Raw genomic sequence first — 56682 nt, 5'->3', positions numbered from 1 at the left:
CGCTGCGGGCCGAGGTGCTGCGGCTCGGCCCTGACGACCAGGTGGTGGCGCTCGTCCTGCACCACATCACCACCGACGAGTGGTCGGACCGCCCCTTCCTCACCGACCTCGGCACGGCCTACGAGGCCCGGCGGGCCGGCCGGGCGCCCGGGTGGGAGCCGCTGCCCGTCCAGTACGCCGACTACACGCTCTGGCAGGACACCCTGCTCGGCACGGTCGGCGCCGGGCAGCTCGCCCACTGGACCGAGGCCCTGCGGGACCTTCCCGAGGAGCTGACGCTCCCCGCCGACCGGCCGCGGCCGGAGACACCGTCCGGGCGGGGCGGCAAGGTCCGCGTGGAGCTGGACGGTGAGATCACCCAGGCGCTGCACGACCTGTCCTCGGCCACCGGCACCAGCATGTTCATGCTGTTCCAGGCGGCCACGGCGGCGCTTCTGCACCGGCTCGGCGCCGGGGACGACATCCCGCTCGGCTCCCCCATCGCGGGCCGCACGGACGACGCACTGGACGATTTGGTCGGCTTCTTCGTCAACACGCTGGTGCTGCGCACCGACGTGTCCGGGGCGCCCACGTTCCGGGGGCTGCTGGCCCGGGTGCGCGAATCCGCCCTTGAGGCGTTCGAGCGGCAGGACCTGCCCTTCGACCAGGTGGTCGAGGCGGTCAACCCGCCGCGCGTGGCGGGCCGCAACCCGCTGTTCCAGGTCATGCTCGGCTACCACTGGCGGCCCGGCGGCGACCCGGACGTGCTCGGCATGGACACCGAGTGGTTCGACATGGACACCGGCATGGCCAAGTTCGACCTGCACTTCACCTTCGTCGACGAGGCGGGCCGGGACCGTCTGGTGCTGCTCCTGGAGTACGCCCGCGACCTGTACGACGAGGCGACGGCCGAGCGGACGGCCGCACGGCTGGTGCGGCTCCTGGAACAGGTGGCGGCCGAACCCGACCGTCCCGTACGGGAGTTGGACGTCCTCGACGGGGACGAGCGGCACGCCGTGCTGGAGCGCTGGAACAACACCGCGCACGAGGTGCCGGCGACCACACTGCCGGAGCTGTTCGCCGCGCAGGCCGCCCGGACGCCGGACGCGACCGCGCTGGTCTTCGGCGACGAGCGGCTGACGTACGCGGAGTTGGACGCGCGGGTGGAGGAGAGCGCGCGCGTCCTGGCCGGCATGGGCGTGCGGGCCGAGCGCACGGTGGCGGTGTCGCTGCCGCGCTCCCTGGACCTGGTGGTGGCGCTGCTGGCCGTGCAGCGGGCGGGCGGCGCCTATCTGCCGCTCGACCCCGACCAGCCGGCGGAGCGGCGCGCGCTGATGCTGGACGACGCCCGGCCGGTGTGTGTGATCACGGACGCGCTGCCCGAGGGCCCGCACAGTGAACTGCCGTCCTCCTACGACCCGTCGCACCCCGCCTACGTCATCTACACCTCGGGGTCGACGGGCCGCCCCAAGGGCGTGATCGTCCCGCACGAGGGCATCGTCAACCGGCTGCTGTGGATGCAGGACACCTACGGTCTGACGGGTGACGACCGGGTGCTCCAGAAGACGCCGTCCGGCTTCGACGTCTCCGTGTGGGAGTTCTTCTGGCCGCTGATCACCGGGGCGACCCTGGTGATCGCCCCGCCGGACGCCCACCGGGACCCGGCCCGCCTGGCCGGGCTGATCCGCGAACAGGGCGTCACCACCGCGCACTTCGTGCCGTCGATGCTCCAGGGGTTCCTGGAGGAGCCGGCCGCCGCCCACTGCACCGGTCTGCGCCGGGTGATGTGCAGCGGCGAGGCACTGCCGGTGCCGGTGGCGCGGCGGTTCCACGAGGTGCTGCCGGCCGAGCTGCACAACCTGTACGGGCCCACGGAGGCGTCGGTCGACGTCACGGCGGTCCAGGTGCCGGCCGGCGCCGATTCCGTCACGATCGGCCGCCCGGTGTGGAACACCCGCGTGCTCGTTCTGGACGCCGCGCTGCGGCCGGTCGCGCCCGGCGTCGCCGGCGAGCTGTACCTGGCGGGCGTCCAGCTCGCCCGCGGCTATCTGGACCGTCCGGGCCTGACCGCGGAACGGTTCGTCGCCGACCCCTACGGTCCGCCCGGCACCCGGATGTACCGCACCGGCGACCTGGCCCGCTGGACGGCCGACGGCGCCCTGGACTTCCTCGGCCGCACCGACGACCAGGTCAAGATCCGCGGAGTGCGCGTCGAGCCCGGCGAGATCGAGACCGTCCTCGCCCGGCACGAGGGCGTCTCGCACGCGGTCGTCGTCCCTTACGACCAGCGGCTCGTGGCCTACGTCGTCCCGGCCGCCGGACGGACGGCGGACCCGGCGGAGCTGCACCGGCACACGTCCGGGGCGCTGCCCGAGCACATGGTCCCGGCGGCGTTCGTGATCCTCGACGCGCTGCCGCTCACCCCCAACGGCAAGCTCGACCGGCGGGCCCTGCCCGCCCCCGTGTTCGCGGGTTCGGCAGCGGGGGCGCGCACCCCGCGCGAGGAGATCCTCCTCGGCCTGTTCCGGGACGTCCTGGACGTGGAGCGCGTCGGCGTCGACGACGACTTCTTCGCGCTGGGCGGCCACTCGCTGCTCGCGGTCCGGCTGGTCGCGGGCGTCCGGGAGGCGTTCGGGACGGAGGTGTCGATACGCACGGTGTTCGACGCGCCGACGGTGGCGCGGCTGGCGGCCCGGCTCACCGAGGGGGACGCCGACCCGCGTCCGGCGCTGACGGTCCGGGAGCGCCCCGAGCGGCTGCCGCTGTCGTCGGCCCAGCGCCGGCTGTGGGTGCTGTACCAGGTGGAGGGGCCGAGTGCCACGTACAACATCCCCTCGGCCTGGCGGCTGACCGGGGCGCTGGACGTCGAAGCGCTGCGGGCCGCGGTCGGTGATCTCGTCGCACGGCACGAGACGCTGCGCACGGTGTTCCCGGACGAGGACGGCCGGGCGCACCAATTGGTCCTGGACGACGTGACCGTCCCCTTCGAGGTGGCGGACGTGGCCGAGGACCGGCTGGCGGAGCGGCTGGCCGAGGCGGGCGCGTACGGCTTCGAGCTGGACCGGGAACCGCCGCTGCGGGTCCATGTGTTCCTCACCGGTGAGGACCGGTGGACGCTCCTTGTACTGCTGCACCACATCGCCGGTGACGAGTGGTCGGAGGGGCCGCTCCACCGGGACCTGGCGCTGGCGTACGCGGCCCGGACGGCCGGGCGGGCGCCCGAGTGGGAGCCGCTGCCGGTCCAGTACGCCGACTACACGCTCTGGCAGCGGGACGTACTGGGCGACGAGTCGGATCCGCGGAGCCCGGCGCACCGGCAGATCGCCTACTGGCGCCGGGCGCTGGCCGGGCTGCCGGAGGAGCTGGCGCTGCCCGTCGACCGGCCCCGGCCGCTGGAGTCGACGTATCGCGGCGGTGCGGCGGATCTCTCGCTGGACGCGGAACTCGCCGCGGATCTGGACCGGTTGGCGCGCGAGCACGGCGTCACGGTCTTCATGGTGCTCCAGTCCGCGGTGGCGGCCCTGCTGTCCCGGCTGGGCGCGGGCCACGACATCCCGATCGGCAGCCCGATCTCCGGGCGGACCGACGCGGGTCTGGAGGAGCTGGTCGGGTTCTTCCTCAACACGCTGGTGCTGCGCACCGACACCTCCGGCGATCCGACGTTCCGGGAGCTGCTCGCCCGGGTGCGGGATGCCGATCTGACGGCCTTCGACCACCAGGACGTGCCGTTCGAGCGGCTGGTGGAGGTGCTCAACCCGGCCCGTTCGCTCGCCCGGCACCCGCTGTTCCAGGTGATGGTGGTGTATCTGGCGGCCGGCGGCGATGAGAGCGGGCCGCTGCCCGGTCTCGACGCCCGGCGCGACGAAGTGGCCCAGACGTCCGCCAAGTTCGACCTCTCCTTCGACTTCGTGGAGCGGGCCGACGGCACCGGAGTCGACGGTGTCCTGGAGTACAGCGCCGACCTGTTCGACCACACGACCGCGCAGTCCTTCGCCGACCGGCTGCGGCGGATCCTGCGGGCCGTGGCCGCCGACCCGGAGCTGCGGCTCGGGCGGGTCGACATCCTCGATCCCGACGAGCGGCGCCAGTTGTCGGCGGGCTGGCACAGCCGGCCCCCGGCCGCCGCGCCGACGACCGTTCCCGCCCTGTTCGAGGAGCGGGTACGGCTCCACCCGGAGCTGCCCGCCGCCGCGTCCGACGGCGTCGAGCTGACGTTCGCGGAACTCGACGCGGAGGCCAACCGGCTCGCCCGGCTGCTGGTCGAACTCGGCGCGGGGCCCGAGCGGTTCGTGGCGCTCGCGCTGCCGCGCACCGCGCGGTTCCTGGTGGCCGTGCTCGCGGTGCACAAGGCCGGGGCGGCCTATCTGCCGCTCGACCCGGACGCCCCGTCCGAGCGGACGGCCGAGGTGCTCGCCGACGCCGAACCCGTACTGACCCTGACCACCCGCGAGCTGGCCGGAGCGCTGCCGTGCGGGGCGCCCCTGCTGGTCCTCGACTCGCCGGCAACCGCCCAGACGATCGCCGCCAAGCACACCTCCGCGCTCACCGACGCGGACCGGTCGGCCCCGCTGACACCGCGCCACCCGGCGTATGTCATCTACACCTCCGGCTCCACCGGCCGTCCCAAGGGTGTGGTGATCACCCACGAGACACTCGGCAACCTGTTCCACAGCCACCGCGAGACGCTGTACGCCCCGGCGATCGAGCTGGCCGGGCGGCGGCACCTGCGGGCCGGACACGCCTGGTCGTTCTTCTTCGACGCCTCCTGGCAGCCGCAGCTGTGGCTGCTGGACGGGCACTGTGTGCACATCGTCTCCGAAGAGGTCCGGCGCGATCCCGAACTGCTCGCGGCCGCCGTACGACGGGAACGCTTCGACTTCCTGGAGGTGACCCCGTCGCTGTTCGCGCAGCTGGCCGACAACGGGCTGCTGGAGGGTGACACCTGCCCGCTGGCCGTGGTCGGCGTGGGTGGCGAGGCGGTCCCGGTCGCCCAGTGGCAGCGGCTCGGGGCGCTGCGCGGCACCGAGGCGTTCAACCTGTACGGGCCGACCGAGTCGACCGTGGACGCGCTGGTGGCACGGGTCGGCGACAGTGAACGGCCGCTGGTGGGACGGCCGGTGGCCGGAACCCGGGCCCATGTCCTGGACGGGCTGCTCCAGCCGGTGCCGCCGGGTGTCACCGGGGAGCTCTATCTGGCGGGCGGCGGGCTCGCGCGCGGCTATCTGGGCGCGCCGGGGCAGACGGCCGAGCGGTTCGTGGCCGATCCGTTCGGCGGGCCGGGCGCACGGCTGTACCGTACGGGCGACCTGGCCCGCTGGACCGCGGACGGCCGGCTCGACTACCTGGGCCGGGCCGACGACCAGGTCAAGATCCGTGGCTTCCGGATCGAGCCGGCCGAGATCGAGTCCGCGCTCACCGCCCATCCCGCCGTCGCGCAGGCGCTGGTGACGGTACGTCAGGACGGGCCGCGCAAGCAGCTCGTCGCGTACGTCGTGCCGGCGCCCGGGGCGCTGCCGGATCCGGCGGGGCTGCGGGCGCACGTCGGCGGGCGGCTCCCGGACCACATGGTCCCGGCGGCGGTGGTGGTGCTCGACCGGTTCCCGGAGCTGGCCAACGGAAAGCTGGACCGGGCGGCGCTGCCCGCACCGGACTTCTCCGCCCTGTCCTCCGGGCGCGCTCCCGTCACGGACACGGAGAAGGCGCTGCACGCGGTCTTCGCCGAGGTGCTCGGGCTCGAACAGCTCGGCGTCGACGACGACTTCTTCGTCCTCGGCGGCGACAGCATCGTCGCGATGCAGCTCGTCGGGCGGGCCCGCGCGGCCGGTCTGCGGATCACACCACGGCTGGTCTTCCGGCACCGGACGGTGGCCGGGCTCGCGGCGGTCGCCGAGTCCGCCGACGCGGGCGCCCCGCGGCCGGCCGACGACGGCACCGGCACGATCCCGCTGACGCCGGTCATGCACTGGCTGCGCGAACTCGGCGGCCCGTTCGCCTCCTACCACCAGTCGGCGCTCGTCCGCACACCCGCCGCGCTGGACCTGCCCGCCCTCACCGTGGTGCTCCAGGCGCTCGCGGACCGGCACGACCTGCTGCGGGCCACGCTGGTCCGGCCGTCCACCGAGGACACGGAGGACTGGTCGCTGCACGTGCCGCCGGTCGGCACGGTCGACGCCACCGGGTGGATCGAGCGGGTGGACATCGCCGGGCTCGACGCGGAGGCGCTCGGCGCGGTCGTCGGCGAGCGGGCGCACGCGGCCCGGGCGCTGCTCGATCCGGACGCCGGGGTGATGGTCAGGGCGGTGTGGTTCGACGCGGGCGACGCGCCGGGCCGGCTGCTGCTGATGGCCCACCACCTGGTGGTGGACGGTGTGTCGTGGCGTGTGCTGCTGCCCGATCTGGCGGCGGCCTGGGCGGCGGTCTCCGCCGGGCGGCCGGTGGAACCGGTGCCGGTGGAGACGTCGTTCGCCCGCTGGTCCAGGCTGCTCACCGAGCAGTCCCGGGAGCCGGCGCGCGAGGCCGAACTGGCCGTCTGGGAGGCGGTGTTGGACGGGGGCAGCGAGCCGTTCCCGCTGACCCGCGAGCCGGACCCCGACGTGGACACCACCGGGACCGTGCGTGAGGTCGCGCTGCGGCTTCCCGCCGAGCACACGGGCCCGCTGCTGTCGTCCGTGCCCGCGGCCTTCGGGGCGGACGTCAACGACGTGCTCCTCGCCGGTCTCGGACTGGCCGTCGCCGACTGGCGGCGCCGCAACGGCGGGTCGGACACGTCGGTCCTGGTCGACCTGGAGGGCCACGGCCGCGAGGAGGAGCTGGCCGGCGACGGTGTGGACCTGTCCCGCACGGTGGGCTGGTTCACCAGCGTCTTCCCGGTCCGGCTCGACCCCGGTCCGGCCGATCCGGCGGACGCCTTCGCGGGCGGCCCGGCGGCGCAGGAGGCGGTCCGGCGGGTGCGCGAGCATCTGGCGTCACTGCCCGCGAACGGTGTCGGCTACGGCATGCTGCGCCACCTCAACCCGCGCACGCGCGAGGTCCTCGCGGACCGCGAGCAGGCCCGTATCGAGTTCAACTACCTGGGCCGGTTCGGCATCCCGGAGGAGACCGACTGGTCGTACGCGCCCGAGGAGGACGCGGCCGACATCGGCGCGGAGGCGGCGATGCGGCAGGGGCACGCGCTGGAGATCAACGTGGTGACCGAGGACCGGGCCGACGGGCCGGTGCTGGCCGCGCACTGGTCGTATCCCGAGGGCCTGCTGTCCGCCGAGACGGTACGGGATCTCGCAGAGACCTGGTTCCGGGCGCTCAGGGGGCTGGTCGCACGGGCGGCACGGTCCGGGTCGTAGCCGACGAAGTCTTCCGACGTGGTCGGCACCGAGGAACGCAACACCTGAGGAAACGAGGAGAGGAAAGGCATGAGCAATCCGTTCGAAGACCCCGAGGGCACCTACCTGGTGCTGGTCAACGACGAGAACCAGCACAGTCTGTGGCCGGACTTCGTGGCGGTGCCGGCCGGCTGGCGCACGGCCCACGGCCCGGACACCCGGCAGTCCTGCCTGGAGTACGTCGAGAGCAACTGGACCGACATGCGGCCGCGCAGCCTCGCACAGGCCATGGACGGCTGAGAGCGGACAGACGGGGAGGGCCGGCCGCGAATCTCGTTCGCGGCCGGCCCTCCCCGTCCGTTGGCCCGCCCGGCGTCAGGACGCCGGCTGCTCCACCTTCGTGTCCGTCTTGCCGTCGACGGCCGCGGCCAGCTGCGGCACCAGCCGGTCCAGGACGTACGGCAGGCTCAGCACGGTGCCCATGGACAGGGCGTTGCCGTAGTCGCTGGTCTCGTTGACGAAGACCTCGCGGCCCTGCTTCACCACGTTGAGGTCCTTGTAGGACGCGTCCTTGTGCAGGGTGTCGGCGTCCTTGGTGACATCGCCGACCTGCCACACCACGACGTCCTGGTCGAGCAGATCGGTGCGCTCCTTGCTGATGTTGGCGCCGAACTGGTCACCGATGGCCTTGTCGAGGTCCTTGGGCAGTGTGAAGCCGAGGTCGCCCAGCAGGTGCGAGCGCGGGTCCTGGCTGCCGAAGACGAACATGCCCTCGTACGGCGTCGCCATCACCGCGGAGGCACCCTTGAACGCGGGGTTCGCCTCGGCGGCGGACGTGATCGCGGCCTCGGTCTCGTTGACGGCCTTGGCGGCCTCGTCCGGCTTGCCGAGCGCCTTGCCGATCGTCTCGGTCTGCTCCTGCCACGGCACGCCGTAGTCGTTGTACTGCTTCGGCTGCGCGACGACCGGCGCGAACTTCGACAGCGACTCGTACTGCTCCTTGGTGAGTCCGCCGTACACCGCGAGGATCAGGTCGGGCTTGAGCGCGGCGATCTTCTCGACCTGGGGGCCGGTGCCGGTGTCCTTGAGCACGGTCGGCGCCTCGGCCGAGCCGAGCTTGTCGGCGGCCCAGGGGCCCACGGCGCCTTTGTACCCGCCGAGCCACTCGGTGGTACCGACCGGGACCTCGCCGAGCGCGAGGACGGAGTCCTGGTCGGTGAGGCCCACGGTGACGATCCGCTTCGGCTCGGCCTTGATCGTCGTGCTGCCGTACTTGTGGTCGACGGTGACCGGGAACGCGCCGGAGGCGCTCGCCTTCGCGCCGGCGTCCGCGGAGTCGGATCCGGAGTCGTCGCCGCCGCACGCGGTGGCGGTGACGAGGAGCAGGGCGGCTGAGGCGACCGCGGCGGCGAGCCGTGGCGCTCTGCGGGAGCGGAGCATCGGAGGTCCTTCGGGTTCGGTTTCCTGTGGAGCGGGGCGGTGCGGGGGGTGGGGCGATGCGTGGGGGGTGGGGCTAGGAGTGGGGGGTGGGGCTAGGAGTGGGGGGTGGGGCTAGGAGTGGGGGGTGTGGGGCTGGGAGTGGTTCTCGCGGGTGTCCGACCAGGCGTTCCAGAGCGTGGCGTAGCGTCCGCCGGCCGCGCGGAGCCGGTCGTGGGTGCCGGTCTCGACGATCCGGCCGCCGTCCATGACGACGACCCGGTCCGCGGCGGCGGCCTGGCTGAGCCGGTGCGCCACGATCAGGGCGGTACGGCCGTCGACGGCACGGGCCACGCCCTTCTCCAGGGCGCGCGCGCCGGCGCTGCCGGCCTCGGCGGTGGCCTCGTCGAGGATCACCAGCGGCGGGTCGGCAAGGACGAGGCGGGCGAGCGCGAGGGCCTGTGTCTGGGCGCCGCTGAGCCGGTGGCCGCCTTCGCCGACGACCGTGTCGAGGCCGTCGGGCAGGGCGTCGGCCCAGGCGAGGGCGTCCACGCGGTCGAGCGCGGCGCGCAGTTCGTCCTCGGTGGCGTGTGGCTTGGCCAGGCGGAGGTCGTCGGCGAGGGGGCCCGCGAAGACATGGGTCTCCTGGGTGATGAGGGCGACCGTGCGGCTGGTGCCGAGTTCGGTGGGCGGGACTCCGCCGACCAGGACCGTGCCGGTGGTGGGCGGTTGGATGCCCGCGACGAGCCGGGCCAGGGTGGTTTTTCCGGCTCCGCTGGCGCCGACCAGGGCCACCCGCTCGCCGTGCCGGATCGTCAGGTCGATCTCGTGCAGGACGGGGTGGCCGGGGAGGTAGGCGTGGGTGAGTCCGCTGACGGTGACGTCTACGCCGCCGGTCTTCACGGGGTGTTCGGACTCCGGGGCGGGCGGCAGGTCGGTGACGCCGACGAGGCGGGCCAGGCCCGCGGTGGCGGACTGGGCGTCGTCGAGCAGGGCGAGTGCCGCGTTGACCGGGGTGAAGAGGCTGTGGAAGTACAGGGCGGCGGCGGTCGCCGTGCCGATGGACGCCGAGCCCTGCCGGACCAGCCAGTACCCGGCGAGCAGGACCGCGGTGAGCCCGATGTACTCGGCGATGTGCAGCCGGCTGTAGAAACCGAGGACGAGCCGGACGCCCCGCATGGTGAGGTCGACGACCGACCTGGACCGCTCGGTGACCCGCTCGGTGTGCTCGCCCTCCAGCCGGAACGCCCGCACGGTGGAGCTGCCGGTGACGGTGTCGAGCAGTTGCTGCTGCTGCGCGCCGGCGGCGACGCGCTGTGCGGCGTAGAGCGGGACGGCACGGGCGACGTACCAGCGGGCGGTCGCCACCTGCACCGGCACCGCGAGGAGCGCCGCCAGCAGGAACCGCCAGTCCAGCAGGGCCATGGCCCCCAGGGTCAGGACGATGGTGAGCAGTGAACGGGCCAGCAGCGGAAGGGCGTTGCGCACGGCCTCGGCGATGAGGGAGACGTCGGCGGTGACGCGGGCGGTCAGGTCGCCGGCACCCGCCTTCTCGACGCGCTCCAGCGGCAGGGCGAGAGCCCGCTCGACGAACCGTTCGCGCAGCCGGGCCAGGGCCGTCTCGCCCAGCCGGGAGATGAGCGACAGCCCGTAGCCGGCGCTGAGTCCCTGCGCCACGGCCACGGCGACGAGCAGCACGCCGGTCGTGGTGATGGCGTCGGCGGAGCCGCGGTCGGCAGCCAGGTCGACGATCCGGCCCAGCAGCGGCTGCACGAGCAGCCCGATGGCGGTGGAGCCGACCATCACCACGAACGCGGTCACGGCCAGCGCCCGGTGCGGGCGCAGCACTTCGGCGACGGCCGCGCGGATGCGGGGGACGGAGGCGACGGGCAGCAGCTCATCCGGCGCGGCGCCCGCGGTCCGGGGAGCTTCCTTGGGTTCGGTCATGCGAGCACCGCCGTACGGTAGACGCCGGAGTCCCGGACGAGACCTTCATGGGTGCCGTTCGCCGCCACGGTTCCGCTGTCGAGCAGCACCACCCGGTCGGTCACGGCGAGCAGCGCGGGGCTGTTGGTCACCAGGAGCGTGGTGCGCCCCCGGCGGACCTCCCGGATCCCGTCGGCGATCCGCGCCTCCGTGACGGCGTCCACCGCGGTCGCGGGTTCGTGGACGACGAGCACGGGCGGATCGGCGGCGAGGGCCCGGGCGAGCGCCACGCGTTGCCGCTGGCCCCCGGAGAGGGAACGGCCGCGCGCGGTGACCCGGGTGTGTACCCCGTCGGGAAGCGCCCGGGCAACCTCGTCGGTACCGGATGCGGTCATGGCCATCGCGAGTACGGGGGTGATGGGGAGGTCGGAAGCGCCCGACGTCTCGGGGGTTCCGGGGCGGTCGGGAGCACCGGGCTTCTCGGGGATCACAGCGCGGTCGAGAGCCCCGGGCTTTTCGGGGGCGCGGGGGGTGGTCGTCGCGGACGGCGCGGCGACTTCCTGCGTGGCCGCCGCGCCGACGTTGTCGAGGAGCGTTCCCTCGAACAGGTCCGCGTCGTGCTCGGCGACGAGGATCGCGGCGCGCACGTCGGCGAGTCCGAGCGCCGCCAGGTCGGTGCCGTCGAGTTCGACGGACCCGGCGTCCGGGTCGGCGGCCCGGCCGAGGCAGCGCAGCAGCGCCGACGCGTCGGCGGGGTCGGTGGCGACGACACCGAGGATCTCGCCGGGCGCGATGTCCAGGTCAACGCCGCGGACCGTTCCGTGGGTGAGGTTCCGCAGGCGCAGCCGGCCCTCCACCGCGGCGAGCGGGACGGCGCCGGCCGGCGTGGCGCGGACGGCCCCCTCGGCTTCGAGGACCTCGGCGATCCGGGTGGCGGAGGCGCGGCCCTGGGCCAACTCGGCGTTGACCCACGAGAACTCGGAGAGCGGACCGATGAGGAACAGGGCGAGGGCGACGGACGCGACGAGTTCACCGAGGCCGATGTCACCGCTCGCGGCGAGCCGTCCGCCGACGAGCGCCACCACGGCGATGAAGGCGCCGGTGAGCATGGTGACGACGCCGTTCTGCCAGGCCTCCGCGCGGGCCGCGCGCAGGGTGGCGGACAGGGAGTCGCCGCTGACGCGCCGGTAGCGGGAGACGGCGGCCGGTTCCGCGCCGATGCCCTTGAGGACGCGCAGTCCGGCCACGAGGTCCGCCGCGACGCCCGACGCGCGGGCCGCGCGGTCCTGTTCGGTCTCGCTGCGCCGCTCAAGGGGCTTGCTCAGCAGATGGCCGAGCCAGAGCAGCAGGGGTGTGCCGAGCAGCACCAGCAGACCGAGGGAGAGGGAGACCCGTAGCAGCGCGACGGCCGCGACCGCCAGACCGGCCGTCGCCGAGATACCCACGATCATGGCCATGGTGACGGCACCGACCCGTCGGGCATCCTCCGTGGCGGTGTTGGCGAGTTCGCCGGGCAGCCGGCCCTCCTCCGCGCCGCCCTCGGGCGCGAGGACCCGGCCGACCAGCTCAGTCCGCAGGCGGTGCGCGGCGGTCACGGAGGCGCGTTCGCCGGCCCGTGCGCCGTAGCGGAAGCTGAAGGAGAGGCCGACGTAGACGACGGCGAGGATGCCGAGCCACAGCAGCAGCCCGGGGACGTCGCCGTCCACCACACCCCGCTCGATGGCGAGACCGATGACGACGGGCACCAGGGCCTCGCCGGTCTGGTGGCCCATGCCCAACAGCGAGCCGAACACCACATCACGCCGCTGCCCCATCACCGCACGCCGCAGCAGCCGTCGGCCCCGCGGGTCCGCTCTTCTCACGCATCCCCCCGGACCGGATCATCAACTCAGACTTAGGTAAGGCTAACCAGAACTTACTACGTCGGCCAGCCCCCATCGAGCGCGGGTCCGCTCACCCGCACCCAAATACGTAACCCATGGGTTACGCTTCTGGCATGGACGAGCTGTCGGACGTCGCCGAGGCCGTCGCCGATCCCGTACGCCGGGAGATCCTGGCGATGCTGCGCCTCACCCCGCTCACGGCGGGCGAGATCGCCGCGCGGTTCACCATCACGCGTCCCGCGGTCAGCCGCCATCTCCGGGTGCTGCGGGAGAGCGGGCTGGTCCGGGACGAGCGCCTCGGACGCCACCGGCGCTACTCGCTCGACACCGGCCCCCTCGCCGCCCTCGCGGCCTGGCTCAGTCAGTTCGAGGCGGGCCGCCCGCCCTGGCAGCAGCGGCTGGACGCGCTGGACACGGAGGTCCACCGGGCGCGCCGCGACCGCCGCGGCGCCGAGACGGCAGGCCCCGGAAGCCCGGACCGGGCGGCCGGGAGCACGACCCCGGAAGAGCAGACGCCCCACCCACGAAGGGACACCGCATGACCACCCCGACCACTCCCGAACCCACCGGACGGCTCGTCTCCACACCGGCCGGCCACGACCTGATCCTCACCCGCACCTACCGCGCCCCCATCGGCGACGTGTGGGCGAGCGTGACCGAACCGGAGCGCACGGCACGCTGGTTCGGGCCCTGGCGGGGCGAGGCCGGACCCGGCCGCACGATCGAGGTGCAGATGAGCTTCGAGGAGTCGGACGCCTGGATGCCGGTCCAGGTCGACGTCTGCGACGCGCCGCACCGGCTCGCCGTCACGACCCAGGACTCGATGGGCTCCTGGTCCCTGGAGCTGCTGCTCACCGAGGCCGACGGCACCACCGAACTCCGGCTGGTCCACCACCTCACGTCCCTCGACCAGCTTGCCGACACCGGCCCCGGCTGGGAGTACTACCTGGACATGCTCACCGCCGCCCGCACGGACGGCCCGCAGCCTGACTTCGGTGACTACTACCCGTCCCAGAAGGCGTACTTCGAGGGCCTCGCCCCCTAGGGCCCAACCGCACCGCACGTGCCGCAGGCACACCACCCTGAGACCTCTGAGGGACCGATCGGCGCCAACTCCCCCTAGCGTTCCGACCATCGGCGTCATGCCGGACCGAATCACTTCGGTACAGGGGGAAGCACGAACATGTCCACACGCACCTTCGCCCGCGCCGCTCTCGTCGGCGCCGGCGCTCTCGCCCTGCTCGGCCCGCTCACGGCGGCGACCGCGTTCGCGGCCTCCGACACCGGCCGAGGCGCGGACCGCGTCATGGCCGCCCCGTACGCGGTCGTGCCGTACGAGACCGTCAACGTCCGCAGCGGCCCGAGTACTTCGTACGACAAGGTCGGCAGCGTCACCGCCGGTCAGCCGCGCGGCGCCTACTGCTGGGTGACCGGCCAGACCATCACCGACAACGGCTACACCAACAACGTGTGGGTGAAGCTCGTCGAGGGCTATGTGAGCGCGGTGTACCTCAAGGGCGACAAGTACGGCGACCTGCCCGCCTCCGCGCGCTGCTGACCCGGACCGCACTCAACCATCCATGGGGGAAACACACATGAAGAAGAGGCTCCTGCGCCGTTCGGCCACCGCGCTGGTCGTCACCGCGCTGGCCGCGGGCGCGCTCGCCACCACCGCGCAGGCCGCGCCGACCGCCGGCACCACCGGCGTCAAGGCGGTCAGCGGCGGCGACCCGACACTCACCGACGTCTACATCTGGGCCACCAACGTCAATCTGCGCGAGCAGCCGACGACCAACTCCAACATCCTGGCCAAGCGGTCCAAGTACTGGCTGGACGCGGTCTGCCAGACCCAGGGCCAGTCCGTCACGGACCCCGCGATCGGCACCAACAACTGGTGGACGGCCGTCCAGGAGTTCGCCGGCAGTGACATCGCCTGGGTCAACAACCTGTATCTGCGCGGCGGTGTGAAGATCGACGGCGTCCCGGACTGCTGACTCCGACCGTCCGATCCACCTCCCCACGAAGGGGCGGGCCCAGCACCGGGCCCGCCCCTTCGGCGTGCGACACCTGACGTCTCGGTGGCGGCACCCGGCGGTGTCGGGTGCCGTGGCCGTCAGCTGTCCTTCATCGCTCCCCAGCCGTGCCAGCGGTCGACCTCGATGAGGGCGCTGACGCGCGGGCTGACCCGGTTCGGGTAGGGGCCGCCGGTGTAGTGCGTGGCGATACGGTCGATGTCGGCGAGGTCCGTGTCGTCGTACATCCGCATCACGCGGCCGATCACCGTGACGTGGGTGTACCAGTCCTCGCTGTCGAGGACCGTGAGGGTCACGCGGGGGTCGTTGCGCAGGTGCTTGAGGCGGACCCGGGTCGCGTCCAGGTTGACCAGGACCTGGTTGTCCTCCCACAGGTACCAGGTGGCGGTGGAGACGGGCGAGCCGTCCGAGCGCAGGGTCGCCATCACACACGGGTTGGGGCGGCTCAGCAGCTCCGAGGCCGCCTGTGGCAGGGGCGGTTTGGACACGGGAACTCCTTGTCGTTCGGGGATCTCGCTCGTTCAGTGAACTGCTCGTTCAGCGAACTCGCTCGTCCAGGTGTTTCCCCCGGGCGCCGGTCATCGCGGTGCCCGAGTTCTCGATGCCTGAGTGAGCTTGCCATTCGTGGCGTCGGATCCCTCGCAGCGGGGCTGGCGAGTCCACCGCACTGGACTGATCCAGGCGCTCTACGAGTCCCGGCTCGCCCCGCTCCACACCGCGGCCACCGCCGGCCCTCCCCCGCTCGGCCCGGAGCTGTCGGCGGTCCGCGCCGATCTCGTGGACCACCTCGTGACCCGTGAGCACCTGACCCGTGAGCGGCCGCGCTCCGAACCGGCCGTGTTCACGGCCCGTATCCTGAGCACCCCGCAGACCTCAAGGACCGCCCGCACATGAGCAGTTCACACCCCGCCGTCGAGATCCCGCCCTCGCTGGCGGCGTCGTTCGCGAGTGCCTTCGGCGAGGAGGGCACGTCGTGGCTCGCCGGGCTGCCGGCGCTAGCCGAACGGTCGCTGGAGCGCTGGGAGCTGAGACGTGACGGCCCGCCCGGCTCGGGACAGGCCGGGCTTGTCCTGCCGGTGCTCCGCGCCGACGGCACGGGCGCGGTCCTCAAACTCCAGCTGCCCCGGGCGGAGACCACGGCCGCGGCCGTCGGACTGCGCACCTGGGACGGCGACGGCGCGGTACGGATGCTCGACCACGAACCCGGGACCGGCACCATGCTCCTGGAGCGGCTCGACGCCGGCCGCCCCCTCGCCTCCGTGGAGGACGACGACACGGCGATGGGTGTGCTGGCCGCACTGCTGGCCCGCCTGGTCGCCCACCCGGCGCCACCCGGTCTGCCCGGTCTCGGTGACATCGCCGCCGAGATGCTGGACCACGTCCCGCACGCGGCAACGGGGTTGACCGACGCCCGGGACCGGCGCCTCCTCACCGACTGGGCGTCGGCGGTGGCCGAACTCGCCGGCGAACCCGGCGACCGGCTCCTCCACTGGGACCTGCACTACGACAACGTCCTCGCCGCCGACCGTGAGCCATGGCTCGCCATCGACCCCGAACCGCTCGCCGGCGACCCCGGATTCGACCTGTGGCCGGCCCTGAACAGCGGCTGGGACGACGTGGTGGCCAAGGGCGACGCCCGGCGTACGGTACGCCGCCGCTTCGACCTGCTCACCGAGGTGCTGGAACTGGACCGCGACCGCGCCGCCGGCTGGACGCTCGGCCGCCTCCTCCAGAACGCGCTGTGGGACATCGCCGACGGTGAGACCGCCCACTCGCCGTCCGCCCTCGTCATCTCCGAGGCCCTGACGGACCGCTGAACCACACCGGGAGCACCGGCGGAGGGCGTCGCTCCCGTCGCTTCGGGGCCGACGTACCGTACGGAACGTATTTAGGTTAGCCTTGCCTCGCTTTGTGGCCGGCCTGTCCGGATTCTGCCGTTCCCCCGTGTTCCGCCTGTGTTCCGCCCGTGTATGAAAGAGCCTCCGCCATGGCCCCTGTTCTCCGTTCCTCCTCCGCCCCGGCCGTCGGCCCGTCCCGGCGCCGGCTGCTCGCGGCCGCCGGCGCGCTCGCGCTCACTCCGCTGCTCGCCGCGTGCGGCGGCGACGACGAACCGGACACGGCGGGCGGTTCGGCGGAGGCGAGCGGCGGGCCCTGGACGTTCAAGGACGACCGCGGTCGCACGGTACGCGCGGACGAGCGGCCGGAACGGATCGTCGCGTTCGTGAGCGCCGCCGCGGCCCTGTACGACTACGGCATCACGTGCACGGGAGTCTTCGGCCCGACCGAGCCGGTGGACGGCAAGCCCAACCCGCAGGCGGGCGACATGGACGTGTCCGGGCTGACCAGTCTGGGCACGGCGTTCGGCCAGTTCAACATCGAGAAGTACGCCGCCCTCCAGCCGGATCTGCTGGTCAGCAACATGTTCCCGGCGCCGGACCTCTGGTACGTCCCCGCGGAGAGCAAAAACAAGATCGAGGCGCTCGCGCCCTCGGTGGGCGTCAGCATCGCCCGCACCTCCCTGCTCAACCCGCTCAAGCGCACCGCCGAACTCGCGGAGTCCCTGGGCGCGGACCTGAGCGCCACGAAGGTCACCGACGCGAAGGCCCGCTTCGACACCGCGGTGGAGACCCTGCGCGCGGCGGCGAAGGCCAACGGCGGGCTGAAGGTGATGGCGGTGACCGGCGACTCCGAGAACTTCTATGTCGCCGTGCCCGACTCCTACAGCGACCTCAACTACTTCAAGGACCTGGGCGTCGAGTTCGTCGAGGGCAAGAAGAGCGACGAGTGGGGCTTCTGGGAGTTCCTCAGCTGGGAGAACGTCGACAAGTACCACGCCGACCTCATCATGGTCGACAACCGCTCGACCGCCCTGACCCTGGACCAGCTCGACGAGCAGGCCACCTGGCGCGAGCTGCCCGCCGTCAAGGCCGGTCAGCTGACCCCCTGGTCGATGGAGGAGCGTTTCAGCTACGCGGGCTGGGCCCCGGTGCTCGAACGCCTCGCGGACGCGGTCAAGAAGTCGAAGAGGCTGAGCGCGTAGGCGGATTGAGCCGACGGGCGAACCTCGCTCAGCGGGTGGATGGACCGCTCGACGGGCGCGCCTCGCGACGGGTGCCGCCGTCCCGTAACGCCCCCGACTACACGCCCAGCGAACGTGCGAGTTCCGTGGTCGCCCGGCCGACCTCCGCGTCGTTCTCGTCGCGCAGCAGGTCGAGGTGGCCGCGCCGGGCGCGGACGGCCTGGCGGGCGGCGCGCTCCCAGACCACGTGGTTCTCACGGTGGTTCAGCAGCTTGGGGTACGCGGCCGCGGTGTTCTCCCACTGGCGCGCGTCGGCGACGGCGGCGAGCAGCCGGATGATCTGCGGACGGCACGTCACATGCGGCAACTGCGCGAGTTCCCAGAGATAGGGGACCACGGCGGCCGTCGCCTGGTGGACCACAAAGCCGTACTGGCAGATACGGCCCCGCAGTTCGACGAGGGCCGCGGCGGCCATGTCCGGGCTGCCCCAGGCGATCTTGTTGAGCAGCAGCGGCACGGCGGCCGCGCTGCCGGTCGAGTCCTTGATCGCACGCCACGGCACCTCGCCCAGTGAACTGAGCGGTCCGGGGCGGTTCACTCCCGCGGGCAGCGGTTCGTGCTGTGCGCGCTCGTTGCCCGGCTGGTGCGTCGAAGCGGTGCGCATGGCGTGGGGCCTTTCCGCAGCGGTCGTGTCAGCAGGTACGGGGGACGTGGAACGGCCTGTCCCCGGCGGTCGCATCCGGCTCGGCAACTCCTGATGCGACGTCATGATCCGGCGCCTCCGCAAGGGTTGACGCCGCAGCTATTATCCACGCTGTCAGCCCCGGCGTGCAATTGCACGAGAAATTGCGCGAAATTTTGGGTAGGACGCAGAACATGACCACCAAGGAGACAGCCGTGTCGCCAGTACCGAACGGAGTCCGGGCCAGCTCCCTGGACGTCCACTGGACCAAGAGTCGCCACAGCAACGCGGAGGGCAACTGCGTCGAGGTCGCCCCCCTGACCGACGGGGACGTCGCCCTGCGCAACTCCCGTTACCCGGACGGGCCCGCGCTCGTCTACACCACCGCCGAACTGGCCGCGTTCGTCGCCGGAGCGAAGGACGGCGAATTCGATCACCTGACGTGAGAGCAGCCGTACACGGTGGAGGGCGGGGCGATCGCGCCAACTCATCGGATTCTGGCGGCATATGCGGACGGACGACCTACGAAGTGCGATAGTGTCGAAGTCTCTTCTGCTGTCTGCCGGGAGCCAGGATGTCCGCCGATTCGCAGCGCGTGTCCCGCCTCCAACCGTATCTGGACCGTGCCGAGCCCGCTCCGACCCTGCTGAAGATGCTGGTCGGGGTGCAGTTGGCAGGTCTGCGCGAAGACGCCGATCTCACCCAGGACCAGGCCGCGCGAGCCCTCGGGTTCAGTCCGGCGAAGCTGTCGCGCATCGAGGCCGGCAAGGGCCGCAGGCCCCCGACCGAGACCGATGTCCGCGCGCTCCTGGAGCACTACAAGGTCGACGAGTACGAGACGTCGGTGATGATCGAGCTGCTCCGGCGGGCCGGTCAGCCCGGCTGGTGGCAGCGTTACGACAAGCGGCTGATGCCGGAGTGGTTCGACCGCCTGGTGGGACTCCAGGAGGCCGCCGCCGCGATACGCACCTTCGAGATCCAGTACGTACCCGGCCTGCTCCAGACCCCGGGCTACACCGAGGCCGTCGTACGCCGTGGTCTGCCCGTCGCCCCGGAGACCGAGGTGCGCCGCCGCGTCGAACTGCGCACCCGCCGCGCCCAGTTGCTGGACCGCGTCGACCCGCCGAAGCTGTGGGCGGTCGTCGACGAGTCGGTGCTGCTGCGGGTGCTGGGCGGCAAGGACGTGATGCGGCAGCAGCTGGAGCATCTGATCGAGATGGCGGGGCGCCCGCACATCACCGTGCAGGTCGTGCCGCTCGACGTCACCAACGCGTCGGCGCCGGCCATCCCCATCACGTATCTGCGCTTCGGCGGGCTCGACCTGCCGGACGTGGTCTACCTGGAGCACATCAGGAGCGCGAACTTCCTGGAGGACCGCGACGAGACCGAGGAGTACCGGCTCGCGCTGGACCGGCTCGCCGACGAGGCGCTCACACCGCGCGACTCCATGGAGCTGCTGCGGGCGACGATGGAGCAGCGCTACCCGAAGCCCTGACCCGCCTCCGCCGGTGACGCCCCCGCCGGCCGGGCGGCCGGCGGAGCACCGCGCAGGTACTAGCGGACGCGGCCGACGCCGCCGAACTCGATCCACTCGTGGGTGAGTTGCTTCGGCGCCACCTCGGTGTCGGGCCGCCAGGTGGAGACCTCGACCAGACCCGGCTCCAGCACGTCCAGGCCCTCGAAGTAGCTCTCGACGTCCTTGGGTTCGCGCACCCGGCCCCAGTGCCCCTGCGTCGCCTGGTTCATGAAGTCCGTGACGAACGCGCGCACCTCGGCGTCCTCGCTGACCAGCTGGCACATCACGAGGTGGCTGCCGGGGGCGAGCCGCTCGACGACCCGGTCGATCACGGCCCGCGGGCCGTTGGTGTCGCTGTCCGGGATGCAGTGGAAGACCGAGTTGAAGAGCACGGCGACCGGCTGCGAGAAGTCGATCAACCGCCGGGTGTCGGCGTGGGCGAAGATCGCGTCGGTCTCCCGCATGTCGGCGTGGATCACCGTGGTGCGCTCGTCCTGCTCCAGCAGGGCGCGGCCGTGGACCAGGACCATCGGGTCGTTGTCGACGTACACCACGTGCGCGGTGGGGTCGAGACGCTGGGCGACCTGGTGGACGTTGTCCTGGGTGGGCAGGCCGCTGCCGTGGTCCAGGAACTGCCGTATGCCGAGGTCCTCGGTGAGGGTCCTCACGACCCGCTGGAGGAAGCGCCGGTTGTTGAGGGCGAGGCGGCGGGTGCTGGGGACGACCTTGTCGAGTTCCGCGACGGCGGCGCGGTCGGCCGCGTAGTTGTCCTTGCCGCCGAGGTAGTAGTCGTACATGCGGGCGGCCGTCGGGACGTTGGCGTCGATCTCCGTGGACAGCTGCTTTCCCGTGCTCATCGATCCCCCAGCTTCGTACCGCGCCAAATCCACTGGCCTCACTGGGTGTACATCCTAGGGACCCCGCTGTCACCGATGCCAGTCCGCGCACAAAGGTGCCGAAGAGCGCGACCTCCGGGGTTCACGCCTGCCGCCCCGGCCAACTCGCCGAATACGTACACCAGTTGGAAATCGGACGGGCGGGAGCGTCCGCGGCGGGGACAGACGCCCTGGTCGGAGCCGCCCCCCACGCGATACGTCCAGAATAAGGTTAGGCTAACCTTCCTCGCGTGAGAACTGGTGAAGAGTCCGCCGGGCGTCCCGGCCTGCGCGGCCACGAGCTGTGTGCCACCGACGTGACGGTGGCCTACGACGGCGTCGACGTCGTGCACGGCGCCGCCGTCACGCTGCGGCCCGGCGAGGTGACCGCCCTGGTCGGTCCGAACGGCAGCGGCAAGTCGACACTGCTGCGCACACTCGCGCGTCTCCAGCGGCCCCGTACGGCCAGCGTCGTCCTCGACGGCGCCACCGACGGGCTGGCGCTGTCGCCCCGCGAGTTCTCCCGCCAGGTCGCGCTGCTCACCCAGGGCCGGCCGACACCCAGCGGGCTCACCGTGCGCGACGTCGTGGAGTTCGGCCGCTACCCCTATCGGGGCCGCTGGGGCGCCGCAGACCCGGGCGGCTCCGCCGCGGTAGCCCGCGCCCTGGAGCTGACCGGGGTCGCGGAGCTGGCCGAGCGCGGCGCCGAGCATCTGTCGGGCGGCCAGCTCCAGCGCGTCTGGCTCGCCGGCTGTCTCGCGCAGGAGACCGGCGTACTGCTCCTCGACGAACCCACCACCTACCTCGACCTGCGCTACCAGGTCGAACTGCTCGACCTGGTCCGCGACCTGGCGGAGGAACACGGCATCGCCGTCGGGGTCGTACTGCACGACCTCGACCAGGCGGCCGCCGTGGCCGACCGGATCGTGCTGCTCAGCGCGGGGCGGATCGTCGCCGACGGGCTGCCCGAGGACGTACTCACCCCGGAGCGCCTGACCGGCACCTACGGCATCCGGATCGAGGTCGACACCGACCCGCTCACCGGCCGGCTGCGCACCCGCGCCCTCGGCCGCCACCACACCCGAACCGACCGTCACCCCAACCGAACCGAAAGGCTCCGTACCACCTCATGAGACGCCACTCCCTCGCCGCGGCCTGTGTCATCGGCGCGCTGTCCCTCACCGCCTGCGGCACCACCGAGCCCGCCGCCACCGAGTCCGAGAAGACCACCGCGGCCATCACGCTCACCGACGGCTCCGGCGCCGAGGTGAAGCTCGACGGCCCCGCGAAGAAGGTCGTCGGCACCGAGTGGAACGTCGTCGAGCACCTGATCACCCTCGGCGTGGACCCGGTCGGCGTGGCCGACGTCAAGGGCTACACCGCCTGGGACAGCGCGGTTCCGCTGAAGAACGGGCCGAAGGACATCGGCACCCGCGGCGAGCCCAGCATGGACACCATCGCCTCGCTCGAGCCCGATCTGATCGTCTCCACCACCGACATGCCGGCCGCCGCGCTCAAGCAGCTGCGCGAGGTCGCCCCGGTCCTGGAGGTGCGCTCCGCCGACTCCGCTGACCAGATCGGGCAGATGACCAAGAACCTCGACCTGATCGCCGAGGCCACCGGCACGACGGACCGGGCAGAGCAGGTCAAGAAGGACTTCGACGCGAAGATCGCCGAGGGAAAGAAGGCGCTGACGGACGCCGGGCTCGACGGGACCGGCATCGCCTTCGCCGACGGCTACGTCGCCTCCAACCAGGTCTCCATCCGCCCCTACACCAGCGGTTCGCTGCTCGGCGCGGTCAACGAGGAGATCGGCCTCAAGAACGCCTGGAAGGTCGAGGGCGACAAGGACTACGGGCTCGGCGCGACCGACGTCGAGGGGCTCACCGAGCTCGGCGCCGACACGCAGTTCGCCTACATAGGCAACAAGGACGACGCCACCAGCAACCCGTTCGGCAAGGAGCTCGCCGACAACTCCGTGTGGAAGTCGCTGCCGTTCGTGAACTCCGGTGACGTGCACCGGCTGCCCGACGGCATCTGGATGTTCGGCGGCCAGGAGTCGATGTCGGCGTACGTCGACGCGCTCGTCGCCGCGCTGACGAAGTAGCACGATGGCGGTCACCGCACCCACGTCCGCCGCCGGTCCGGCAACCCTCGTGTCCCGGGCCGGCCCGGCCGCGGTCACGGCCGCGCTGATGCTCCTGGTCGCGGCGCTGGCCGTCGTCGACATCACCCAGGGCACCGCCGCGGTCGGCCCGGCCGAGGTCCTCAAGGCGCTCACCGGGCGCGCCGACCCGGGCGACGCGTCCGTCGTCGTCGAGTCGCGGCTGCCGCGGATGGCCGCGGGCATCCTCGTGGGCGTCGCCCTGGGCGCGGCCGGCGCGGCGCTCCAGGCCGTGAGCCGCAACGTGCTCGCGGCGCCGGACACCCTCGCGGTCAACGCGGGCTCCTACCTCGCCCTCGGGATCGCCGCGGTCACCGGTGCCTCGCTGCCGCTCCTCGCGTCGTCCGGGCTCGCGTTCGTCGGCGGTCTGGCCGCCGCCGCCGTGGTCCTCGGTCTGTCCGGACTGGGCGCGGGAACGGTCCGGCTGGTCCTCGCGGGCAGCGCGCTCGCCCTCGGTCTGGCCTCCGTCACCGAGGCACTGCTCCTGCTGTTCCCGCAGGAGACCGTGGGCCTCTACGCGTGGAACCAGGGCAGCATCGCGCAGAACGGCTTCGGCGGTGTGGTGCAGATGCTGCCCGTGGTGCTCGTCGGGCTCGTCGGGCTGCTGCTGGTGGCCCGCCGGACGGACGCGCTGGCGCTCGGCGACGACGCCGCCCGCGGGCTCGGCGTCCCGGTGCGGGCCACCCGGATCACGGTGGTCGTGCTGGGCGTCCTGCTCTCCGCCGCGGCCGTGACGCTCGCGGGTCCGATCGGCTTCGTCGGGCTGTGCGCACCGGCGCTGGTGCGCGGGCTCGCCCGCCGGCTGCGGGGGTTCGCCCGGACCCGGACGAGTGTGCCGGTCGCCGGGCTGGCCGGCGCCGCCCTGGTGCTGGGCTCCGACGTGCTGCTGCGCTCCCTCGTCTCGGCGGACACCGCCGTGTCCGTGCCCACCGGTGTCGTCACCAGCTTCGTCGGCGCCCTGTTCCTCGTCGTCATGGCGGCGCGGCTGCGGGACACCGCCGGAGCCGCGGCACCGGACCGGCTGCGCATCCGCAGCCGCGCGGTGTATCTGGCCGTGACGGCGGCGCTCGTGGTGGCCCTGGTCGGAGTGACCGTGGCCGCCGTACTGCTCGGCGACAGCAAACTGCTGCTCGGCGACGTCCTCAACTGGGCACAGGGCAGGGCGGGTCGGACCGTGTCCTTCGTCCTCGACACCCGGATGCCGCGGGTGCTCGCGGCGCTGCTCGCGGGCGCGGCGCTCGCGCTGGCCGGCACCCTGGTGCAGGCGGTGACCCGCAACCCGCTCGCCGAACCGGCGGTGCTCGGTGTCTCCGGCGGTGGCGCGCTCGGCGCGGTGCTCCTGGTGACGACCGTTCCCCTCGTGGGGTCGTGGGGTGTCACGGGCGCCGCGTTCGCGGGTGCCGCCGTCTCGGCTCTCGTCGTCTTCGGACTCACCGCGCGCGACGGCTTCCAGCAGAACCGGCTCGTGCTGGTCGGCATCGGCGTCGCCACCGGCACCACGGCCCTGATCAGCCTGCTCATCGTGCTGACGGACCCGTTCAACGCGACGAAGGCACTGACCTGGCTGTCCGGCTCGACGTACGGCCGCGCCCTGCCGGACGTGCTGCCGCTCGCCGGTGTGCTGCTGGTCGGTGTGGTGGTCGCGGTCGTGCGGCGTACGGAACTGGATCTCGTGTCGCTGGACGAGGACACCCCCCGGCTGCTCGGTCTCGACCTGGCGCGCGGACGCCTCGGCCTCCTCGCCCTGAGCGTGCTGCTCACCGCGACGGCGGTGTCGGCCGCGGGCACGATCGGCTTCGTGGGGCTCGTGGCGCCGCACGCGGCACGCGCGCTGGTGGGCCGCCGGCACGCCCGGGTCGTACCGGTGTCGGTGCTCCTCGGTGCCGTACTCGTGTGCTCCGCCGACCTGTTGGGCCGCACGGTGATCGCACCGGCCCAGCTGGGCGCGGGCCTGATGACGGCGGTCATCGGCACGCCGTACTTCCTGTATCTGCTGGTGCGCAGCAGATGAGCGAGTGAGTACGACCACCCCGTCGTCTGAGTAGCAGCGCTCAGGCCACGGGGGTGGGTCTGCGCGGAGACTGACGGCATCCGACCGGGACCGCCGGTCGTCCCCGTCCGAGGAGGCCCTCGTGCTGAGCCGTGCCGCCGCCGTCCTGGCTCCCGTTCTCGGGCGTCTGACGGTGACCCGTGAAGTGGTGACCGCCGTGCCCCCGGGGACGGTGTTCGCCGCCAACCACGACTCGCTGGCCGACCCCGTGGTCGTCCTTGCCGCGCTGCGCCACCTCGGTGTGGAACCGGCCGTCATGGCGACCGCCGGGCTGTGGCGCCTTCCGCTGCTGCGCGGGGCGTTGACGCACGAGGGACACATCCCCGTGCACCGCCGCTCGGCGCGGGCCGCGGACGCGCTGGACGCGGCGGCGGAGGCCCTCGCCGGCGGGCGGCACGTGCTGATCTACGGCGAGGGCGGGCTGCCGGACCGCCGGGACGTGACGCCCGGTCCGCCGGAGCCGTTCCGTACGGGACTTGCCCGGCTCGTCGCCCTGTCGGGGGCCCTCGTGGTGCCGGTGGGGCATGTCGGCGCCCGCCGGATCGCCTCGGGCTCGCGCGCCAAGCAGCTGGCGGGCGCGGTCAGTTCACCGCTCAGGCGCCCGCACTTCCACGTCCATGTCGGCCCTCCCCTGCGGCTCCCGACCGACGCCGAGCACGCGACTACACTCGCCCACGCCGCGGTGAGCGCCGCCTGGGCCGGCGCGGTCCGGGCGCTGGGCGAGCGGCGGGCGGGGCTGGCACGTTGAGATGCTTCGGGTGCCTCAGCGCGACGCGCCCGCGGGCGGCGGCGCCGTACTGCGCCGCACCACCAGCCGGGTCGGCACCAGCGTCGTGCCCTGTTCCGTCTCGCCCTGGCGCATCTTGCGCAGCACGGCCTGCACACACAGCCTGCCGATCTCGGCGAAGTCCTGGTGGAGGGTGGTCAGCGGCGGGAGGAAGGACATCGCCTCGGGGATGTCGTCGAAACCGATGACGCTGACGTCCTCCGGCACCCGTCGCCCGCTCTCGTGCAGGGCGCGCAACAGGCCCAGCGCCATCTGGTCGTTGGCGGCGAACACGGCGGTGCAGTCCCGTTCGGCGGCGAGCCGCAGGCCGACCCGGTAGCCGGACTCCGCTGTCCAGTCGCCGCGCACCAGCGGGGGCGGGGTGCGGCCCGCCTCGACCAGCGCCGTGCGCCAGGCGTCGGCGCGGCGCTGGGCGGCGAAGGAGCCCTCCGGCCCGCCGAGGTGCCACACGGTGTTGTGGCCCAGGTCGAGCAGATGGCCCACGGCGGCCCGGCTGCCGCCCGCCTGGTCGGTGTCGACGACCGTGTACAGGTCGCCGGCGTCGGAGTCGGCCACCACGACCTGGACGTGCGGCGGGAGTTTGATGGTCGCCGCGTCCAGCAGATGCACCTCCATGATGACGATGACCGCGTCGACCGCGAGTTCCTCAAGACGCGAGAAGGCGCCGCGGACCTCGGCCTGGGTGGGCACGGCGACCGGCAGCAGCGTCACCGCGTAGCCCTCGGCGGCGGCGGACGTGGCGATCGCCTCCAGGGTCCGGACGTTGCCGGTGGTGGAGAGCGGGACGGAGGTCCTGGTCCGGTACCGCACCGGCGCGCAGGCCGGCCGCCCCGCCGTGACGCGTCGCACGACCGGCGGCGGCTCGGCCGCGTACGTGTCGACCCGGCTCGGTGTCGACGGGCTGGTCCCGCTGCTGCCCCGGCTCCTGGAACCGGCCGGGGTGGGCAGTGAGCTGCCGGTGCGTGTGCGCGGCCTGGTGGAGACGGTCGTCCGGCGCTCGCCCGGGGGACGTTTCCTGTTCCTGGTCAACCGCACCGACGAGCCGGTCACGGTACCGGACCTGGCGGGCGAGGTCCTGGTCGGGAACGAGGGCGACCACGGCACGCTCGTCCTGCCGCCGAGGGGGGTGGCGGTGGTCCGCCGCAGCACGGCGTGAATGAAAGACGACCCGAAGGACAACCAGGAGCGTCTTCAAGCTGTCTAGCACCTTATGAAGATCTCTTTTCTCCTCCACAACGCATACGGAATCGGAGGCACGATCACCACCACCTTCAATCTCGCCCAGGCACTCGCCGAGCGGCACTCCGTGGAGATCGTCTCCGTTTTCCGGCACCGGGAGCGTCCGAACTTCGCGCTGGACCCGCGGGTCCGGCTGCGGCCCCTGGTGGATCTGCGGGAGGAGAAGGAGCATCCCCTGCACGGCAGACCGGCCCGGGTCTTCCCGACCGCCGAATACCGGCACCAGCAGTACAGCGAGCTGACCGACCAGCGGATCGGGGAATGCCTGGACGCCCTGGACGCCGACGTGGCCATCGGCACCCGGCCCGGACTGAACGTGCATCTGGCGCTCCAGGCCCCGCCGCACGTGGCCCGGGTCGGGCAGGAGCACCTCACCCTCGACAACCATCCGCCGCGGCTGCGCACCGCCCTGCGCCGGGCGTACCGCCGGCTCGACGCCCTCACCACCGTCACCGAGGCCGATGCGGACGCCTACCGGCGCAAGATGTCCCTGCCCGGAGTCCGCGTCGAGGCCCTCCCCAACAGCGTGCCCGACCCCGTGCTCCCCGTCTCGGACGGCACCGCCAAGATCGTGGTCGCCGCGGGCCGGCTGGTCCCGGTGAAGCGTTTCGACCTGCTGATCGAGGCGTTCGCGCTGGTCGCCGCCGAGCGCCCGGACTGGCGGCTGCGCATCTACGGCAAGGGCGAGGAGCGCGACCGGCTGCGCGCGCTCATCGACGATCTCGGGCTGTGGGACAACGTCCTCCTCATGGGCGCGGCGGCCCCCATGGAGGCGGAGTGGGTCAAGGGCTCGATCGGCGCGGCCGCCTCGAACTTCGAGCCGTTCGGCATGACCCTCGTCGAGGCCATGCGCTGCGGCCTGCCCGTGGTCAGCACCGACTGCCCCTACGGTCCCGGTGAGATCATCCGTGACGGCGCCGACGGCCGGCTGGTCCCCGTCGGTGACCGTGATGCCCTGGCCGCGGCCCTGCTCGACCTGGTCCGCGACGACGAGCGGCGCCGGCGGATGGGCCGTACGGCCGTCGAGAACGCCCGGCGGTTCGCCCCCGGCCCGGTGGTCGCGCAGGCCGAGCGGCTCCTCGGTGACGCCGTCGACGCCCGAAGATCCGGCCGTCCGCTCGACCCGGAGCGGGCCCGGGTGGGCCGGGCCCTCGTCGGCCAGGGCTTCGCCGCGCGCGACGCGGTGTACGCGACGGGCAGCCGCGCGCTGCGCACGATCCGGAAGGGGCGGTCATGAGCGACGGGCACGAGGCGGAGCCCCGCGTCGACTGCACGGTGGACACGGACGGCCGGATCGTCCTGGTGCTGCGGCACCTCACGGCCACGGAGCGACCGCGGGTGCTGCTGCGGCTGCGCCCCAAGAAGGGCGGGCCGGAGACGGACCTCCACCACCTCGACACGGAACCGGGCGCGGACGGCCGGCACACCGCCGTCCTCCCGACGGGGACCGTGCTCACCGAGGGCCGCTGGGACCTCTATCTGCTGCGCGCGCCGGACGGCGAACGGCATCGGCTGCGCCCCGGCCCGCGCGATCTGCGGGCGTTGGTGGACGGACATGTCCGGGACTGGCCGGCACCGGTCGCGGTACGTGTTCCGTACACCACCAAGGACGGTTTCCTGGCCGTACGGAGCTGGCTGCGCACGGCCCACGCGGAGGCGGCCGGCATGACGTTCACCGGCCGTTCAGCGACGGTCCGGGCACGTCTGCACGGCGTGACGGCGGACGAACGGGCCACGGTTCGGCTGCGGTTGCGCGGCACGGACGTGGTGCGGACGCTGCCGGTGGAGGTCGACGCCGACGGGCGGGACTTCCGGTTCACCGCCGCCTACGGGGAGTTGACGGCCGGGGTGTGGGACGTGTCCGTGCGGCCCACCGACGACGTGCCGCCGGTCCGGATCGCCCGGCTGCTCGACGACGTGGCGGACCGCAAGGAGGTCTTCGTCTACCCGGAGGCCGTTGTCGACGGCTGCGCGGTGCGCCCGTACTACACCGTCGACAACGACCTCTCGCTCTCCGTGACTGCCCGCGGCTGAGCACGCGGCCGGCCGTCACGGTGTGAACCACGGGTACTCCGGCGTGTCCGGACCCCAGGTGCCGGGACGGCCGCGCTCGCCCTTCGTGACGAACACACCCGGCTCGGAGGCGGTGACGCTGCGGCGACCACCGTCCCCACGAGCCGCCGTCCGCGTGACCGTCTTCGCCGCACTGCTTACCGCATGGACAGCCGTCCTTTCCGAGTCGCCGCATGGTGAGGACTCCGCCCGCACAGAAGGCGGCATGTGCATGACGGATCCTGGGCATCCCGGGTGAACGCGGGTGAATCAGCCGTGGGCGTTCAGGAGAAGGGGGTGGTCAACCGCGTCAGGCCTCGGCGTGGAGAACGGTGTCGGACGGCTCGGCCGCGACGATGAGCACACCCCGCTCCTCGCTGGACGGCAGCGAGGCCCGCCGGACGAGGGACTCCCACTCCCCCGGCCACACGGTCGTGGCGTCCCACAGAATTCCCTCCAGCAGGACACCGTCCAGCTTGGCGCCGCTCAGGTCCGCTCCGACGAAGTCGCTGCTGGCCCGCTCGACTTCGGTCACCGCCCTGGCCACGACGTCGGCCAGCTCGCAGGCCTGCGTCAGATCGTCGAGCAGGTCCTGCGCGACGGCCTCGATGCCGAACAGGTAGACGGGAGCGGAGGTCTTGAGCGCGGCGATCGCCGGCCCCAGTTCCTCGTCGAGCAGTTGCTGGACGAGGTGGAGGCTGTGCAGCAGCCGCTCGGCCGGCTCCGCGAGCACCGCCTCGACGGCCACGAGGTAGTCGAGGCCGGTGAGAGTGACCGGGGCGCGTTGTGGCTTGGGCAGCCGGGACATCTCCCGCAGCAGTTCCCTGATCTGCTCCACGATCGGATCCGCCCCGGTGTTCGGCTGCGTACTGTCCTCCAGGAAGTCGCTCAGGTCCCCCACCAGACCAACGGCGGCCCGCATACTGCGGGCCAGATCGGCGGGCCAGTAGCGCTGCGCGAGCCGCAGCGCCTCCTGCCGGTACTTGACGCGCACCGGGGACGGCCGGTCGAAGAGCGGGCCCCGCTCGGCCAGTCGTGCTTCGAGCGCGAGGTCCCGCTGGGCGAGGGCCGTGCGTGCCTCGCGGGAGCGGCGGCCGGTGACCGCGGCGCCGACGGAACGGTGCGTCGCCGCCAGGAGCCGGTCGAGGGCCAGGTCCGGGGGGCGCAGTTCGGGAGGCCCGCCCTGTGCGTTGAGGCGGTCGGTGGCGGCGACGCCCAGCTGCTCGTGGGCTCGGGCCAGCAGGCTTTCCAGGACCTCCTCGACGCCGCGCTCCCCCCTGGACGTACGCGGATCGCGGTCGGTCATGTCGCCCTCCTCACGTCGTGGGTACGGCCTTCCAGTCCCAGGCCCTCCTTCAGCGCCGCTCTGGCCCGGGTCAGGTTCTGGCGCACGGCCACCTGTGTGGTGCCCATGGCGCGGGCGCTCTCCTCGGTGGTGAAACCGTCGAGGTGCCAGGCCATCGCGGCACGCTGTTTGGCGGGCAGCTGGAGCAGCAGGGACACGACCCGGCGCTCCTCCTCCCCCAGCTCGGCCGCGTGGGCCGGGGTCTGCCAGCGCAGATCGGTGTGCGCGTCGGGCATCTCGGCGCAGGCGTCCTCCGGTTTGACCTTCTGCCGCACCCAGGAACGCCAGGCGACCCTGCGCAGCCACGCCCGGGGATGCGTCAGCGACAGACCGGGCGCGCACATCTGGGTGAAGGCGTCCTGCGCGGCGTCCTGCGCCTCCGCCCAGGACGCGCCGTTCAGGAGGAGGAAGCGGACGAGCGCCGGATACTGCTCGTTGTGCAGCGCCTCGGCGAGTTCGATGCCGGGCAGCGGGGCCGTACTGGTCTCGATGTGCTCGACGAGCCCGAGGTCAGTACCGAGTGCGTCCTCCATCGCGCCCACCCCCGTCCAGCTCGGCCGGGACCGGGCGGGCGCAGCGGATCCGGGCCGTCTGCGCGGCCTCGCTGATCCGCGCTATCTCGACGTCGGCCGCCGAACGCCGTTGGGCGATCTTCACCACGCCGTTGACGACGCTGATGACCACGGTCACCGCCGCGCCGACGATCACAGGATCCATGCCGCACTTTCCCTTCCGGATGGCTTGCCCGGGCACCGCCCGCGCCTCGTACGCACCACAACAGTGCTGATTTCACCGGCAGTTGTGACATCTGCCTGGTCACAGGGGCGTCAGCCCACACGAGGTGCGGAAGCGGCCACCCTCCGGAACGGCGGCCGCGGGCGGTCAGCCGCCGGACCCGCAGCAGTGGTCCGTGCCCGTCGCGGACGGGTTCGCGGCCGTCTCCATAGCGGTCGTCTCCTTCATGGTCGTGTCCTTCACGGCCGTGTCCTCGGCCGTGTCCTTCGTGGTCGTGTCCAGGCGGCAGAAGCAGGACGCCTCGATCGGTACGTCCGCGAGGGCGGTGGCCATCCTCAGCTGCTGGGCGACGATCCCGGCCTCGCCCGTCCTGCCGAGCCGGAGCAGGCACTCGTGGAAGCCGTGCAGGGACCAGACGTTGCCGGGGTGCTGGCACGCGCGCGGGAGGGTGGCGTCGAGGCCGAGGTCGGCCCGGTAGACGGCCTCGGCGTCGGCGACGCGGCCCTGCTCCAGGAGAAGCGCGCCGTACGCGTGCCGGGTGGGCTGCATCCAGCCCCACGGCTCGTCGTACGGCAGGTTGTCGTCCAGCTCGATCGACCGCTCCAGGGCGGCGAACGCGGCGTCGAAGTCCCCCTTGCGGTACTCCAGTTCGCCGTCGAGCATCGCCGAGGCGACGGCGAGGATGTCGGCGCAGGTGTTGTTGAAGAGCATGCGCGTGTCCTGGACGCGATCGACCGCCGCCCGGAACAGCGCGCGTTCCTCCTCGGCCTCGGCGATCCGGCCGGTCGCGGAGAGGGCGACACCGCGCGCGTAGTGCAGCATCGCCGTGGTCGTGCTGTACAGCTCCCGGTCGGCGGGGAGCGGCAGCGCCAGGACGTCGGCCCAGCGGCCGAACCGGATCAGCACGTGCACCCGCATGGCGAGGAACGGTTCGAGCCAGTCCGCCATGGGCGGGCTCTGCACCCGCAGCAGATCCTCGGGCACGGCCGCTTCGAGCTGCGCGGCCGTCTCCAGGGCGACCTCGGACTGGCCGAGGAACATCGCGCCGTAGATCTTGAAGTGGAGGTTGTGGCAGCGGTACAGGGTGTAGAAGTTCATCGGTCCGGAGCGGGCGTGGAACTTCTCGTCGGCGACGATCGCCGCGCTGTTGTCGGACACGACCCGCCGGTAGTCGCCGCACAGCACGTCCAGGTGCGAGGGCATGTGCTGGAGGTGGCCGGCGTCGGGCACCAGACCGCGCAGCCGGTCGGCGACGGGCAGGGCGGTCTCGGGGGCCGGGGACATCTCCATGAGGTGGATGTACAGGTGCAGCACACCCGGGTGGTCCCGCCCGCCCGGCGTACCGAGCGCCCGGTCGAGCACGGCCCTGGCCTCGACGGTACGGGCGCCCTCGGCGGGTTCGCCGGTGCGCAGGTCCCACAGCTGCCAGGGGGTGAGGTTCATCAGCGCGTCGGCGTAGAGGGTGGCGACGTCGAGGTCGTCCGGCGCGACCTCGTAAGCGGCGCGCATGCTCTCGGCGTAGGGGGCGTTCCAGACCGAGCAGTCCTCGACGGGGCTCGCCTGCGGATAGCGGGCGCGCAACGCGCCGATCAGCGCCCGCTCGGCCGGTGTCGCGTCCGCCGCCCTCTCGTGGGCACGCTCGACCGCCGCGTGGGTCCGCTCGACGGTACGGACCAGGTCCTCGCCGTCGAAGAACTCCCAGGGCTTGTTGTAGTTGGGGCCGAGCGCGTAGGCGATCCCCCAGTGGGCCATGGCGCAGTCGGGGTCCGCCGCGACGGCCTCCTCGAAGCAGCGGACGGCCTCCTCGTGGTGGAAGGCGTACGTCCACACCAGCCCGCGGTCGAACCAGAGTTGGGCCTCGGCCGACGAGGTCGTCACCGGACGGGCGTGGGTGCCGAGATCGTAGTAGTCCATGGGTGCCTCCGAACCGTGCGGCCGCGGACCGGACCCGGGCACCCCGACGGTGCGCCGCGCCGGGCTTCGGCACCCAGCGTAGTGGTGATGTCACCCGGCGGGCAGCGCGCCGGGAGGCGCCGCGCGGGCTGTGCCAGACTTCCGGCATGACCACCCTGGCCCAGCTGCGCAAGGCCGCGCTCGCCCTCCCGGAGGTCGAGGAGGGGACCCATTTCGGCATGGTCGCCTTCTCCGTGCGGGGCAGGGGGTTCGCCTCCGTGACCAGGGAGGGGGCGGTGCGGCTCCAGCTCGCGGACGCGGACGCCGAGGCCGCGGTGGCCGCGCACCCGGGCGGGGAGCGCCTTGTGCGGATGGGCACCCCGATCGGCTTCCGGGTGCCGCTCGCGGACATCAACGGCAAGGACCTCAACGCCCTGGTGCGGGCGGCCTGGTCGCACCGCGCGCCGAAGCGCCTCGCGGCCGCGCTCGCCGCGGCGGAGGCCGGTGCCGACGCGCCCGGGCGCGAGTTGCCGGCCGCCATCGGCCGGCCCGCCACCCAGGCCCTGCTCGGCGCCGGCATCAACACCCTGGAGATGGTCGCCGCGCACACCGCGGCCGAGCTGCTCGCCCTGCACGGGGTCGGCCCCAAGGCCGTCCGCATCCTGACGGAGACGCTGGAGCAGCGGGGGCTGCGGATGCGGGACTGACGGTCCGGGCCCGACCAGCCCGGATCGGATCGGCACGAATCGGATCGACACGGCCCGGATCAGATCAGATCAGATCAGATCAGATCGGGGAATCGTCAGCCGAGCTAGGGCTCTCGGGTGGTGTGGGTCGCGGTGAAGGCCAGGAGAAGTGCGGCGGTCCGCGACGGATCCTCCAGGACGGGTGTGTGTCCGGCGCCGGGGAGCCAGTCGACCCGTGCGCCCGGGACAACGCGGTAGTCGGCCGCGGACGAGGGACGCCATCTGCGGTCCTGGTCACCGAAGATCACCTGCAACGGCCGGCCGAGGGCCGTCAGCCGGCTCGGAAGGTCTGCTCCTCCAGATAGGCGATCGACGCCTGCATCGCCGCGGATGACAGGCAGCTCGGGTGTCGGCCCGGGGCGAGTGGTGGTCAAGGCGTGTCGCCGGAGTAGTAGAGGCGGCAGCTGACGCCGGGGCCGGGCGCGCGGGATTCGTCGGGGTCCGGGTCGTACAGGGCGCGGCCTCCGGGGAACCGCCCCAGCTCGGTGGGCAGGGCGACGCCGTCGTCGACTTCCTCGCTCCGCCACCCGTGGATGTCCATCAGCAGACCGTCGAGCGGTCCGCCGACCAGTTCGGCGTAGGTACGGTGCGGGAGCGGGCCGGGGTGGGGGTCGTCATGGTCGGCACCGTAGACGCGACCGTTCAGCAGTTGCTCATCTCCGTTCATCCGATCAGCTTCGCAGCCGCCACCGACACCGCGGGTCGGTGGCGGCTGCCCGTGAGGCATCGCAGGACGCCTGACCTGATCGGCGACGAGAGCAATCAGGTCTTCGGGGTGGGCTGGACGGCGTAGCTGTCGACGAGGGAGAAGGCGGCCACGTAGCGGTGCGCGGTGAAGGCGGAGCGGCTCACCGCGTCGGTCGACAGAGGGCGCCAGGTGAGGTAAGCGGTTCCGTCGCGCGTGGCCTTCACTGGCATGCCGTCCGTCTGGATGTCGCCAGTCTCTACGTGGGGTGTGCACGGAAGCTCCGCCACCGCCACACTCAGCCGGACGCCGAGCCCGCCGTGCGGAAGGACGCGCTTCTGCGTGACCGGACCGTACGTCGTGGACAGGCAGATCGGCTGCGAACCCGGGGGTTCGGTGCTTCCCTGCCGCGACGCTGCCGGGGACGGGTCACCGCCGGCCTGGCTCATCCAGGTCGCCATCCCGGTCAACGTGTTCGGCAACGAACCCGAGCCCGTCCACTCCTGCCTGGCCAGCACGGCGTCGAGTTGGTGGAGGCGCGTACGGATGTTCCCGTCGAACGCGAGGTAGAGGACGCTGCTGCGGACGCAGTTGATCGGTGCCCAGTGCGGCGGCCCGAAGAACGGGTTCCGGTCCTCTGTCTGACAGGAGTCCGCCACCGATGTGCCGAGCGGAACGGCCCAGGACAGCGCCGACGTCAGGTTCGTCAGACGCGTGGAACTCTTCCGTGCCGCGGCCTCGCCGGCGGTCCGGGTGGCTGCGGAGTGCGCGAAGGCGCCTACGTCGGGCGGGTCCGACGTGCGTTCGATGTGCCAGAACGCGCTGAGCACCAACGCGCCCACCACGCCGACCGCGACCAGCACGCTCATGACGCATCCGCGTGCAAGCACCCCCGCCGAACTGCCGCCCCCCGCTGGATGATCCATGTCTGCATGGTCGCGAACCGAGACCAGATCCGGGACAACGGACCGATCTCCTTACGGTATCGACAACCGGAACGGTCCACGCCCCCCACTCAACCCGCTCAACCCGCTCAACCGGCCCAGCCCACTCAGCCTACTCAGCCCGCTCGCCGAAGCCTCCAGACGTTGTCGTCCCGATGACCCTGCTGTCCCTCGGGACCCGCGCTCGCCCGGCGGGCCGTCTCCCGTGTCTCCACCGTCCACTCCCCCGCCGGCAGCGCGAGGCCGTCCAACACGCTGTCCAGTGTGGGGAATTCGACGCCGGCGAAGGGCGGTTCCGTCTGCCAGGACGGCCAGCCCGCGTGCATCACGAGCAGCAGTGTGCCGCCGGGGGCGACCGCGGCGGCGGCGCTGCGCAGGACCGCGTCCTGGTCCAGCTTCACCGGCGACTGGAGGTAGTGCGCGCTCACCAGGTCGAAGGTGCCCTCGGGAAAGGCCACGCCCAGTTCGTGGCGCTCGAAGGAGACGCGGTCGCCGACGCCGGCCTCGTCGGCATGCAGGGCCGCCCGTTCGAGAGCCGTGGCGGAGATGTCGGTGCCGGTGACACGCCAGCCGCGCGACGCGAGCCACACCAGGTCGCCGCCCTCGCCGCAGCCGAGGTCGAGAGCGGTTCCGGGGGTCAGCTCCGAGGCCTCCCGGACCAGTAGTTCGTTCGGCTTCCCGCTCCACACACGCCCGTTGTCGCGGTAGCGGGCCTCCCAGAACTCGGTGGGTTCGGTCACGGGCATCTCGGTCATGGCGCCTCCAGGTGAGAACGGACAGTCGGTACGGAGGCGGCGACCGCCCCTCGCGAACCAGCCTGCGCCACCACGCGGTCGACCCGCAAAGATCCTTGCCGTTTCAGCAAGAGGCCCATCCGGCACCCCTTCCGAATTCCCTTTGCACTTGGCATGGACCTGCCCGCCAACCCTGGATACGCTCACCTCGCTCTCCGATGAGAGCGCTCTCAAACAGCGGTTGTTCCACCCCCACCTCTGCTGGAACGACGAAGGGCAACGTCCATGAGACGTACCGGACTCAAGCACACCGGCCTCGCCATCCTGATGGTCCTCGGCACCTGGACCGCCTCGGGCATCGCGCCGGCCGCGGCGCACGAATCCCCCGCCGCGGACCCCACCGACAGCGCCCCGGCCTCGGCCGGAATGCTGGCGGCCCTGCAACGCGACCTCGGCCTGTCGAAGGCCGGGGCGACCCAGCGGCTGGCGGCCGAACGCGCCGCCACCGCCCTCGCACCCGAGGCACGCCGGGCCGCCGGGGCCGCGTACGGCGGCTCGTGGTTCGACGCCGGCAGCGCACGGCTGACCGTGGCCGTCACCGCGGACGCCTCCTCCACGACCGTCGAGGCGGTCCGCGCCACGGGCGCCCGCGTCCGGACGGTCGAGCACAGCGAACACGCACTCGACGCCGCCAAGGCCCGCATCGACCGGCTCCCGGCGCCGTCCGGCGTCAGCAGCTGGCACGTCGACCCGGCGGGCAGCACGGTGGTCGTGAACGTCGTACGGTCCGAGCGTTCGGACAACGATGTCCAGCGGTTCCTGTCCCGCGCCCGCGAGGCCGGCCCGGTCACCGTCAGGACCGTGGACACGGCCCCGCGGACCTTCGCGGCGGGCACCGTCGGCGGCGACCCCTACTACACGGGCAACGTCCGCTGTTCCATCGGCTTCTCGGTGCACGGCGGCTTTGTGACCGCCGGACACTGCGGACAGGCCGGCGCCGGTGTCCGCGGCTGGGACGGCTCGTACATCGGCAACTTCCAGGGCTCGTCGTTCCCCGGCAACGACTACGCCTGGGTCAACGTGGGCAGCGGCTGGTGGACCGTACCGGTCGTGCTCGGCTGGGGCACCATCCCGGACCAGCTCGTGCGCGGTTCGGCGGAGGCCCCGATCGGCTCCTCGATCTGCCGCTCCGGCTCCACCACCCACTGGCGCTGCGGCAACGTCCTCGCGAAGAACGAGACGGTCAACTACGCCCAGGGCGCGGTGCACCAGATGACCAAGACCAGCGTCTGCGCCGAGGGCGGCGACTCGGGCGGCTCGTTCCTCAGCGGTGACCAGGCCCAGGGCGTGACGTCCGGCGGCTGGGGCAACTGCTCCTCGGGCGGCGAGACCTGGTACCAGCCGGTCAACGAGATCCTCCAGCGGTACGGCCTGACCCTCCACACCGCCTGACCGACCCGGCCCCTGTACGGAGAAGAGGGTTCCGCCCGGCGGCGGAACCCTCTTCTTCACACGGTCACCGTCACACGCAACCCTCCGGTGCCGCCCGCGACATGTCGGCGATCAGCTGCTCGTGCGCCGCCCTCAGCCGCGCCACGTCCGGTTTGACGACGGCCCGGTCGTAGGTGAGCAGACCGTTCAACTCACCCTCCACGTCCGTGATCTGGGTGTAGACCGCGGCGTTGCCGCCCCGGCAGCCGAGCGCGCGCACCTCGTCCAGCTTGGTGAGGTAGTCGTCGGTGTAGGTGGCGGGGTCGACGTCGACGTACGACTGCTGAACCGACCACGCGTGACCGGGCACCGCGAGGCCGAGGCCGCCGTACTCGCCGGTGACCAGGGCCCGTTCGCCGTCCGGACGGGGTGGCAGGGCCGGGCTCGGATAGCCGTGCTCGTCCATGATGTCCCCGGCGTCGCCGTCGGCCCCGAGGTTCAGCCCCGACTGGTTGTTGACGAGCCGGGTCGGGTCCCAGGCCTTGGCCTGCTCGGCGACGCGTCCGACGTCGTACTGCCCCCAGCCCTCGTTGAAGGTGACCCACATGATCACCGACGGGCTGCTGATGTGCTCGTCGATCATCTGTTTCATCTCGCGCTCGTAGCGGGCGCGGGACTCGGCGTCCGGGTTCACGCCCGCGGTCATCGCCGGCATGTCCTGCCACACCAGCAGTCCGAGCCGGTCGGCCCAGTAGAACCAGCGGTCGGGTTCGACCTTGATGTGTTTGCGGACCGAGTTGAAGCCCATCTCCTTGTGCATCCGCAGGTCGTACGCGAGGGCCTCGTCGCTGGGCGCGGTGTGCAGCCCGTCGGGCCAGAAGCCCTGGTCGAGGGTGGCCATCAGATACGTCGGCTCGCCGTTGAGCAGGGTGCGCGGCACGCCGCCCACCTTCTCGACGGAGACGGACCGCATGCCGAAGTAGCTCTCGACACGGTCCTTGCCGACGGTGACCTCGAGGTCGTGGAGGAAGGGGTCGTCGGGCGACCAGAGGCGGGGGTCGTGGATCCTCAGGGTGAGCGGTTCGCCGGTGCGTCCGGTGGCCGAGGCGACCTTTCGGCGTCCCTCGTAGGCCGTCGCGGTGATCCGCAACCCGTCGCGCACACCCTGCGGTTCGACGGTGAGGGTGCTCGCGTCGACGTCCGGCGTCAGCTTGAGTCCTTCGACGTGGTCGGCTGCCACCGGTTCCATCCACACCGTCTGCCAGATGCCGGACGACGGGGTGTACCAGATGCCGCTGGGGTCGAGTCGCTGCTTGCCGACGGGCGGGTTCTCGCCGTTCGCCGCGTCCGTCGGGTCGTAGACGCCGACGATCAGCTCCTGGGTGCGGCCCGGCTTCAGCGCGTCGGTGACATCGGCGGAGAACTTGTCGTAACCGCCTTCGTGCGCCGCGACTCTGGTGCCGTTGACATACACCTCGGCCCGCCAGTCCACGGCCCCGAAGTTCAGCTTCAGCCGCTTCCCGGAGCCGATGTCCCAGTCGCGCGGGACGGTGAAGGTACGGCGATACCACATGCGGTCCTCGTGCCGCTGGACCCCGGACAGCTGCGACTCGACCGGGTACGGCACAATGATCTGCTCGCCCAACTGCCGCCCGAACGGGGGCTGTTCACCCTCCTCGGCGGCGGCGAACTGCCAGGTCCCGTTGAGGTTGCGCCAGTTGTCGCGGGTGAGCTGGGGCCGCGGGTACTCGCGGTGGGCGTTCGCGGGCGTGACGTCCTCCCCCCAGCTCGTGATCAGCTCGTGGGTGGAGTGGTTGGGCCCGCTGCTCCAGAAGGCGTTGACAACGTTGCCGTCATCGCCCGCGAGGCCACCCTCACCGTCGTAGCGGATGTCGGCGAGGCCCGGCGCGGTCCCGGTCTTGTTGCCTACGACAGGTTCGTCGAGGGCAACGAGCAGGGCCCGTGGGTTGTCCGGGTCGAGCCGTACCTCGCCCAACGGCCAGGCGGCGCCGCCGATCACGGCGTCCAGGTGTCCGGCGAGTCCGGCAGGCGGCGCGGCGAGCCGCTGCGCGAAGTCGAGCCGCAGCGAGCGGCCGTCACCGAGGACGGTGGCGGCGAGGGCGCCGTCGTAGGCGTACCCCTCGGGCAGCCGGAACGCCGAGCGGGGCACGGCGGTCTTGGTGGCGCCGGGCGGGGTCCAGCGCAGACGCAGGTTGGAGCCTCCGTAGTGCTCGAAGTACTCGACCTTGATGTCGTAGGCGCGGCCGGCCGTCAACTCGACGGACTGGCTGGTCTGTTCGCGGTCCCAGTCGTCGACCCAGTGGTCGATGACGAGCCGGTTGTCGACCCAGAGCCGGAAGCCGTTGTCCCCGATGACCGAGAAGGTGGTCGGCCCGGTGACCTCGGGCACGATCCGGCCGGTCCAGCGGACGCTGACGTCGTCGGCGCGGCCGGTGGCCGAGCGGAGTCTGGGCTCCAGGTTGTCGAAGTCGATCTGTGGGTCGAACGCGGTGGCCTTCAGTTCCGCGAAGTCGAAGGCGCCGGGCGCCGACTGGGTGAAGTACTCGCCCTTGAGCCCGTGGACTTCGACGGGTTCGTCGGCGGCGGAGGCGGCCGGGACGGCGGCCAGTCCCGCGGTGGCGAGTACGAGGGCCAGGAGCAGGGCGAGATGGACTCTGAACTGTGTGGTGCGCACGGATCCCCCTTGGGAGAGGAAGGATGGCGGCTCGTTCGTGTTCAGGTGCACCAACGCCGGCTTGGGCACCAACTGTGCTCTCGGGTCACAGCAGTTCGCATCACAGCATGGGGTCGGGCGGGTGTCCAGGGTGGCCGCACCGGATTCTGGGAGCGCTCTCAGAACGTGGCCCGATCAAGCCAAAGGGGCTGTTCGGGATCACGAACACGGCGGAGCCGCCGCCTTCTTGACGGGGAAGGCGGCGGCTCGGGTGGGCCCCTTCGCGGGCCCGGCCGGGACGGTACGGTCCGGGGCGGCCGGGAGTGCTTCGGCCAGCCGGGTCGGACGGAGCGGCTACGCGGCGAGCAGGGCGTCGATCTGGCCGACCGCCGCGCCGAGGCCCTCGTCCATGCCCATGCCGATGAGCTGCTCCATCTGCTCCCTGGTGTCGAAGAGCGAGCGCAGCTCCATCCGGGTGCCGCCGGGCTGCTCCACGAGCCGCACACTGACGGCCATGGTGGGCAGTTCGTCGTTCGGTGTGCCGTCCGGGTGCGCGAAGCCGTCGGTGAACTCCAGGGACGTGGGCGCGTCGACGGAGGTGATCCGCCACCAGCCGCGGTGCTTGTCGCCCTCGGGGCCGGTCATGAAGTAGGCGACGTCACCGCCGGGGGTCAGGTCGTGCGTCTCCACGGTCGCCGGGTAGGTCGGCGGCCCCCACCACCGCTCCAGCCGGCGCGGGTCGGCCCACAGCTCCCAGACCTTCTCCACCGGGGCGGCGAACTCGGCGGTCAGGGTGAGGGTCAGGGTGTCGAGATCCTTGTCGATGCTCTTGACGGTCATCGGTCTTGCCCTTCCAGGGGGTTGGTGTCCGCCGGGCCGAGATCCTCGGCCAGCAGATCGGACATCTGGTCCACCCGCCGGCGCCAGAGCGCCTCGAGTTCGTCCAGTGCCTGCCGTGCGCGTTCCACGGCTTGTGGGTCGGTGCGCACGAGTTGCTCCCGTCCGCTGCGCTGCTTGGCGACGAGACCGGCCCGCTCCAGCACCGCCACGTGCTTCTGCACCGCGGCGAAGCTCATCGGATAGGCCGTCGCCAGCCGCGACACCGACAGCTCGGCGCCGACGCAACGCCGGAGGATGTCCCGGCGTGTGGTGTCGGCGAGCGCGTGGAACAGGCGGTCCATCGCCTCGTCGGTCCACTGATGTACAACCATTTGGTTGTAGGTTAGGCCGGAGAAGGGTGGCCTGTAAAGGGCGGGCCGTCGCACAGCAGGGTCGGGCCGCGCCACCACGGCGGCCTGTCGCGTGTGCCCCATATGCTTGCACACGACGTCATACGTCGAGCGATTCAATCTCCGCTTGCATTTATCCCGCGCATGCAACTATTGTCGTCGCTCGTAAGCGTCCCCCGCATTCGCTCGAAAGGTCCTTTCCTCATGCCTCTCGCGCTCGTGGCCCTGGCCATCGGGGCCTTCGGGATCGGCACCACCGAGTTCGTCATCATGGGTGTGCTGCCCCAGGTCGCCGACGAGTTCGGAGTCTCCATCCCCACGGCCGGCTGGCTGGTGTCGGGCTACGCGCTCGGCGTCGTCGTCGGCGCCCCGCTGCTGACCGTGCTGGGCACGAAGGTTTCCCGCAAGAAGATGCTGATGTTCCTCATGGGCCTCTTTGTGGTCGGCAACGCGCTCTCGGCCGTGGCACCCACCTTCGGGCTGATGCTGGCCGGCCGGATCGTCGCCTCCCTCGCGCACGGCGCGTTCTTCGGCATCGGCTCCGTCGTCGCGGCGGATCTGGTCGCCCCGGAGAAGAAGGCCTCCGCCATCTCGCTGATGTTCATGGGCCTGACCGTGGCGAACATCGTCGGTGTCCCCGGCGGCACCTCCATCGGACACGCCGCCGGCTGGCGCGTCACCTTCGCCCTGGTCTCCGCACTCGGCGTCATCGGCCTGCTCGGCCTGGCGAAACTGGTGCCGGAGACCGGCCGCCCCAGGACACCGGACGTCCGCTCCGAGTTCGCCGCGTTCCGCAACGTCCAGGTGTGGCTGGCGATGGCGATGACCGTCCTCGGCTACGGCGGGGTCTTCGCCGCGATCACCTACATCACGCCGATGATGACCGACGTGGCCGGCTACACCGAGGGCGCGGTCACCTGGCTGCTGGTCCTGTTCGGGGTCGGGATGTTCGCCGGCAACCTGGTCGGCGGCCGGTTCGCCGACCGTGCCCTGATGCCGATGCTGTTCACGTCACTGGGCGCACTGTCGCTGACCCTGCTCGCCTTCACGGCGACCGCCCACAACAAGGTCCTCGCCGCGATCACGCTGACGCTGATCGGCGCGCTGGGCTTCGCCACCGTACCGCCGCTCCAGAAGTGGGTACTGGACCAGGCCTCGGCCGCGCCGACGCTCGCCTCTGCCGCCAACATCGGCGCGTTCAACCTGGGCAACGCCCTCGCGGCCTGGCTCGGCGGCCTTGTGATCGCCGGTGGCCTCGGCTACACGGCCCCGAACTGGGTCGGCGCCCTGCTCGCCGCCACGGCCCTGCTGCTGTCCTTCCTCGCGGCGTTCCTCGACCGCCGGAACCGGTCCGGGTCGGGCCCGGGACAGGGACAGGGACAGGTACAGGTACAGGGACAGGGACGGGTGGTGGCCGCGGCGGGCGAACCGGCGGTGGAGTCGGCGTCCGGAACGGCCGGGGCCGCGGCGCTCGGCCGCTGAAGCCTGGCCTGCCGCCGCCAAGGCCAAGAACACCCCGCGCCCCTCGAAACCGCGCACCGTGCGCACCACGCGCACCGCACACACCGCGCACACCACTAACACCACTCGAACCACTCGAACCACGATCAAGGAACCACCATGTCGACCATCCCCCACATCACCCTCAACAACGGCGTACGGATCCCGCAGCTCGGATTCGGTGTCTTCCAGGTCCCCGACGCCGAGACCACCCCCGCGGTCGCCTCCGCCCTCGACGCCGGATACCGCTCCATCGACACCGCCGCGATCTACGGCAACGAGAAGGGCGTCGGCGCGGCCCTCGCCGATTCGGGCATCGCCCGCGAGGACCTCTTCGTCACCACCAAGCTGTGGAACGCGGACCAGGGATACGACGCCACGCTCAAGGCGTTCGACGAGAGCCTGGCCAAGCTCGGCCTCGACCATGTGGACCTGTACCTGATCCACTGGCCCACCCCGGCCCGTGACCTGTACCTCGACACGTGGCGGGCGCTGGAGCGACTGGCCGCCGACGGCCGGATCCGCGCGGCCGGCGTCTCCAACTTCCAGCCCGACCACCTGCGCCGTCTGCTCGACCACAGCTCGCTCGTCCCGGCCGTCAACCAGATCGAGCTGCACCCGGGCCTCCAGCAGCGCGAACTGCGCGCCCTCCACGGCGAACTGGGCATCGCCACCGAGGCCTGGAGCCCGCTCGCGCAGGGCGCCCTGCTCGGCGAGGACGCGATCGTGTCCGTCGCCGCCGCGCACGGCAGGTCCCCGGCCCAGGTGGTGCTCCGCTGGCACCTCCAGCTCGGGAACGTGGTGATCCCGAAGTCCGTCACGCCCAGCCGGATCCGCGAGAACCTCGACGTCTTCGACTTCACACTGTCCGACGACGAGATGACCGCGATCGGGGCCCTGGACCGCGGCCTGCGCACGGGCCCGGACCCGGACACCCTGAACTGAGCCGATCAACACCCTGCCCGAATCCGCCGACACCGCAGGCGGGTTCGGGCAGCGCCGTCACCAGACGATGACAACCCAGTTGCCAAGTCACTGAGTCGAGTGACACCCTTGTTGTCATGACCGAGCGCAGCGACCTCCCGCACACGTCCTCGTTCACCACCCCCGACGGCGATCTCGCCTACCGCGACCAGGGCACCGGCCCCGCGCTCGTGCTGCTGCACGGCGGCTTCCTGGACCACACCCAGTGGGAGCCGCAGATCCGGGCCTTCGCGCCGCACTGGCGTGTTATCGCGCCGGACGTCCGTGGTCACGGCGGTTCGGCCAACGCGACCCGGCCCTTCCGCGCGACCGACGATCTCGCCGCCCTGCTGCGGCACCTCGGCGTCGGCCCGGCGGTCGTGGCCGGAGTCTCGATGGGCGGCGGCATCGCGGTCGACACCGCGCTGGAACACCCCGGGCTGGTGCGTGCCGTGGTGGTCAGCGGGGTCGGCACGAGCGAGCCGGTGTTCGAGGATGCGTGGAGTCTCGAGGTCCTGGCCGCTCAGCAGCGCGCGCTGGTCGCCGGTGACGTGGCGGGCTGGCTCGACGCGTTCCAGCGCTTCACGGCGGGCCCCCACCGCCGGTTGACCGATGTCGACGCCGACGTGCTGGGGCGGGTGCGCGGGGCCGCCCTGCGGACCGTCTCGAAGCACACCGCCGATGAGCCCGACCACCGTGTGCCGGTCGGTGACACCTGGAAGCGGGCCACGGAGATCGACGTCCCGGTGCTGGCGATCAACGGCGCGCTCGACTCCCCCGACCACCTCGCCATGGCCGAGCGCCTGGTTCACGGGGTCCGGGACGGCAGGGTCGCGACCGTCCCGGACAGCGCCCACTATCCGAACCTGGAGAACCCCGACGCCTTCGACGGCCACCTCGCGGAGTTCCTGCGGAACCTGCCGCCGCTGGGGCCGTCGTAGGGCCTCCGCGGGCGCGCGCTCCCGTGGTAGCTTCCGTATACAAGGTGTATGCGATCCCCTGGGGGCAGCGGTGGTGTCCGGTCGGCAGAAGGCCTACGCGTATCTCAAGGAGACGGTACTGACGGATCCCGAGATGCAGGGGGTCTTCCTGTCCGAACAGGAGATCGCCGACCGCATCGGGGTGTCCCGGACGCCGATCCGTGAGGCGCTGCTGCTGCTCGCCGCCGAGGATCTGGTCGAGCTCGTGCCGAAGCGCGGTGCCCGGGTGGCGCCGCTGACCGGGCGGGAGATCGGCGAGCTGATGCAGCTGCGCGGGATCGTCGAGCGGTACGCGGCACGGCAGGTGATCGAGGAGGACCGCACGCCGGTCCGTGAACTGCGTGAACTGCTAGACCGCCAGCGGGATCTCACCGGCGCCGACCAGGCCCGCGAGTTCATCGCCGTGGACCATCTCTTCCACGCGTCACTGGTCGCGGCCGTCGGCAACGGTCTGCTGGAACGGCACTACGACGGACTGCGCAGCCGCCAGGTCCGGGCCGGCGTGACCGCCCTGTTCGCCCAACAGGGCCGCCAGGAGGCGGTGTTGGACGAACACTCGGCGATCCTCGACGCGCTCGCCGCCGGGGACGCGGACGCGGCGTGCAAGGCGATCGACGACCACCTCGCCTCGACCCTGAAGGTACTGCTCGCCGGTTAGGGCCCCGCGGTACGGACGGGTTCGCGGACGACGTCCCGTGCCGGTTCCCCGAAGGTCGCATTGATACTGTTCATGGATGCTGAGCCTGGTGCAGCTGAAGGTTCTCGCCGCGGTGGCACGCCACGGATCCGTGACGGAGGCCGCGCGGGAGCTGCACTACTCGCAGCCGTCGGTGAGCCACCATCTGTCACGTCTTGAGGCGACCACCGGGGTCAAGCTCGTCCAGCGGGTGGGCCGGGGCATCCGGCTGACCCCCGAGGGCGCGCTGCTGGCCAACCGGGCCACCGAGATCGTCGGCCGGGTCGAGGCGGCCACCAACGAGCTGGCCGCGCACGTCAGTCTGCGGACCGGCCGGGTCCGCCTCGCCGCCAACGCGTCCGTGCTGAGCACGATCGTGCCGGTGGCCGCCGCCGCGCTCACCGAGGCCCACCCGGGCCTGGAACTGGTCGTCTTCGACCGGCATCCGGTCGAGGCGCTCCGGATGCTGCGGCACGGCGAGATCGACGTCGCGCTGGTCTTCCGGTATCTCGACGCGCCGCTGGACCAGGAGGGGTTCCGTATGGTCCACGTGGCCGACGACCCGATCCATCTGGTGAGCCGGAGCCCCGACGACAGCGTGGCCAACCATCGCGACTCCCCCTGGATCGGCGGCTGCGAGTGGTGCCAGGGCGAGCTCCACGCGGTCTGCCGGCACTATGGCTTCGCCCCGCGCATCGCGTCCGTCTGCGACGACATGGTCGTGGTGCAGGCGCTCGTCGCCGCCGGAACCGGCGTCACCACCCTGCCCGGACTGGCGCTGCGCGCCCACCGGTTGTCCGAGATCCACACGACGGAGATCCCGGACTTCACCCGCCAGATCTACACCGTCACGTACGGCGATCCGCCCGACCCGCCCGCCGCGAGCGCGCTGATCCGGGCGATCCAGGAAGCCGCCCGGAAGGAGGTCGGCCCACCGAGCCCCTGAGCCGGCCGGCCCGGCCGGCCGGGCGACTCAACTCCCCACAACTCCGGCTCAACTCCCCACACCTCCAGCTCAACACCGCACAGCTCCGGCTCAACACCCCGTAGCTCCGGCTCAACTCCACAGCTCCGGGCGCCGGTTCGCGAGCACGGAGATACGTCGCCGGGTCGCCGCCACCTCCTCGACGTCCAGGTCGGTCACCAGCAACTCCGGGTCCGCGCCGAGCCGTTCCCGTACGGTGCCGTCCGGGCCGACGACCAGGCTGTGGCCGATGCCGGTCGGGGCTGTGCCGGACGGGGTGCCCGGGTCGGCCTGGTCCACGGCGGCGACCCAGAGCGTGGCGTCCAACGCGCGTGCCCGGACGAGGAGTTCCCACTGGTCGACCTTGCCGGGGCCGGCGCCCCAGGACGCGGCCAGCAGGGTCGCCACGGCACCGGCGTCGGCGTGCGCCCGGAACAGTTCAGGGAAGCGGACGTCGTAGCAGGTCGCGAGGGCGAGCCGGACGCCGTCCACGTCGAGGGTGGTGATCCGTGCACCGGAGGCCACACTCTCGGACTCGCGGTAGCCGAAGGCGTCGTAGAGATGGATCTTGTCGTACGACGTCTCCACGCCGGGGCCGGTCGCCAGCAGAGTGTTGGCGACCCGGCCGGCACTGGCCGGGGTGAACATGCCGGCGACGACGACCGTCCCGGTGTCGCGGGCGATGGCACGGACGCCCTCGGCCCACGGTCCGTCCAGGGGTTCGGCGAGGGGTGCGAGCGGGGTGCCGAAGCAGGCCATCGACGCCTCGGAGAAGACGACCACGCGGGCGCCCGCGTCGGCTGCGCGGCGGGTCCACTCCTCGATGAGCAGCAGGTTCTTCTGCGGGTCGGGACCGGTGGTGAGCTGGCTCAGGGCGATACGCACGGGACGGTTCTCCTTCGCGGGTCAGACGGCCTTGGCGGGCACGTCGTCGGTGGTCCTGCCGGCGAGGCGGTCGTCCTCCTCGACCGCGTGGGCGGCGTCCCGGCCGAGGTACACACCAACGAGGGTGACGACGACGGTGAGGGCGATGTAGAGGGCGAGCGGCACCCAGCTGTCGAACGCGCTGAGCAGGGCCGTGAACAGCAGCGGGGCCACGGCACCGCCGATGATGCCGGCCAGCGTGTACGCGAGGGAGGAGCCCGTGTAGCGCAGCCGGGGCGAGAACTGCTCTGCGATGAACGCGGCCTGGGGACCGTACAGGAACGAGTGGATGGCGAGGCCGACCACCACACCGGCGGCCAGCGCGACCCAGCCCGTGCCCGCCATCGGGAAGAACACAAACGGCCAGACGCCGGCCGCGATCGCGCTCACGCCGTACAGCGCGCGGCGGTTGACCCGGTCGGAGACCGCGCCCGCCAGCGGGATGAGGAAGACCTGGAGGGTGGAGCCGATGAGGACGGCGGCGAGGGCGGAGCCGCGGGACATGTCGAGTTCCTCGGTCGCGTACGTCAGCACGAAGACCGTGAACATGGCGTACAGCACGTCCGGGGCGACGCGGCACAGGATCGCGGCCGTGAGGGCCCGGGGCTGGGTGGTGAACACCTCGCGGATCGGCGCCTCGGGACGGGACTTCTCGGCCTCCATCGCCTTGAAGACCGGGGTCTCCTCCAGTTTCGCGCGGATCCACAGTCCGAAGCCGACCAGGGCGCCGGAGAGCAGGAACGCCACACGCCAGCCCCAGGACTCGAACTGCTGCTCGGTGAGCATCAGGCCCAGCGCCGCGAGGACGCCGTTGGCCATCAGGTTGCCCGCGGGCGGGCCGACCTGGGCGGCGGAGGCGTAGAAGCCCCTGCGGCGCGGGTCGCCGAACTCGCTGGACAGCAGGACCGCGCCGCCCCACTCGCCGCCGACGCCGACGCCCTGCGCGAACCGCAGCACGACCAGGGCGATCGGGGCGGCGATGCCGGCGGTGGCGTAGCCGGGCAGGACGCCGATGAGGAAGGTGGCGGCGCCGATCAGGACGAGGGTGGCGATCAGCACCTTCTTGCGGCCGATGACATCACCGAGGCGGCCGAAGACGAAGCCGCCGAGCGGGCGGGAGAGATAGCCGACCGCGTAGGTCGAGAACGCGAGGAGGGTGCCGGTGAGCGGGTCCTCGGACGGGAAGAACAGATCACCGAAGACCAGGGCCGCGGCCGCCGAGTAGACGGCGAAGTCGTACCACTCCAGGGCGGTGCCGGTGAGGCTGGCGACAAAGGCCCGGCGGGCGCCCGAGCGCCGGTCGGGGACCGTCCGTGCGCCCTGCGGGGAGTCGTGCATGGTTTCTCATCCTTGCGTCGAGGGGACATCGACCTCTGGGCATACTTCTTGTATACAGGTCGTATGCGCAAGCCCTGCGCGACGAATTTACGGCCGGGAAATCCGCCCGGTCGCTGTCCGACCCGATTTTTTGGAGTGCCGCTGATGGCCGTGCTGACCTTCGAACTGCCTGACGGAACGACGCGCGAGGTCGCCGTCACCCAGGTGCTCAACGCCGGATACGCCGGGCGCAGCCAGGACGATGTCGCCGCCCATGTCGCCGAGCTGGCAGAGCTGGGAGTGCCCGCACCGTCGGTGACGCCGGCGCTGTACCCCGTCGCACCGTACCTGGCCCAGCAGACCGAGGCCGTCGCCGCCCAGCACGCGCGGACCTCGGGCGAGGCCGAGTGGGCGCTGGTCGTCGCCGGGGACGGCGAGCTGCTGCTGACGGCCGCCTGCGACCACACCGACCGCGATCTGGAGGTGCACGGTGTGGCCTGGAGCAAGAACGCCGGGCCCGATGTGCTCGCCCGGCGCGCCTGGCGTCTGGCCGACGTGGCTCCCCGGATCGACGAGCTGACGCTGCGCGCCTGGGTCACCCACGGCGACCGGGAGACCGAGATCCAGGACGGCACCCTCGCCGAGCTGCTGACCCCGGCCTACTGGGTGGACGTGCTGCGCGCCCGCGAGGCCCTCGTGCCGGGCACGGTCCTCATCTCCGGGACGATCCCCATGGCCCACGACGTCGACCAGTTCGCCGACGCCTGGCGGGTGGAGCTGGGCGACCCGGCGACGGGCGACACGATCGGGCTGACGTACGCGGTCCGGGCGCTGCCGACACCGATCGGCTGAGACGGGGCGGCAAGGGCTGGGCTGCGGGCCTCAGTCCTGCTGGGGCAGCCAGTCCAGGCGGTCGCGCTGTTCGGCGGTCAGCCGGAGGTCGGCCGCCGCCACGTTCTCCTCCAGGTGGCGGACCTGCGCGGTGCCCGGGATCGGGAGGATCACCGGGGAGTGGCCGAGGAGCCAGGCCAGGGCGACCTGGGTCGGGGTGGCGTCCACCTCGGCGGCGACGGCGGCGATCTCGGCGCGGGCCCCGGAGGCGCCCCACGCGACCGGCCGCCAGGGCAGGAACGCGATGCCGGCCTTCTCGCAGGCCGCGAGGACGGGCTCGTGCTCGCGGTCGAGGAGGTTGTAGCGGTTCTGCACGCTCGCGATGTCCGTGATCCGGCGGGCCTCCTCCAGCTCGGCGACGCTCACCTCGGACAGGCCGATCCGGCCGACCTTGCCCGCGGCGCGCAGGTCGCGCAGGGCGCCGATCTGGTCGGCGAGCGGGATCCGCGGGTCGACGCGGTGCAGCTGGAGCAGCTCGACACGGTCGACGCGGAGCCGGCCGAGGGCCGCGTCGACCTGGGCCCGCAGTGCCTCGGGCCGGCCGTCGAGCGCCCATTCGCCGTCCGGGCGCGCGACACCGACCTTGGTCGTCACGAGGAGCCCGTCGGGGTAGGGGTGCAGGGCCTCGGCGAGGAGTTCCTCGTTGGCGCCCCAGCCGTACATGTACGCGGTGTCGATCAGCGTGACGCCCAGTTCGACCGCGCGCCGGGCGACCGCCAGCGCGTTCTGGCGGTCGGCCTCCGGTTCGGTCGGCAGATGCATCGCCCCGAAGCCGAGCCGCCCCACACGCAGATCCCCGCCGATGCGAAAAGTGGTCCCCGCCATCATGATCGCCCCCTAGTCGCAGGCACGCTAGCACTCCCGTGAGACGGGCGGTCGACCCATTCAGAAACCACGCCACTCAATACGATGACCAGGAACTGTTGGACTTCACGATCGTGCTGGAGCACTGTGGGGCAGGTCCCCCGACCCTGGCGGGACGTTCCCCACGGCACCACCCCCGGAGACCTTCCGATGAACCACGTCGCCGACCCCCAGCGCTACGACGGCACCATGCGTTACCGGCGCACCGGCCGTTCCGGGCTCGACCTCCCCCTGCTCTCCCTGGGCTACTGGCACAACTTCGGGGACGACCAGCCCTTCGAAAAGCAGCGCGAGATCGCCCTGCGCGCCTTCGACCTCGGGATCACCCACCACGACCTGGCCAACAACTACGGCCCGCCCTACGGCTCCGCCGAGATCAACTTCGGCCGTCTGATGCGGCAGGACCTGGCGCCGTACCGGGACGAGATGGTGGTCTCCACCAAGGCCGGCTGGGACATGTGGCCCGGTCCGTACGGTCAGGGCGGCGGCTCCCGCAAGTACGTCCTCGCCTCGCTCGACCAGTCCCTCACCCGGACGGGCCTCGACTACGTCGACATCTTCTACTCCCACCGGCTCGACGCGAGCACGCCGCTGGAGGAGACGATGGGCGCGCTCGACACGGCCGTCCGCCAGGGCAAGGCGCTCTACGTCGGCATCTCGTCCTACGACCCCGAGCGCACCCGGGAGGCCGCGGCGATCCTGCGCGACCTGGGCACCCCGCTGCTCATCCACCAGCCGTCGTACAACATGCTCAACCGGTGGATCGAGACCGACGGGCTGCTCGACGTGGCGCAGGAGGAGGGCTTCGGCGTCATCGGGTTCACCGCACTCGCCCAGGGCCTGCTGACCGGCCGCTACCTCGACGGTGTGCCGGAGGGCTCGCGGGCCACGCAGGACAAGTCGTTCGACTCGGGCTGGCTGACCGAGGACATGCTGGGACGCCTGCGCGCGCTCAACGACATCGCGGCCCGGCGCGGCCAGAGCCTGGCGCAGATGGCGCTCGCCTGGGCGCTGCGCGACGAGCGGGTCACCTCGCTGGTCATCGGCGCCTCGCGCGTCGAGCAGCTGGAGCAGAACGTGGCGGCGCTGGAGAACCTCGGCTTCACGGCCGAGGAGCTCGCCGAGATCGACAAGTACGCCACCGACGGCGGCGTCGACCTGTGGGCGGACGCCCGCCAGGGCAACCTGGGCTGACCCGTTCCGACCGTACGTCCACTGCCGGGACCCGTATGTCGGGCCCCGGCAGTCGGCGTTCGGGGAGCCGGCGTCGTGTGAGCCGGAGTTCGGGGAGCCCGGATGCCGTCACACCTGGGCGAGTTCCGTTCCGCCGAGGAGGAAGGCGCCGACGCCGAAGTCCGACGTCGTGTTGTAGGTGATGGGCTGGCTGGACTCGGGGCGGTCGCCGACCCGTTGGACGTAGCCGAGGAAGCCGTCGGGGTGCACCGCGGTGGTGACCAGGCCCTGCCAGGCCCGTTCGAGGACGGGGAGGTGGGCGGCGCGGTCCACGAGTCCGGTGCGGACGGCGTACGCCGTGCCGTAGAGGAAGAAGGACGTGCCGCTGGTCTCAGGGCCTGGCAGATGGGCGGGGTCGGCGAGGTTGACGTTCCAGAAGCCGTCCGTGCGCTGGACCCGGGCCACGGCCCGGACCAGGGCGGTCAGGGTCTGCCGGTACTCGGCGGCGTTCGCGTGGCCCGCCGGCAGCGCCTTGAGGGTCTTGACGTGTCCGCCGGCCACCCAGCCGTTGCCCCGCGACCACACCACGGGTTTGCGCGACGGCGAGAGGATGCCGCCCGGCAGGAACCGTTTGTCGCGGTACCAGAGGCCCGTCGCCGCGTCGAACAGCCCGGGTCCGCCCTCGGTCCGTTTGGTGTGCAGGTACAGGGCGTGCAGCTTGTCCGCGTACCGCGGGTCGCCGCGCAGGACGCCGATCCGGGCGAACGGCGGCATGGCCATGTGCAGGGCGTCGTCCCACCACCAGTCGTCGTTCTTCTGCGGGCGGTCCGTGTAGACCATCCGGTTCAACGACGTCTGGATGGCGGTGAGTTTGGCCTGCTCGGGCTCGATCTCGTAGAGGTCGAGGTAGGCCTGGCCGGCGTTGTGGTTGTCGGCGTGGCGGGTGGTGACGCCGCCCATGAGGCCGTAGCCGTGCTTCTCGGCCCAGCCGCGGGCGTAGTTGAGGTAGCGGGCCTCGCCGGTGAGGCGGTGCAGGGCGAGCAGGCCGCTGAAGAAGGTGGCGTTGGCCCAGCCGTTGTCGCCGGAGTTGCCGTGGGTGGCGATCCAGTGGTCGGCGACGCGGCGCAGTACGGCGATCACGTCTGCCCTGGGAGGCAGGAGGGCGCTTCCCGCGCTTCCCGCGCTTCTCGCCATGGCCTGCGCGGCGGGCGGCAGGGTCGCGGAGGCCGCGAGGGCGGCGGCGCCGGTGAGGAGGCGGCGTCTGTTCACGGAGGTCACAGGAGGTCAACTCCAAGACGTCGTAGAGGTTCACATGAGTGAACCGGGAGTGGGGGGCTGACTGCCGTCGGCCAGGGACGATAGGACTAGACCAAGTCCGCGTCAACACTCACGGACCGCATTCACCGGAGTTCCGTCGAGTTCCGTGCACGATCCATTGCCACCCCACAGGGTCGACCCTATGCTCGCCGCACGCACTCATGAACATGGTTCACATATACGACCGGAGTTGATTGATGAACGTACGCCTGCGGCTGTCCGTCGTCCTCCTCGCCGTCACGGCCACCGTCGCCACCGCGGCCGTCCCCGCCGCCTCCGCCCTCCCCGCGTCCAAGAAGCCCGAGGCGCCGAAGACCGCGGTCATGGACGGCTCCCGGCTGCGGGACACGAAGATCCAGCTGGACCGCGGCGACCCGCAACTCCGGCGCGCGGTCAAGGACTTGAAGGTGCGCGCCGACAAGTGGCTGGCCCAGGGCCCCTGGACGGTGGTGGACAAGCCCAAGCCGGCGCCCGGCGGCGACGTCCACGACTACCTCAGCCAGGCCCCCTACTGGTGGCCGACCACCGCCCCGACCGCCGACAACCCCTGGGGCTGCCCCTACGTCCAGCGCGACGGGCAGCGCAACCCCGAGGTGGACACCGGCACCGACCGCCAGGACGTCGAGCGGGTCTTCGACTCCACGTACGACCTCTCCCTCGCCTGGTACTACACCGGTGACCGGCGCTACGCCCAGAAGGCCGGGCAGATCGTCCGCACCTGGTTCCTGGACCCGGCGACCCGGATGAACCCGAACCTGGACCACGCCCAGTTCATCCCGTGCCGGTTCGACGGGCGCGCGATCGGCATCATCGACTTCTCGCAGTCGTACACCAGCGTCGTCGACGCCCTCGCCATCCTCGCGACCGGCGCCCCCGGCTGGACCAGGTCCGACCGCGACGGGATGCACGACTGGAACTCCGCCTTCCTGGACTGGCTCAAGAACAGCGAGTTCGGCAAGCAGGAGGCCGCGGCCGACAACAACCACGGCACCTTCTACGACATGCAGCTCGCCGCCCTCGCCTACGCCACCGGCGACCGGGAACTGGCCCGGCGCACGGTCCTGGAGTCCCGTACCAAGCGGATCGACCGGCAGATAGCCCCCGACGGCAGCCAGCCGCTGGAACTCTCCCGGACCAGGAGCTGGCACTACTCGACGTTCGACCTGGTCGCCTACACCAGGCTCGCCGCGATCGGCCGGAACGTCGGTGTGGACCTGTGGCGGCACCGCGGACCGGACGGCCAGAGCCTGACCAAGGCGGTGCGCTATCTGCTGCCGGCGGCCACCGGGCGTGCGGCGTGGCTCCATCCCGAGCTGGAGTTCTACCGCTACGCGGCCACGGACGTGGTGCACGCGGCGGCCGACGCGGGCGACGCGGCGGCCAAGGCGGCCGTACGGGACCTTGAGGCACCGCCCGGCGGTGACCTCTGGCGGCTGCGGCCGGCGGCGGAACAGCTCGACTCGATCGCCGGCTGAGACACCCTGCCGGGCCGCCCGGGAGCCATGACAGGTCCCCGGACGGGCCGGCCGGAGACGGTTGTGGCCGGGCCCTGCGCCGATCAGGGCCCGGCCACGGCGCGTTCACGACCGGTTCAGCAGCGCCTCCAGCGCCAGGGACGTCTCCGGGTGGCGGGTGAGGAGCGCGGCGCCCGCCGAAGCGCTCGCGGCCGGTGTGCCGGGTGCCGGGGTGCCGGGTGCCGGGGTGCCGGGTGCCGCCCACGGGTCGGTGCAGCCCAGCAGTGCGGCCACCGCGTCACAGGTCGCCGGGTGGCCGGCCAGCAGCGCGACTCCGCCCGCCGCGGGCCCGGTCTCCCGGGAAGCGGCCGCCGGCCTGCGCTCGGCCCGCCACGGCGGGGTCCACGCGTCCAGGGCCGCGAGCCGGCCCGGGAAGATCCGCCCCGCCTCCTTGATCAGCAGCGGCGCGAACTCGGCGCCCTCCGCGCGCAGGGTGGAGATCAGCGTCGGCAGCCACGGCAGCAGGACGGGGTCGGGCAGCCGGGCGAACGCGTTGGACACCGCCTCCACCACGAAGTCGGTCAGCGCCGGGACCGGCTCCAGGGCCTGCACGAATCCGCTGAGGTAGCGCGGATAGGACGGCACGACCAGCGGGTTGGCCAGCAGCGCGGCGCAGCGCGCCCGCAGCTCCTCGCGGGAGAGTGTGCCGAGATGCGTCTGCGCCGCCCAGAGAAGGGCCGTCTTCGGCGCCTCCTCGGGATGCGACTGGCCCACCGCCAGCTCCAGTTGGGCCCGGTCGCAGCCCAGGGACAGGGCGAGGCTCTCCATGCTGAACAGGAAGCCCAGCATGGCCGCGACCTGGCGTACCCCCGCGTCCTCGTCGGTGAACGCGGTCGGCAGCAGCGTGCAGTAGTGCGCGTAACCGGTCTTGACGAAGGACTCGATCCAGCCCGGCAGCACCGGCTCACTCGTGCGGTAGTACGCCAGCAATCGGCGTACCCGGCGCAGCACTTCGGGCGCGCCGTCGACGCTGCGTTCGGTCGCGAGGACCTCCAGCGCGTGCGTGCCGAGTTCGTCGGCCAGGCGGCGGCTGCGCAGATACCGGATCGCGTCCTCGACGGCTTCGAGGACGGTCGCCGTGGTGGCCTGCGGGCCGTACGCCCGTCGGCGCAGGCGCTGTTCCATCACCTGCTCGATGCTGACACCCTCGTAGCCGAGCTCGATCAGGGCCCGTTGATGGGTGCCGAGGGCCAGATCCCAGGACTCCTGGATGGGCCGCTCGCCGAGACCGCGCTCGCCCATGATGGGCCGGGCGGCGCCGTGCGGCATGAGGTGACGCAGCATCCACAGTACGTCGGAGCATCTGCTCAGCTCCGGCTGTCCCGCGATGTCGAGCAACGCCCGCTGCACACCGCGCTGTTGGAGCTTGAGGCCGAGTGGTACGAGCCGGTCGTGCACGTCCCGGGCGAGCGGCGGCAGGGCGTCGTAGCCGACCTGTCCGATCCGGTCGCCGCCCATCATGATCTCCACGAGCCGGCGTACGTCGCGCCTGCCGGGCACGGTGTCCTTCTCGATGCAGGTGACCGCCGCGTCCTGGAAGTCGTACGGCGTGGGCCTGGCCCGGTCGCGCATCCCGGCCAGCAGGATCGACGTCTCGAAGACGGCGATGGCGTCGGCCGTCGAGGCGAGGTAGCCGTTGCGGCGGGCGGCGCGGACGATCTCCACGGACCAGCCGAGGAGTTCGGCCTCGTCGAGACGGTCGAGGACCGGCGGGCGTTGCAGGAAGCCGGACAGTCTGTCGGCCGCCGGGGCGTCCGGCACGGGCGCGGGGGCGAGGGCGGGCGCGGGGGCCGGGGCGAGCGCGGGAGCAGGCGTTTTCTTCTTCGCCGGTTTCTTCGTGCCCGCCTGGCCTTCGAGGCGGAACGGCTTCACGCCGGTCCGCTTGAGGTTCTTCGCCCAGACGGTCGCGGCGATGGACACCGAGCCGCCGGCGAGGCCGAACTGCGCCTCGATCGCCGCGTGGCTGGAGGGAATCAGACCGTGCTGCCACTTGGTGGCCGTGCGCGGGCCGATCTCGAAGTCACCCGCGCCCGCCACGCCGAACTCCTCGACGCGGCTGGCCGCGTGGAAGGCGCCGCAGACGTAGAGACAGTCCGCGGGGTCCGTGCCGGTCGCGGTCAGGTGCTCGCGCATCCTGGTCCACATGTACCGCTCGCGGTCCTCGTCCACCCGCACCCGGTGCGGGTCCCCGGGGGCGAGCCGCCGGAAGAGGCTGCCGATCAGCAGCATGACCTGCCGGTAGG

At 72.1% G+C, this 56682-nt stretch carries 50 protein-coding genes and 1 pseudogene (2 of these 51 cut by a window edge); 28 read left to right on the top strand and 23 right to left on the bottom strand.

Annotated elements, in window-relative coordinates:
• Both ACIQAC_RS18210 and ACIQAC_RS18205 read left to right on the top strand, forming a co-directional pair.
• On the top strand, positions 1-7319 hold the 3' end of the coding sequence (locus tag ACIQAC_RS18210) for an amino acid adenylation domain-containing protein (protein ID WP_402192134.1). The gene continues 11476 nt to the left of window position 1, outside the view; 7319 of the gene's 18795 nt are visible here — the last part of the coding sequence; its start codon lies off the left edge, out of view; it ends in the stop codon at positions 7317-7319.
• A gap of 69 nt (positions 7320-7388) precedes the next feature.
• A complete protein-coding gene (locus ACIQAC_RS18205) occupies positions 7389-7598 on the top strand; it encodes an MbtH family protein (RefSeq protein WP_402192133.1) in 210 nt (69 codons plus the stop codon).
• 75 nt (positions 7599-7673) lie between these two features.
• On the opposite strand, the gene ACIQAC_RS18200 is transcribed toward ACIQAC_RS18205, so the two are convergent.
• From ACIQAC_RS18200 to ACIQAC_RS18190, 3 genes are all read right to left on the bottom strand, one after another.
• Complete coding sequence (locus tag ACIQAC_RS18200; RefSeq protein ID WP_402192130.1) at positions 7674-8738, bottom strand: iron-siderophore ABC transporter substrate-binding protein; 1065 nt, start codon at positions 8736-8738, stop codon at positions 7674-7676.
• A gap of 111 nt (positions 8739-8849) precedes the next feature.
• Positions 8850-10661, bottom strand: a complete 1812-nt coding sequence (locus tag ACIQAC_RS18195) for an ABC transporter ATP-binding protein (RefSeq protein ID WP_402192128.1) — start codon at positions 10659-10661, stop codon at positions 8850-8852.
• On the bottom strand, positions 10658-12502 hold the full coding sequence (locus tag ACIQAC_RS18190; protein WP_402192126.1) for an ABC transporter ATP-binding protein: 1845 nt from the start codon (positions 12500-12502) through the stop codon (positions 10658-10660). The genes ACIQAC_RS18195 and ACIQAC_RS18190 overlap by 4 nt, the downstream gene beginning before the upstream one ends.
• A 134-nt stretch (positions 12503-12636) precedes the next feature.
• On the opposite strand from ACIQAC_RS18190, the gene ACIQAC_RS18185 reads away from it, so the two are divergent.
• The 4 genes from ACIQAC_RS18185 to ACIQAC_RS18170 all read left to right on the top strand — a co-directional run bounded on the left by ACIQAC_RS18185 (position 12637) and on the right by ACIQAC_RS18170 (position 14517).
• Positions 12637-13065, top strand: coding sequence for a metalloregulator ArsR/SmtB family transcription factor (locus ACIQAC_RS18185; RefSeq protein ID WP_402192123.1), 429 nt, complete (start codon positions 12637-12639; stop codon positions 13063-13065).
• Complete coding sequence (locus ACIQAC_RS18180) at positions 13062-13568, top strand: SRPBCC family protein (RefSeq protein WP_402192120.1); 507 nt, start codon at positions 13062-13064, stop codon at positions 13566-13568. The genes ACIQAC_RS18185 and ACIQAC_RS18180 overlap by 4 nt, the downstream gene beginning before the upstream one ends.
• Positions 13569-13706: 138 nt before the next feature.
• Positions 13707-14081 (top strand): SH3 domain-containing protein, encoded by a 375-nt coding sequence (locus ACIQAC_RS18175; RefSeq protein WP_402192117.1) that lies wholly within the window; start codon positions 13707-13709, stop codon positions 14079-14081.
• Positions 14082-14118: 37 nt separating this feature from the next.
• Positions 14119-14517 carry a peptidase M23 gene (locus ACIQAC_RS18170; protein WP_402192115.1) on the top strand — a complete coding sequence of 133 codons (399 nt, stop codon included), beginning with the start codon at positions 14119-14121 and terminating at the stop codon, positions 14515-14517.
• Between the two features lie 119 nt (positions 14518-14636).
• Here ACIQAC_RS18170 and ACIQAC_RS18165 read toward each other — a convergent pair whose 3' ends face one another.
• A complete protein-coding gene (locus tag ACIQAC_RS18165) occupies positions 14637-15044 on the bottom strand; it encodes a PPOX class F420-dependent oxidoreductase (protein ID WP_402192113.1) in 408 nt (135 codons plus the stop codon).
• Between the two features lie 136 nt (positions 15045-15180).
• On the opposite strand from ACIQAC_RS18165, the gene ACIQAC_RS18160 reads away from it, so the two are divergent.
• The 3 genes from ACIQAC_RS18160 to ACIQAC_RS18150 all read left to right on the top strand — a co-directional run bounded on the left by ACIQAC_RS18160 (position 15181) and on the right by ACIQAC_RS18150 (position 17596).
• Positions 15181-15450 (top strand): hypothetical protein, encoded by a 270-nt coding sequence (locus tag ACIQAC_RS18160; protein WP_402192111.1) that lies wholly within the window; start codon positions 15181-15183, stop codon positions 15448-15450.
• A complete protein-coding gene (locus ACIQAC_RS18155; RefSeq protein ID WP_402192110.1) occupies positions 15447-16373 on the top strand; it encodes an aminoglycoside phosphotransferase family protein in 927 nt (308 codons plus the stop codon). Before ACIQAC_RS18160 ends, ACIQAC_RS18155 begins: the two co-directional genes overlap by 4 nt.
• A 170-nt stretch (positions 16374-16543) precedes the next feature.
• Complete coding sequence (locus ACIQAC_RS18150) at positions 16544-17596, top strand: ABC transporter substrate-binding protein (RefSeq protein ID WP_402192108.1); 1053 nt, start codon at positions 16544-16546, stop codon at positions 17594-17596.
• Positions 17597-17693: 97 nt separating this feature from the next.
• Here the strand turns inward: ACIQAC_RS18150 and ACIQAC_RS18145 are convergent, their stop codons facing one another.
• Positions 17694-18239 carry a hypothetical protein gene (locus ACIQAC_RS18145; protein WP_402192106.1) on the bottom strand — a complete coding sequence of 182 codons (546 nt, stop codon included), beginning with the start codon at positions 18237-18239 and terminating at the stop codon, positions 17694-17696.
• Positions 18240-18472: 233 nt separating this feature from the next.
• Between ACIQAC_RS18145 and ACIQAC_RS18140 the strand changes: the two genes are divergently transcribed.
• Together ACIQAC_RS18140 and ACIQAC_RS18135 are read left to right on the top strand one after the other, a co-directional pair.
• Positions 18473-18703: a DUF397 domain-containing protein gene (locus tag ACIQAC_RS18140; protein ID WP_402192104.1), complete on the top strand. Its 231-nt coding sequence runs from the start codon at positions 18473-18475 to the stop codon at positions 18701-18703.
• A gap of 128 nt (positions 18704-18831) precedes the next feature.
• Complete coding sequence (locus ACIQAC_RS18135) at positions 18832-19752, top strand: helix-turn-helix domain-containing protein (protein ID WP_402192102.1); 921 nt, start codon at positions 18832-18834, stop codon at positions 19750-19752.
• A 59-nt stretch (positions 19753-19811) separates the two neighbouring features.
• Here the strand turns inward: ACIQAC_RS18135 and ACIQAC_RS18130 are convergent, their stop codons facing one another.
• Positions 19812-20630, bottom strand: coding sequence for an SAM-dependent methyltransferase (locus tag ACIQAC_RS18130; RefSeq protein WP_402192101.1), 819 nt, complete (start codon positions 20628-20630; stop codon positions 19812-19814).
• Positions 20631-20899: 269 nt separating this feature from the next.
• Between ACIQAC_RS18130 and ACIQAC_RS18125 the strand changes: the two genes are divergently transcribed.
• The 4 genes from ACIQAC_RS18125 (at position 20900) to ACIQAC_RS18110 (ending at position 25610) form a co-directional block, all read left to right on the top strand.
• Positions 20900-21781: an ABC transporter ATP-binding protein gene (locus ACIQAC_RS18125; RefSeq protein WP_402192098.1), complete on the top strand. Its 882-nt coding sequence runs from the start codon at positions 20900-20902 to the stop codon at positions 21779-21781.
• Positions 21778-22755 (top strand): ABC transporter substrate-binding protein, encoded by a 978-nt coding sequence (locus ACIQAC_RS18120; RefSeq protein WP_402192095.1) that lies wholly within the window; start codon positions 21778-21780, stop codon positions 22753-22755. The genes ACIQAC_RS18125 and ACIQAC_RS18120 overlap by 4 nt, the downstream gene beginning before the upstream one ends.
• A 4-nt stretch (positions 22756-22759) precedes the next feature.
• Positions 22760-24823: an iron ABC transporter permease gene (locus ACIQAC_RS18115; RefSeq protein ID WP_402192094.1), complete on the top strand. Its 2064-nt coding sequence runs from the start codon at positions 22760-22762 to the stop codon at positions 24821-24823.
• Positions 24824-24944: 121 nt separating this feature from the next.
• Positions 24945-25610, top strand: a complete 666-nt coding sequence (locus tag ACIQAC_RS18110) for a lysophospholipid acyltransferase family protein (RefSeq protein ID WP_402192091.1) — start codon at positions 24945-24947, stop codon at positions 25608-25610.
• 15 nt (positions 25611-25625) lie between these two features.
• Here ACIQAC_RS18110 and ACIQAC_RS18105 read toward each other — a convergent pair whose 3' ends face one another.
• Positions 25626-26597 (bottom strand): substrate-binding domain-containing protein, encoded by a 972-nt coding sequence (locus ACIQAC_RS18105; protein WP_402192673.1) that lies wholly within the window; start codon positions 26595-26597, stop codon positions 25626-25628.
• On the opposite strand from ACIQAC_RS18105, the gene ACIQAC_RS18100 reads away from it, so the two are divergent.
• Genes ACIQAC_RS18100 through ACIQAC_RS18090 form a run of 3 tightly spaced genes read left to right on the top strand, consistent with a single transcriptional unit; the run spans position 26485 to position 28922 of the window.
• On the top strand, positions 26485-26805 hold the full coding sequence (locus ACIQAC_RS18100; RefSeq protein ID WP_402192089.1) for a Beta-galactosidase C-terminal domain: 321 nt from the start codon (positions 26485-26487) through the stop codon (positions 26803-26805). The genes ACIQAC_RS18105 and ACIQAC_RS18100 overlap by 113 nt on opposite strands.
• Positions 26806-26859: 54 nt before the next feature.
• Entirely contained in the window at positions 26860-28125 is a 1266-nt protein-coding gene (locus tag ACIQAC_RS18095; protein ID WP_402192087.1) for a glycosyltransferase family 4 protein, read from the top strand.
• Entirely contained in the window at positions 28122-28922 is an 801-nt protein-coding gene (locus ACIQAC_RS18090; protein ID WP_402192085.1) for a transferase, read from the top strand. Before ACIQAC_RS18095 ends, ACIQAC_RS18090 begins: the two co-directional genes overlap by 4 nt.
• A 328-nt stretch (positions 28923-29250) precedes the next feature.
• On the opposite strand, the gene ACIQAC_RS18085 is transcribed toward ACIQAC_RS18090, so the two are convergent.
• From ACIQAC_RS18085 to ACIQAC_RS18070, 4 genes are all read right to left on the bottom strand, one after another.
• Positions 29251-30246: a hypothetical protein gene (locus tag ACIQAC_RS18085; RefSeq protein WP_402192083.1), complete on the bottom strand. Its 996-nt coding sequence runs from the start codon at positions 30244-30246 to the stop codon at positions 29251-29253.
• The gene (locus tag ACIQAC_RS18080; protein ID WP_402192080.1) at positions 30243-30818 is read right to left on the bottom strand and encodes an RNA polymerase sigma factor; all 576 of its coding nucleotides are present in this window, start codon (positions 30816-30818) and stop codon (positions 30243-30245) included. Before ACIQAC_RS18080 ends, ACIQAC_RS18085 begins: the two co-directional genes overlap by 4 nt.
• Positions 30796-31002 carry a hypothetical protein gene (locus ACIQAC_RS18075; RefSeq protein WP_402192078.1) on the bottom strand — a complete coding sequence of 69 codons (207 nt, stop codon included), beginning with the start codon at positions 31000-31002 and terminating at the stop codon, positions 30796-30798. Before ACIQAC_RS18075 ends, ACIQAC_RS18080 begins: the two co-directional genes overlap by 23 nt.
• Positions 31003-31167: 165 nt before the next feature.
• Positions 31168-32934: a hypothetical protein gene (locus ACIQAC_RS18070; protein WP_402192075.1), complete on the bottom strand. Its 1767-nt coding sequence runs from the start codon at positions 32932-32934 to the stop codon at positions 31168-31170.
• A 146-nt stretch (positions 32935-33080) separates the two neighbouring features.
• Here ACIQAC_RS18070 and ACIQAC_RS18065 point away from each other — a divergent pair, with 146 nt between their 5' ends.
• Entirely contained in the window at positions 33081-33620 is a 540-nt protein-coding gene (locus ACIQAC_RS18065) for a hypothetical protein (RefSeq protein WP_402192073.1), read from the top strand.
• A 104-nt stretch (positions 33621-33724) separates the two neighbouring features.
• Here ACIQAC_RS18065 and ACIQAC_RS18060 read toward each other — a convergent pair.
• The 4 genes and pseudogenes from ACIQAC_RS18060 to ACIQAC_RS18045 all read right to left on the bottom strand — a co-directional run.
• A pseudogene (locus tag ACIQAC_RS18060) lies at positions 33725-33990 on the bottom strand (alpha/beta fold hydrolase); the annotation flags it as partial.
• 39 nt (positions 33991-34029) lie between these two features.
• Positions 34030-34326, bottom strand: coding sequence for a hypothetical protein (locus tag ACIQAC_RS18055; protein ID WP_402192070.1), 297 nt, complete (start codon positions 34324-34326; stop codon positions 34030-34032).
• A gap of 95 nt (positions 34327-34421) precedes the next feature.
• A complete protein-coding gene (locus ACIQAC_RS18050; protein WP_402192068.1) occupies positions 34422-35213 on the bottom strand; it encodes a hypothetical protein in 792 nt (263 codons plus the stop codon).
• Positions 35214-35404: 191 nt separating this feature from the next.
• Positions 35405-36043: a class I SAM-dependent methyltransferase gene (locus ACIQAC_RS18045; protein ID WP_402192066.1), complete on the bottom strand. Its 639-nt coding sequence runs from the start codon at positions 36041-36043 to the stop codon at positions 35405-35407.
• 264 nt (positions 36044-36307) lie between these two features.
• Here ACIQAC_RS18045 and ACIQAC_RS18040 point away from each other — a divergent pair, with 264 nt between their 5' ends.
• Positions 36308-37474 carry a S1 family peptidase gene (locus ACIQAC_RS18040; RefSeq protein ID WP_402192064.1) on the top strand — a complete coding sequence of 389 codons (1167 nt, stop codon included), beginning with the start codon at positions 36308-36310 and terminating at the stop codon, positions 37472-37474.
• 70 nt (positions 37475-37544) lie between these two features.
• Here the strand turns inward: ACIQAC_RS18040 and ACIQAC_RS18035 are convergent, their stop codons facing one another.
• The 3 genes from ACIQAC_RS18035 to ACIQAC_RS18025 form a co-directional block, all read right to left on the bottom strand.
• Positions 37545-40148 (bottom strand): PA14 domain-containing protein, encoded by a 2604-nt coding sequence (locus ACIQAC_RS18035; protein WP_402192061.1) that lies wholly within the window; start codon positions 40146-40148, stop codon positions 37545-37547.
• Between the two features lie 333 nt (positions 40149-40481).
• The gene (locus tag ACIQAC_RS18030; RefSeq protein WP_402192059.1) at positions 40482-40967 is read right to left on the bottom strand and encodes an SRPBCC domain-containing protein; all 486 of its coding nucleotides are present in this window, start codon (positions 40965-40967) and stop codon (positions 40482-40484) included.
• On the bottom strand, positions 40964-41338 hold the full coding sequence (locus ACIQAC_RS18025; RefSeq protein WP_402192057.1) for an ArsR/SmtB family transcription factor: 375 nt from the start codon (positions 41336-41338) through the stop codon (positions 40964-40966). The genes ACIQAC_RS18030 and ACIQAC_RS18025 overlap by 4 nt, the downstream gene beginning before the upstream one ends.
• Before the next feature lie 222 nt (positions 41339-41560).
• Here ACIQAC_RS18025 and ACIQAC_RS18020 point away from each other — a divergent pair, with 222 nt between their 5' ends.
• From ACIQAC_RS18020 to ACIQAC_RS18000, 5 genes are all read left to right on the top strand, one after another.
• A complete protein-coding gene (locus ACIQAC_RS18020; RefSeq protein WP_402192054.1) occupies positions 41561-42838 on the top strand; it encodes an MFS transporter in 1278 nt (425 codons plus the stop codon).
• A 138-nt stretch (positions 42839-42976) separates the two neighbouring features.
• Positions 42977-43801, top strand: a complete 825-nt coding sequence (locus tag ACIQAC_RS18015) for an aldo/keto reductase (RefSeq protein ID WP_402192051.1) — start codon at positions 42977-42979, stop codon at positions 43799-43801.
• Between the two features lie 116 nt (positions 43802-43917).
• The gene (locus ACIQAC_RS18010; protein WP_402192050.1) at positions 43918-44760 is read left to right on the top strand and encodes an alpha/beta fold hydrolase; all 843 of its coding nucleotides are present in this window, start codon (positions 43918-43920) and stop codon (positions 44758-44760) included.
• Between the two features lie 70 nt (positions 44761-44830).
• Positions 44831-45457: a GntR family transcriptional regulator gene (locus ACIQAC_RS18005; RefSeq protein WP_402192047.1), complete on the top strand. Its 627-nt coding sequence runs from the start codon at positions 44831-44833 to the stop codon at positions 45455-45457.
• Between the two features lie 76 nt (positions 45458-45533).
• Positions 45534-46421, top strand: coding sequence for a LysR family transcriptional regulator (locus ACIQAC_RS18000; protein ID WP_402192045.1), 888 nt, complete (start codon positions 45534-45536; stop codon positions 46419-46421).
• 111 nt (positions 46422-46532) lie between these two features.
• Here ACIQAC_RS18000 and ACIQAC_RS17995 read toward each other — a convergent pair whose 3' ends face one another.
• Complete coding sequence (locus ACIQAC_RS17995; RefSeq protein ID WP_402192043.1) at positions 46533-47324, bottom strand: carbon-nitrogen hydrolase family protein; 792 nt, start codon at positions 47322-47324, stop codon at positions 46533-46535.
• Between the two features lie 21 nt (positions 47325-47345).
• Positions 47346-48701, bottom strand: a complete 1356-nt coding sequence (locus ACIQAC_RS17990; protein ID WP_402192040.1) for an MFS transporter — start codon at positions 48699-48701, stop codon at positions 47346-47348.
• 144 nt (positions 48702-48845) lie between these two features.
• Here ACIQAC_RS17990 and ACIQAC_RS17985 point away from each other — a divergent pair, with 144 nt between their 5' ends.
• Positions 48846-49532 (top strand): DUF2848 domain-containing protein, encoded by a 687-nt coding sequence (locus ACIQAC_RS17985; protein WP_402192038.1) that lies wholly within the window; start codon positions 48846-48848, stop codon positions 49530-49532.
• 30 nt (positions 49533-49562) lie between these two features.
• On the opposite strand, the gene ACIQAC_RS17980 is transcribed toward ACIQAC_RS17985, so the two are convergent.
• The gene (locus tag ACIQAC_RS17980) at positions 49563-50396 is read right to left on the bottom strand and encodes an aldo/keto reductase (RefSeq protein WP_402192670.1); all 834 of its coding nucleotides are present in this window, start codon (positions 50394-50396) and stop codon (positions 49563-49565) included.
• A 189-nt stretch (positions 50397-50585) separates the two neighbouring features.
• Here ACIQAC_RS17980 and mgrA point away from each other — a divergent pair, with 189 nt between their 5' ends.
• A complete protein-coding gene (mgrA, locus tag ACIQAC_RS17975; protein WP_402192036.1) occupies positions 50586-51629 on the top strand; it encodes an L-glyceraldehyde 3-phosphate reductase in 1044 nt (347 codons plus the stop codon).
• Between the two features lie 108 nt (positions 51630-51737).
• Here the strand turns inward: mgrA and ACIQAC_RS17970 are convergent, their stop codons facing one another.
• Complete coding sequence (locus tag ACIQAC_RS17970; RefSeq protein WP_402192033.1) at positions 51738-52877, bottom strand: glycoside hydrolase family 88 protein; 1140 nt, start codon at positions 52875-52877, stop codon at positions 51738-51740.
• A gap of 245 nt (positions 52878-53122) precedes the next feature.
• Between ACIQAC_RS17970 and ACIQAC_RS17965 the strand changes: the two genes are divergently transcribed.
• On the top strand, positions 53123-54400 hold the full coding sequence (locus ACIQAC_RS17965) for an alginate lyase family protein (RefSeq protein WP_402192031.1): 1278 nt from the start codon (positions 53123-53125) through the stop codon (positions 54398-54400).
• Between the two features lie 105 nt (positions 54401-54505).
• On the opposite strand, the gene ACIQAC_RS17960 is transcribed toward ACIQAC_RS17965, so the two are convergent.
• Positions 54506-56682, bottom strand: partial view of a hypothetical protein gene (locus tag ACIQAC_RS17960; protein ID WP_402192029.1) — the 3' portion only. It continues 697 nt past the right edge of the window; the window shows 2177 of its 2874 coding nt (coding positions 698-2874); its start codon lies off the right edge, out of view — the gene reads right to left on this strand; its stop codon occupies positions 54506-54508.

The sequence above is a fragment of the Streptomyces sp. NPDC088387 genome, assembly GCF_044753385.1.
Classification (GTDB): Bacteria; Actinomycetota; Actinomycetes; order Streptomycetales; family Streptomycetaceae; genus Streptomyces.
This window is presented reverse-complemented; position numbering and strand designations above follow the sequence as displayed.

Coding starts and splice junctions, on each gene's coding strand:
- ACIQAC_RS18095 (WP_402192087.1), top strand. CDS start 26,860: ATGAAGATCTCTTTTCTCCTCCACAACGCATACGGAATCGGAGGCACG.
- ACIQAC_RS18155 (WP_402192110.1), top strand. CDS start 15,447: ATGAGCAGTTCACACCCCGCCGTCGAGATCCCGCCCTCGCTGGCGGCG.
- ACIQAC_RS18040 (WP_402192064.1), top strand. CDS start 36,308: ATGAGACGTACCGGACTCAAGCACACCGGCCTCGCCATCCTGATGGTC.
- ACIQAC_RS18130 (WP_402192101.1), bottom strand. CDS start 20,630: ATGAGCACGGGAAAGCAGCTGTCCACGGAGATCGACGCCAACGTCCCG.
- ACIQAC_RS18080 (WP_402192080.1), bottom strand. CDS start 30,818: ATGGAGGACGCACTCGGTACTGACCTCGGGCTCGTCGAGCACATCGAG.
- ACIQAC_RS17980 (WP_402192670.1), bottom strand. CDS start 50,396: ATGGCGGGGACCACTTTTCGCATCGGCGGGGATCTGCGTGTGGGGCGG.
- ACIQAC_RS18065 (WP_402192073.1), top strand. CDS start 33,081: ATGACCACCCTGGCCCAGCTGCGCAAGGCCGCGCTCGCCCTCCCGGAG.
- ACIQAC_RS18120 (WP_402192095.1), top strand. CDS start 21,778: ATGAGACGCCACTCCCTCGCCGCGGCCTGTGTCATCGGCGCGCTGTCC.
- ACIQAC_RS18175 (WP_402192117.1), top strand. CDS start 13,707: ATGTCCACACGCACCTTCGCCCGCGCCGCTCTCGTCGGCGCCGGCGCT.
- ACIQAC_RS18015 (WP_402192051.1), top strand. CDS start 42,977: ATGTCGACCATCCCCCACATCACCCTCAACAACGGCGTACGGATCCCG.
- ACIQAC_RS18135 (WP_402192102.1), top strand. CDS start 18,832: ATGTCCGCCGATTCGCAGCGCGTGTCCCGCCTCCAACCGTATCTGGAC.
- ACIQAC_RS18180 (WP_402192120.1), top strand. CDS start 13,062: ATGACCACCCCGACCACTCCCGAACCCACCGGACGGCTCGTCTCCACA.
- ACIQAC_RS18010 (WP_402192050.1), top strand. CDS start 43,918: ATGACCGAGCGCAGCGACCTCCCGCACACGTCCTCGTTCACCACCCCC.
- ACIQAC_RS18170 (WP_402192115.1), top strand. CDS start 14,119: ATGAAGAAGAGGCTCCTGCGCCGTTCGGCCACCGCGCTGGTCGTCACC.
- ACIQAC_RS18150 (WP_402192108.1), top strand. CDS start 16,544: ATGGCCCCTGTTCTCCGTTCCTCCTCCGCCCCGGCCGTCGGCCCGTCC.
- ACIQAC_RS18025 (WP_402192057.1), bottom strand. CDS start 41,338: ATGGTTGTACATCAGTGGACCGACGAGGCGATGGACCGCCTGTTCCAC.
- ACIQAC_RS18045 (WP_402192066.1), bottom strand. CDS start 36,043: ATGACCGAGATGCCCGTGACCGAACCCACCGAGTTCTGGGAGGCCCGC.
- ACIQAC_RS18145 (WP_402192106.1), bottom strand. CDS start 18,239: ATGCGCACCGCTTCGACGCACCAGCCGGGCAACGAGCGCGCACAGCAC.
- ACIQAC_RS18195 (WP_402192128.1), bottom strand. CDS start 10,661: ATGACCGAACCCAAGGAAGCTCCCCGGACCGCGGGCGCCGCGCCGGAT.
- mgrA (WP_402192036.1), top strand. CDS start 50,586: ATGAACCACGTCGCCGACCCCCAGCGCTACGACGGCACCATGCGTTAC.
- ACIQAC_RS18075 (WP_402192078.1), bottom strand. CDS start 31,002: ATGGATCCTGTGATCGTCGGCGCGGCGGTGACCGTGGTCATCAGCGTC.
- ACIQAC_RS18055 (WP_402192070.1), bottom strand. CDS start 34,326: ATGAACGGAGATGAGCAACTGCTGAACGGTCGCGTCTACGGTGCCGAC.
- ACIQAC_RS18000 (WP_402192045.1), top strand. CDS start 45,534: ATGCTGAGCCTGGTGCAGCTGAAGGTTCTCGCCGCGGTGGCACGCCAC.
- ACIQAC_RS18185 (WP_402192123.1), top strand. CDS start 12,637: ATGGACGAGCTGTCGGACGTCGCCGAGGCCGTCGCCGATCCCGTACGC.
- ACIQAC_RS18205 (WP_402192133.1), top strand. CDS start 7,389: ATGAGCAATCCGTTCGAAGACCCCGAGGGCACCTACCTGGTGCTGGTC.
- ACIQAC_RS17965 (WP_402192031.1), top strand. CDS start 53,123: ATGAACGTACGCCTGCGGCTGTCCGTCGTCCTCCTCGCCGTCACGGCC.
- ACIQAC_RS18070 (WP_402192075.1), bottom strand. CDS start 32,934: ATGGACTACTACGATCTCGGCACCCACGCCCGTCCGGTGACGACCTCG.
- ACIQAC_RS18085 (WP_402192083.1), bottom strand. CDS start 30,246: ATGACCGACCGCGATCCGCGTACGTCCAGGGGGGAGCGCGGCGTCGAG.
- ACIQAC_RS18020 (WP_402192054.1), top strand. CDS start 41,561: ATGCCTCTCGCGCTCGTGGCCCTGGCCATCGGGGCCTTCGGGATCGGC.
- ACIQAC_RS18050 (WP_402192068.1), bottom strand. CDS start 35,213: ATGAGCGTGCTGGTCGCGGTCGGCGTGGTGGGCGCGTTGGTGCTCAGC.
- ACIQAC_RS18115 (WP_402192094.1), top strand. CDS start 22,760: ATGGCGGTCACCGCACCCACGTCCGCCGCCGGTCCGGCAACCCTCGTG.
- ACIQAC_RS18200 (WP_402192130.1), bottom strand. CDS start 8,738: ATGCTCCGCTCCCGCAGAGCGCCACGGCTCGCCGCCGCGGTCGCCTCA.
- ACIQAC_RS18030 (WP_402192059.1), bottom strand. CDS start 40,967: ATGACCGTCAAGAGCATCGACAAGGATCTCGACACCCTGACCCTCACC.
- ACIQAC_RS17985 (WP_402192038.1), top strand. CDS start 48,846: ATGGCCGTGCTGACCTTCGAACTGCCTGACGGAACGACGCGCGAGGTC.
- ACIQAC_RS18090 (WP_402192085.1), top strand. CDS start 28,122: ATGAGCGACGGGCACGAGGCGGAGCCCCGCGTCGACTGCACGGTGGAC.
- ACIQAC_RS17990 (WP_402192040.1), bottom strand. CDS start 48,701: ATGCACGACTCCCCGCAGGGCGCACGGACGGTCCCCGACCGGCGCTCG.